Origin of the sequence: Paraburkholderia guartelaensis (genome assembly GCF_004353905.1) — a bacterium.
In the GTDB taxonomy this organism is placed as follows: domain Bacteria; phylum Pseudomonadota; class Gammaproteobacteria; order Burkholderiales; family Burkholderiaceae; genus Paraburkholderia; species Paraburkholderia guartelaensis.
Genome location: NZ_SMOD01000006.1, coordinates 57,672 through 114,182 on the forward strand (window position 1 = coordinate 57,672; position 56,511 = coordinate 114,182).

51 protein-coding genes (2 of these 51 running past the window's edge) are annotated in these 56,511 nt (G+C 65.6%); 37 read left to right on the plus strand and 14 right to left on the minus strand.

Annotated elements, in window-relative coordinates:
- The 4 genes from E1N52_RS09650 to E1N52_RS09665 form a co-directional block, all read left to right on the plus strand.
- Positions 1-1,677: the 3' end of an ATP-binding protein gene (locus E1N52_RS09650; RefSeq protein WP_165979354.1), read on the plus strand. It extends 2,919 nt beyond the left edge of the window; only the last 1,677 of its 4,596 coding nucleotides appear in the window; its start codon lies beyond the left edge, outside the window; its stop codon occupies positions 1,675-1,677.
- Positions 1,678-1,935: 258 nt separating this feature from the next.
- Complete coding sequence (locus tag E1N52_RS09655; protein WP_133182276.1) at positions 1,936-2,268, plus strand: hypothetical protein; 333 nt, start codon at positions 1,936-1,938, stop codon at positions 2,266-2,268.
- Complete coding sequence (locus tag E1N52_RS09660) at positions 2,265-2,699, plus strand: CHRD domain-containing protein (RefSeq protein WP_133182277.1); 435 nt, start codon at positions 2,265-2,267, stop codon at positions 2,697-2,699. The genes E1N52_RS09655 and E1N52_RS09660 overlap by 4 nt, the downstream gene beginning before the upstream one ends.
- A 141-nt stretch (positions 2,700-2,840) precedes the next feature.
- The gene (locus tag E1N52_RS09665; protein ID WP_133182279.1) at positions 2,841-3,809 is read left to right on the plus strand and encodes an alpha/beta hydrolase; all 969 of its coding nucleotides are present in this window, start codon (positions 2,841-2,843) and stop codon (positions 3,807-3,809) included.
- Here the strand turns inward: E1N52_RS09665 and E1N52_RS09670 are convergent.
- Positions 3,779-4,654, minus strand: a complete 876-nt coding sequence (locus E1N52_RS09670; protein ID WP_133182281.1) for an EcsC family protein — start codon at positions 4,652-4,654, stop codon at positions 3,779-3,781. The genes E1N52_RS09665 and E1N52_RS09670 overlap by 31 nt on opposite strands.
- 121 nt (positions 4,655-4,775) lie before the next feature.
- Between E1N52_RS09670 and E1N52_RS09675 the strand changes: the two genes are divergently transcribed.
- Together E1N52_RS09675 and E1N52_RS09680 are read left to right on the plus strand one after the other, a co-directional pair.
- Entirely contained in the window at positions 4,776-6,371 is a 1,596-nt protein-coding gene (locus E1N52_RS09675; RefSeq protein ID WP_133182283.1) for an MDR family MFS transporter, read from the plus strand.
- 75 nt (positions 6,372-6,446) lie between these two features.
- Positions 6,447-6,923 (plus strand): MarR family winged helix-turn-helix transcriptional regulator, encoded by a 477-nt coding sequence (locus E1N52_RS09680; RefSeq protein ID WP_133182285.1) that lies wholly within the window; start codon positions 6,447-6,449, stop codon positions 6,921-6,923.
- 23 nt (positions 6,924-6,946) lie between these two features.
- Here E1N52_RS09680 and E1N52_RS09685 read toward each other — a convergent pair whose 3' ends face one another.
- Positions 6,947-8,227: an amino acid deaminase gene (locus E1N52_RS09685; protein WP_133182287.1), complete on the minus strand. Its 1,281-nt coding sequence runs from the start codon at positions 8,225-8,227 to the stop codon at positions 6,947-6,949.
- A gap of 127 nt (positions 8,228-8,354) precedes the next feature.
- Between E1N52_RS09685 and E1N52_RS09690 the strand changes: the two genes are divergently transcribed.
- The 3 genes from E1N52_RS09690 to E1N52_RS09700 all read left to right on the plus strand — a co-directional run bounded on the left by E1N52_RS09690 (position 8,355) and on the right by E1N52_RS09700 (position 11,274).
- Positions 8,355-9,284, plus strand: coding sequence for a MurR/RpiR family transcriptional regulator (locus E1N52_RS09690; protein WP_133182289.1), 930 nt, complete (start codon positions 8,355-8,357; stop codon positions 9,282-9,284).
- Positions 9,285-9,318: 34 nt separating this feature from the next.
- On the plus strand, positions 9,319-10,800 hold the full coding sequence (locus E1N52_RS09695) for an N-acyl-D-amino-acid deacylase family protein (protein WP_133182290.1): 1,482 nt from the start codon (positions 9,319-9,321) through the stop codon (positions 10,798-10,800).
- 84 nt (positions 10,801-10,884) lie between these two features.
- Positions 10,885-11,274 (plus strand): RidA family protein, encoded by a 390-nt coding sequence (locus tag E1N52_RS09700; RefSeq protein ID WP_028201897.1) that lies wholly within the window; start codon positions 10,885-10,887, stop codon positions 11,272-11,274.
- A gap of 59 nt (positions 11,275-11,333) precedes the next feature.
- Here E1N52_RS09700 and E1N52_RS09705 read toward each other — a convergent pair whose 3' ends face one another.
- Complete coding sequence (locus E1N52_RS09705; protein ID WP_133182292.1) at positions 11,334-11,678, minus strand: helix-turn-helix domain-containing protein; 345 nt, start codon at positions 11,676-11,678, stop codon at positions 11,334-11,336.
- Positions 11,675-12,052, minus strand: a complete 378-nt coding sequence (locus E1N52_RS09710; RefSeq protein WP_205965598.1) for a type II toxin-antitoxin system RelE/ParE family toxin — start codon at positions 12,050-12,052, stop codon at positions 11,675-11,677. The genes E1N52_RS09705 and E1N52_RS09710 overlap by 4 nt, the downstream gene beginning before the upstream one ends.
- 467 nt (positions 12,053-12,519) lie before the next feature.
- Here E1N52_RS09710 and E1N52_RS09715 point away from each other — a divergent pair, with 467 nt between their 5' ends.
- The 11 genes from E1N52_RS09715 to pyrF all read left to right on the plus strand — a co-directional run bounded on the left by E1N52_RS09715 (position 12,520) and on the right by pyrF (position 24,050).
- Positions 12,520-13,467, plus strand: coding sequence for an IclR family transcriptional regulator (locus E1N52_RS09715; protein WP_133182294.1), 948 nt, complete (start codon positions 12,520-12,522; stop codon positions 13,465-13,467).
- Entirely contained in the window at positions 13,464-14,489 is a 1,026-nt protein-coding gene (locus tag E1N52_RS09720) for a 2-dehydro-3-deoxygalactonokinase (RefSeq protein WP_133182296.1), read from the plus strand. The genes E1N52_RS09715 and E1N52_RS09720 overlap by 4 nt, the downstream gene beginning before the upstream one ends.
- Before the next feature lie 85 nt (positions 14,490-14,574).
- Complete coding sequence (locus E1N52_RS09725; protein ID WP_133182298.1) at positions 14,575-15,252, plus strand: 2-dehydro-3-deoxy-6-phosphogalactonate aldolase; 678 nt, start codon at positions 14,575-14,577, stop codon at positions 15,250-15,252.
- Entirely contained in the window at positions 15,249-16,028 is a 780-nt protein-coding gene (locus E1N52_RS09730; protein WP_133182300.1) for an SDR family oxidoreductase, read from the plus strand. The genes E1N52_RS09725 and E1N52_RS09730 overlap by 4 nt, the downstream gene beginning before the upstream one ends.
- 152 nt (positions 16,029-16,180) lie before the next feature.
- Entirely contained in the window at positions 16,181-17,182 is a 1,002-nt protein-coding gene (locus tag E1N52_RS09735) for an arabinose ABC transporter substrate-binding protein (RefSeq protein WP_133182302.1), read from the plus strand.
- A 105-nt stretch (positions 17,183-17,287) separates the two neighbouring features.
- Entirely contained in the window at positions 17,288-18,799 is a 1,512-nt protein-coding gene (gene araG, locus E1N52_RS09740; RefSeq protein ID WP_133182304.1) for an L-arabinose ABC transporter ATP-binding protein AraG, read from the plus strand.
- A gap of 23 nt (positions 18,800-18,822) precedes the next feature.
- A complete protein-coding gene (gene araH, locus E1N52_RS09745) occupies positions 18,823-19,839 on the plus strand; it encodes an L-arabinose ABC transporter permease AraH (RefSeq protein WP_133182306.1) in 1,017 nt (338 codons plus the stop codon).
- A gap of 33 nt (positions 19,840-19,872) precedes the next feature.
- Positions 19,873-20,685: an SDR family NAD(P)-dependent oxidoreductase gene (locus tag E1N52_RS09750; RefSeq protein ID WP_133182308.1), complete on the plus strand. Its 813-nt coding sequence runs from the start codon at positions 19,873-19,875 to the stop codon at positions 20,683-20,685.
- Positions 20,682-21,602, plus strand: a complete 921-nt coding sequence (locus E1N52_RS09755; RefSeq protein WP_133182310.1) for an SMP-30/gluconolactonase/LRE family protein — start codon at positions 20,682-20,684, stop codon at positions 21,600-21,602. The genes E1N52_RS09750 and E1N52_RS09755 overlap by 4 nt, the downstream gene beginning before the upstream one ends.
- Before the next feature lie 291 nt (positions 21,603-21,893).
- The gene (locus E1N52_RS09760) at positions 21,894-23,108 is read left to right on the plus strand and encodes an aldose 1-epimerase (RefSeq protein WP_133182312.1); all 1,215 of its coding nucleotides are present in this window, start codon (positions 21,894-21,896) and stop codon (positions 23,106-23,108) included.
- A 126-nt stretch (positions 23,109-23,234) separates the two neighbouring features.
- Entirely contained in the window at positions 23,235-24,050 is an 816-nt protein-coding gene (gene pyrF, locus E1N52_RS09765; RefSeq protein WP_133182314.1) for an orotidine-5'-phosphate decarboxylase, read from the plus strand.
- Positions 24,051-24,138: 88 nt separating this feature from the next.
- On the opposite strand, the gene E1N52_RS09770 is transcribed toward pyrF, so the two are convergent.
- Positions 24,139-27,486, minus strand: coding sequence for an ATP-binding protein (locus E1N52_RS09770; RefSeq protein ID WP_165979355.1), 3,348 nt, complete (start codon positions 27,484-27,486; stop codon positions 24,139-24,141).
- A 700-nt stretch (positions 27,487-28,186) separates the two neighbouring features.
- Here E1N52_RS09770 and E1N52_RS09775 point away from each other — a divergent pair.
- Together E1N52_RS09775 and E1N52_RS09780 are read left to right on the plus strand one after the other, a co-directional pair.
- Positions 28,187-30,892, plus strand: coding sequence for an ESPR-type extended signal peptide-containing protein (locus tag E1N52_RS09775; protein ID WP_133182318.1), 2,706 nt, complete (start codon positions 28,187-28,189; stop codon positions 30,890-30,892).
- A 58-nt stretch (positions 30,893-30,950) separates the two neighbouring features.
- On the plus strand, positions 30,951-31,877 hold the full coding sequence (locus tag E1N52_RS09780; protein WP_133182319.1) for an OmpA family protein: 927 nt from the start codon (positions 30,951-30,953) through the stop codon (positions 31,875-31,877).
- A gap of 107 nt (positions 31,878-31,984) precedes the next feature.
- On the opposite strand, the gene E1N52_RS09785 is transcribed toward E1N52_RS09780, so the two are convergent.
- From E1N52_RS09785 to thiL, 4 genes are read right to left on the minus strand one after another with little or no spacing between them, the layout of a single operon-like run.
- On the minus strand, positions 31,985-32,533 hold the full coding sequence (locus E1N52_RS09785; protein WP_133182321.1) for a cupin domain-containing protein: 549 nt from the start codon (positions 32,531-32,533) through the stop codon (positions 31,985-31,987).
- A gap of 55 nt (positions 32,534-32,588) precedes the next feature.
- A complete protein-coding gene (locus E1N52_RS09790; protein WP_133182323.1) occupies positions 32,589-33,089 on the minus strand; it encodes a CinA family protein in 501 nt (166 codons plus the stop codon).
- A 34-nt stretch (positions 33,090-33,123) separates the two neighbouring features.
- Positions 33,124-33,702 (minus strand): phosphatidylglycerophosphatase A family protein, encoded by a 579-nt coding sequence (locus E1N52_RS09795; protein WP_133182325.1) that lies wholly within the window; start codon positions 33,700-33,702, stop codon positions 33,124-33,126.
- On the minus strand, positions 33,692-34,681 hold the full coding sequence (gene thiL, locus E1N52_RS09800) for a thiamine-phosphate kinase (protein ID WP_133182326.1): 990 nt from the start codon (positions 34,679-34,681) through the stop codon (positions 33,692-33,694). Before thiL ends, E1N52_RS09795 begins: the two co-directional genes overlap by 11 nt.
- 186 nt (positions 34,682-34,867) lie before the next feature.
- Between thiL and E1N52_RS09805 the strand changes: the two genes are divergently transcribed.
- The 3 genes from E1N52_RS09805 to E1N52_RS09815 all read left to right on the plus strand — a co-directional run bounded on the left by E1N52_RS09805 (position 34,868) and on the right by E1N52_RS09815 (position 38,432).
- Positions 34,868-37,162, plus strand: coding sequence for an NADP-dependent malic enzyme (locus E1N52_RS09805; protein ID WP_133182328.1), 2,295 nt, complete (start codon positions 34,868-34,870; stop codon positions 37,160-37,162).
- 273 nt (positions 37,163-37,435) lie between these two features.
- On the plus strand, positions 37,436-37,867 hold the full coding sequence (locus tag E1N52_RS09810) for a ribonuclease (protein WP_133182330.1): 432 nt from the start codon (positions 37,436-37,438) through the stop codon (positions 37,865-37,867).
- Positions 37,868-37,874: 7 nt separating this feature from the next.
- Complete coding sequence (locus E1N52_RS09815) at positions 37,875-38,432, plus strand: barstar family protein (RefSeq protein WP_133182332.1); 558 nt, start codon at positions 37,875-37,877, stop codon at positions 38,430-38,432.
- A gap of 86 nt (positions 38,433-38,518) precedes the next feature.
- Here E1N52_RS09815 and E1N52_RS09820 read toward each other — a convergent pair whose 3' ends face one another.
- From E1N52_RS09820 to speE, 3 genes are all read right to left on the minus strand, one after another.
- Positions 38,519-39,259, minus strand: a complete 741-nt coding sequence (locus E1N52_RS09820) for a 16S rRNA (uracil(1498)-N(3))-methyltransferase (protein ID WP_133182334.1) — start codon at positions 39,257-39,259, stop codon at positions 38,519-38,521.
- Between the two features lie 19 nt (positions 39,260-39,278).
- Positions 39,279-39,692, minus strand: a complete 414-nt coding sequence (locus tag E1N52_RS09825) for a VOC family protein (RefSeq protein WP_133182336.1) — start codon at positions 39,690-39,692, stop codon at positions 39,279-39,281.
- 105 nt (positions 39,693-39,797) lie between these two features.
- Positions 39,798-40,661, minus strand: coding sequence for a polyamine aminopropyltransferase (speE, locus tag E1N52_RS09830; RefSeq protein WP_133182338.1), 864 nt, complete (start codon positions 40,659-40,661; stop codon positions 39,798-39,800).
- Positions 40,662-41,015: 354 nt separating this feature from the next.
- Here speE and tkt point away from each other — a divergent pair, with 354 nt between their 5' ends.
- On the plus strand, positions 41,016-43,058 hold the full coding sequence (tkt, locus tag E1N52_RS09835; RefSeq protein WP_133182340.1) for a transketolase: 2,043 nt from the start codon (positions 41,016-41,018) through the stop codon (positions 43,056-43,058).
- Between the two features lie 137 nt (positions 43,059-43,195).
- Positions 43,196-44,206 carry a type I glyceraldehyde-3-phosphate dehydrogenase gene (gene gap / locus E1N52_RS09840; protein ID WP_133182342.1) on the plus strand — a complete coding sequence of 337 codons (1,011 nt, stop codon included), beginning with the start codon at positions 43,196-43,198 and terminating at the stop codon, positions 44,204-44,206.
- A gap of 54 nt (positions 44,207-44,260) precedes the next feature.
- On the opposite strand, the gene E1N52_RS09845 is transcribed toward gap, so the two are convergent.
- A complete protein-coding gene (locus E1N52_RS09845; RefSeq protein WP_133182344.1) occupies positions 44,261-44,986 on the minus strand; it encodes a FadR/GntR family transcriptional regulator in 726 nt (241 codons plus the stop codon).
- A gap of 307 nt (positions 44,987-45,293) precedes the next feature.
- Between E1N52_RS09845 and E1N52_RS09850 the strand changes: the two genes are divergently transcribed.
- The 3 genes from E1N52_RS09850 (at position 45,294) to E1N52_RS09860 (ending at position 48,249) form a co-directional block, all read left to right on the plus strand.
- Positions 45,294-46,637 (plus strand): C4-dicarboxylate transporter DctA, encoded by a 1,344-nt coding sequence (locus E1N52_RS09850; RefSeq protein WP_133182346.1) that lies wholly within the window; start codon positions 45,294-45,296, stop codon positions 46,635-46,637.
- A gap of 66 nt (positions 46,638-46,703) precedes the next feature.
- Entirely contained in the window at positions 46,704-47,723 is a 1,020-nt protein-coding gene (alc, locus tag E1N52_RS09855) for an allantoicase (RefSeq protein WP_133182348.1), read from the plus strand.
- A gap of 13 nt (positions 47,724-47,736) precedes the next feature.
- Complete coding sequence (locus E1N52_RS09860) at positions 47,737-48,249, plus strand: ureidoglycolate lyase (RefSeq protein WP_133182349.1); 513 nt, start codon at positions 47,737-47,739, stop codon at positions 48,247-48,249.
- Positions 48,250-48,349: 100 nt separating this feature from the next.
- Here the strand turns inward: E1N52_RS09860 and fur are convergent, their stop codons facing one another.
- Positions 48,350-48,778 carry a ferric iron uptake transcriptional regulator gene (gene fur / locus E1N52_RS09865; RefSeq protein WP_069268417.1) on the minus strand — a complete coding sequence of 143 codons (429 nt, stop codon included), beginning with the start codon at positions 48,776-48,778 and terminating at the stop codon, positions 48,350-48,352.
- A 136-nt stretch (positions 48,779-48,914) separates the two neighbouring features.
- On the opposite strand from fur, the gene E1N52_RS09870 reads away from it, so the two are divergent.
- The 7 genes from E1N52_RS09870 to holA all read left to right on the plus strand — a co-directional run.
- Positions 48,915-49,853, plus strand: a complete 939-nt coding sequence (locus E1N52_RS09870) for an outer membrane protein assembly factor BamE (protein WP_133182351.1) — start codon at positions 48,915-48,917, stop codon at positions 49,851-49,853.
- Between the two features lie 172 nt (positions 49,854-50,025).
- A complete protein-coding gene (dapB, locus tag E1N52_RS09875) occupies positions 50,026-50,823 on the plus strand; it encodes a 4-hydroxy-tetrahydrodipicolinate reductase (RefSeq protein ID WP_133182353.1) in 798 nt (265 codons plus the stop codon).
- Positions 50,824-50,876: 53 nt separating this feature from the next.
- Positions 50,877-51,605: a MotA/TolQ/ExbB proton channel family protein gene (locus tag E1N52_RS09880; protein ID WP_133182355.1), complete on the plus strand. Its 729-nt coding sequence runs from the start codon at positions 50,877-50,879 to the stop codon at positions 51,603-51,605.
- Between the two features lie 12 nt (positions 51,606-51,617).
- Entirely contained in the window at positions 51,618-52,049 is a 432-nt protein-coding gene (locus E1N52_RS09885) for an ExbD/TolR family protein (RefSeq protein ID WP_133182357.1), read from the plus strand.
- Between the two features lie 166 nt (positions 52,050-52,215).
- Positions 52,216-54,810, plus strand: coding sequence for a leucine--tRNA ligase (gene leuS / locus E1N52_RS09890; RefSeq protein WP_133182359.1), 2,595 nt, complete (start codon positions 52,216-52,218; stop codon positions 54,808-54,810).
- Between the two features lie 100 nt (positions 54,811-54,910).
- On the plus strand, positions 54,911-55,474 hold the full coding sequence (locus E1N52_RS09895) for an LPS-assembly lipoprotein LptE (RefSeq protein WP_133182361.1): 564 nt from the start codon (positions 54,911-54,913) through the stop codon (positions 55,472-55,474).
- Between the two features lie 43 nt (positions 55,475-55,517).
- Positions 55,518-56,511 carry the 5' portion of a DNA polymerase III subunit delta gene (holA, locus tag E1N52_RS09900; RefSeq protein WP_133182363.1) on the plus strand. The gene runs 221 nt beyond the window's last position, so the window shows 994 of its 1,215 coding nt (coding positions 1-994); the start codon lies at positions 55,518-55,520; its stop codon lies off the right edge, out of view.

Below are 56,511 nucleotides of genomic sequence, written 5' to 3' on the forward strand. Positions count from 1 at the left end.
TTCAATCTGCTCAGCAATGCAATCAAGTTCACGCCGGCGGGCGAAGTGAGCGTGCACGTTAGCGCACGCGATATCGGCGCGTGCGGCGGCGCGCCTGTCTGCCAGCGGCTTTCGATCTCGGTGGCCGACACGGGAATCGGTATCGCGTCCGAAGCGCAGGCGCAGCTCTTCGAGCCGTTCGTGCAGGCCGAGACCTCGACCACGCGACGCTTCGGCGGCACGGGGCTCGGCCTCACGATCTGCCGCAAGCTCGCGGCGCTGATGGGCGGCGCGCTCGAACTCGAGAGCGAAGTGGATCGCGGCACCAGCCTGACGCTGCATATCGAATTGCCCGTGGAGGTGCGTAGCGGCACGGCCGCCGGGCTGCGCGGCAAGCGCGCGCTCGTGGCATGCGAGGACGCGAGCGTTGCCGCCGCATTGATGCATTTTTGCGCGGCGCTCGGCATGCAAATGCGCCGCGTCGCGCCAGCGGACCTCGTCCGCGCCGCGAAGGCGGACAAGGCCGATCTGATATTCGTGGCGGAAGCGCTGGTCGGGCGCTTGGGCAAACTCGGCGCGCCTGTGCTTTGCCTGACGGAGAACCCGAAGCCGAGCGGCTATCGCGTCGCCGAGAGCGGAGTGCGCGTGAGCGTCAACCCGCTGTCCTGGCGTGGCTTGAGCGCCGTTTGTGCGCTGGCGCTGGCGGGGCTGCCGGTCAAGGTTGCCAGCCCGTCGCGTCCCGCCGCCGATGCGCAGACGACGCTCCCGGCGCCCGATCGCGAGCAGGAACGTGCAGCCGGCCGCCTCATCCTCGTGGCGGAGGACCATCCGGTGAATCAGGAGCTGATCCGTCATCAACTGGCGTTGATCGGGTTCGCGTGCGACGTCGTCGACGACGGCGCGAAGGCGCTCGAAGCGCTGGCCGAATGCGAATACGGCTGCCTGATAACCGACTGTCATATGCCGAACGTCTCGGGCTACGATCTCGCGCGGGGCATACGCCAAATGGAGCAGAAGGCGCGCGGCGTGCGGCGCTTGCCGATACTCGGCATCACGGCGAATACGGCGCCCGAGAACGTGAGTCAGTGCAGCGAAGCGGGCATGGACGATTGCCTCGTCAAGCCCACGCGCGTGGCCACGCTGCGCGAGCATCTCGCGCGCTGGTTCGGCGTGGAGGGCATGCAGCGCACCCTGCAGGACGAAGCGGCACGCGAGGCGGACGCGAACGGACAAGCGGAGTCACGGCCCTCAAGAGCGTCGAAGGTTTCGGGGTCGTCGGGGGCTTCGGAGTCGGCTCGCGCTGCGCGCGACGGTTGCGGCGGAAAGCTCGCGGAAAAGCCTGCAAACGCACGGACGTTCGAGCCGCTGGATCTAGCGCATATGATCCAGGTTTGGGGCGGCGAGGCGACCGTGAAGACGTTGCTCGGCTCGTTCGTTTCGGCGATGCGCGACGACCTGGACGCCTTGCCGCCGCTTCTCGAACAAGCCGACGTCGCGCGCTTACGCGAATGGCATCACCGGCTTGCCGGTGCGGTGGGCGTGCTGCAGTACCCAGCGCTGCTCGCCGAGCTCGAGACGTTTCGCGGTCATATGAACAGTCACACTGCCGAGCGACTGCGTGAAGAAGGCTATGCGCTCATCCGTACTTGCCAGGCGATGCTCGTCGGAATCGAGCAGCAAGCCGCGCTGCTCGCGTGAATGATGTACATCAGGAAATCGACGGGCGCGGGCAATAGAGGGCTAAAAACAGGCGAAAAAAAACGCGGCCGAAGCCGCGTTCAAGCTTGGAGACCCTTCGATGAAGAGTCACTTCTCGCACTTGATAGGTTAGTCGCCGTGCGACGAGAAATCGAGACAATTTCGATCAATTAACTATTACAGGAAGTGCAGGTAATCGCGCTTGCTGCAGCGGTGTCATGCCGGCAAATTATTCGACCGTGCAGTCGGCGAACGAGCGTGTTCTTGCTGGAACGTGCACGTTGGGCAAATGGTGGTTCGTCAAACAACGGCGCCAATAAACTTCGCTATGCCAATCAATTCGGTGTTGCGCCCACGCACCTCGAACGGCTCTTCGCCATCGCTTCCAGGAATTCGGTGGCAACACCCGATGGCAGGAAGGGAGTACCTGGGTTGCAAGGCGCCGCTTACTGCGCATTTTTTATTGCACGCAGCTTACGTTGGGCCGACATCGGCGCAGCGGACGCGCCCAACGGATTTGCTCTAGCATGTGAGAGCGCGGTTTTGCGCCTTCTGGTGCAGCGCGCCACAAAAACAGGAGAAATTCCATGAATTTGTTTCGTCCGCTGCAGCTCGCTCTCGCTCTGTGTGTCCTCGCCTCCAGCGCCGCGTATGCCGACACCGTCGCGCTGAAGGCCGATCTCGAACCGTCCAGCGAAGTCCCGCCGCGCGTGAGCCAGGGCCACGGCATGCTCAACGCCACCTTCGACACGTCCACGAAAACGCTGAACTGGACGATCACCTACGAAGGCCTCTCCGGCCCGGCGGCGGCCGCGCACTTCCACGGCCCCGCGCCAGTTGGACAGAATGCCGGCGTGCAGGTACCGATTCCGAAGGGCGAACTGGCGAGTCCGATCAAGGGTTCCGCCACGCTCAACGAGCAGCAGGTTACGCAGCTGATGGGCGGCCAGTGGTATTTCAACATTCATACGGCGCAGAACCCGTCAGGCGAGATTCGCGGCCAGGTGCTGCCCGCCAATTGACCGGCGCGCAATCGTTCGCCTCACTCGCCGTACTGTGCGCGCCGCGCGTTCCCGCAATCGAAGTCTGATTGCGGGACGATATCGATCGACCGCCGCCGAGTCTGGTTGAGCCTGGTTTGAGTGCTGCGGAGGGCTGAGCCGATGAGCTGGCAAAGCAGACTAATCTGCAGGTTTTTGCGCCGCACTTTTCTGCCGCAAACGCGCAAGTCGATCAACGTGGCGCGCGTGCGCATGCTGACGGCGAGGCGCATCTGGACGCCGGGCGTGCCGAGCGGCTGGCGCTTGCGCGAACAGTACGACGCTTCCGATGTCCCGATGCGCGGCGAGTGGCTCATCCGCGAGCGCTCGCCCGCGCAGCGCACGCTCCTTTATCTGCATGGCGGCGGATATTACTTCTGCTCGCCGCGCTCGCAGCGCGCGATTTCGTTTGGTCTGGGCAAGCGCGCCGGCGCCGACGTCTTCTCGCTCGACTATCGCCTCGCGCCCGAGCATCCGTTTCCCGCCGCGCTCGAAGACGCTTTGGCCGCGTATCGCCATTTGCTGGCAAAAGGAACGCGGCCCGGCTCGATCGTGATTGGCGGCGATTCGGCGGGCGGCGGCCTTGCGCTTGCGACGCTCGTCGCCTTGCGCGACGCAGGCGACGCGCTCCCCGCTGGCGCCGTGCTCTTTTCACCCTGGACCGATCTTGCGGCGACCGGCGCTTCGATACGCGAGAACGACGGGCGCGATCCCATGTTCAGCGGCGCGGTATTCGCGCGCATTGCGCCGTTCTACCTCGGCTCGGCCAGCGCGACCGATCCCTACGTGTCGCCGCTTTATGCCGACTTTCGCGGCTTGCCGCCGCTCAGCCTCTTCGTGGGCAGCTCCGAAACGCTGCTCGACGACACGCGCCGCGTCGCCGAGCGCGCGCGTGCCGACGGCGTGTCGGTGGAGTGCGAGATTGCCAGCGGCATGCCGCATATCTGGCCGATCTATGCGCCGTTCATGCCCGAAGCGCGCAGCACGCTCGACGTCGCCGCGCGCTTCGTGCGCCGCGTGACCCCCGCGCCGGCGCGCGGCGACGAGAACCCGCAGCCGCCTCAATCGAGCGAGACGTCGATCGCGTCATAGGCCGCGTGCACGGCGGCTTCGCCGTAGCGGCGCTCGAGCCTGCGTACGGTGAAGTGCCCATGCGCCACTTGCTGGAAATGGTCGATGAACACGGTATTGATCATGGCGCCGAGCACCGCGCCGATGGCCGGTATCGATTTCGCCGCGACCTGCTCGCTCACCTGCACGGAAAAGCGCGCGGCCACGGTCTGCATGAGCTTCAGGAGCGCGGTCGAGCCGTGCGCGGCGAAGCCCTTCGTCGCCATTTCCGACGATGCCGCCGATACCGCCTTCGCGAGCGCGCCGCGCGCGATGAAATAGCCGAAGTCGGCTTCGTCGTCGGCGGCCGAGCGGCCGCCCATGCCGAACACGGTCAGACATTGCAACTGCGTATCGGTGCTGGCCAGACTCTCGCCTTCGCTGCGCGCGATGTCGCAAATCGAGCGAAACATCAGCGTGGTCGTGACGGGCAGCTCGACCGGCAGCGCGAAAAGGCCGAACGCGCCGCCCGCCGCGCCCGTGGTCGCCACCGCGAACTTGTGCAGCAGGTTGCTCGGCTTTTTGCTCGTGCGCGGTTCGGCGGTGGAGAGGGCGCCTTGCTTGCCGAGCGTTTTCAGCGCGAGCTGCAGACACTTGCGCAGCGCGATTTGCGTCGCCTCGGTCACCTTGTCGTTCGCGACGCCAGGCAGCCGCGCGATCAGCTTTTCCACCGGCGCCCCCACTATCGCTGCGAGCTTCATGCCGAGCGGCGGCGTTTCGAGCTGATGCTTGGCGTGCCGCAGCGCGTCGAGATCGGCCTCGGTGAGGGCCGCGGCGGCGCCTGTGCGGGCCGGATCTGCGGCTGTGGGTTCGGTTGTGGGTTCCATTGCGCTCCCGGATTTTCAGCTACGACGGCGGGCATTGCCGCCGCTCGACGTCCCAGTGTAGTGGATCGGACCGTGATATGATGATCAATCTTTGACGCGTCAACCGTTGCTGGATCAAAAAATGGCCGTTCATACCGCCGCCCACCATTCGAGCGGGCAGGTTCTGCCGTTCCGGGAGTCGCTGCTAGCGATGCTCGGCGTCTCGTTCGTGACGATGCTCGTTGCGCTCGACCAGACCGTCGTGGGCACCGCGCTCCCGACCATCGTCGCCGAACTGCGCGGCTTCGAGCTTTACGCGTGGGTCGCCACGTCCTATCTGCTCACTTCGGTTATCACCGTCCCCATTTTCGGGCGGCTCGGCGACTATTACGGGCGCAAGCCGTTCGTGATCGCCTCGATCGTCGTTTTCACCGCCGCTTCGGTGCTGTGCGGCGCGGCCAACAGCATGCTGTTCCTCGTGATCGCGCGCGGGCTGCAGGGCATCGGCGGCGGCATGCTGGTCGGCACGGCGTTCGCCTGCATTCCCGATCTCTTCCCCGATTCCGTCGTGCGCCTGCGCTGGCAGGTGCTCATGAGTTCCGCTTTCGGTATCGCCAATGCAGTCGGGCCGTCGCTCGGCGGCTTTCTCACGCAGTATTGCGGCTGGCGTTCCGTGTTTTACGTGAATCTGCCCGTTGGCCTGCTCTCGCTGTTTTTCGTCTGGAAGTATCTGCCGCATCTGCGCCACGTCGCGCACAAGGAGCGCATGCGGCTCGACTGGCCAGGCGCGCTCCTCATCGCGGTCGCGCTCGGCAGCCTGCAGCTTTTCGTGGAACGCCTGCCGGGACGCGGTCTCACCGCTTCGGCCATCGGCCTGCTCGCCCTTGCGCTGGCGGCCGGCTGGGCGCTCTGGCAATGGGAGCGGCGCTGTCCGCAGGCCATCCTGCCTGTCGACATGTTCCGCAACGCGAGCCTGAATGCGCTTTTCACGCTCGCCGTGCTGGGCGGCTTCACGATGTTTTCGTTGCTGTTCTACGCGCCGCTGCTGTTCCAGGGCGGCTTCGGCATGACGCCGAAGGAAGCGGGCGTCGTCATCACGCCGCTCGTGGTGTTCATCACGATCGGCAGTATCGCGAACGGGCGCATCGTCTCGCGTATCCGCAATCCGAACCTGATGCTCTACATCGGCTTTGCGATGATCGCCGTGGCCTGCTTCGCCGTCGCGCTCGCCACGCGCAGCACGCCGCGCGGCCTGCTCATGACGCTCATGATCGTGGCTGGCATCGGCTTGGGCTTCGTCATGCCGAATCTCACGGTGTTCGCGCAGCAGACCGCGGGGCGCGAGCATCTGGGCATCGCCACCGCGCTGCTGCAGTCGCTGCGGATGATCGGCGGCATGATCGGCACGGCGCTCACCGGCACGATGGTCACGCAGCTCTATTCGAGCGGCGTGCAACGCGCGCTGGACGCCGATCACGCTACGCACTGGCTGCCGCAACTCTCCGACCCGCAGATCCTCATCAACCGCGACGCGCAGGCTTCGCTGATCGCCGATCTCGCCCACGCCGGGCATAATGGCGCGCCGCTGCTCGAAGCCGCGCGCGAGGCGCTGGTGGGCGCGATTCACCTGGGCATTGCTGTGGCGGCGGCGATCGCGGTGGTGTCGATCTGGCAAACCCGGCGCGTGCCGCCGGTCAAGCTGCAGCGCAAGGTGGAGCCCGTGATTCACGCGGATTGAGACCCTCCGCCTCTAGCGGATACCGGCACTGAAGCACGCAAACGCGCGGCAACGAAGCCGGCAGGAAAACAAAGCATGGAAATTCAGGATCGCATCGCCATCGTGCAGCAGTTTGGACGGACCTATCGGGCGTTCATGTCGGCGTTCGAGGCGCAGGTCGGGCAGCCGCTGCCGCGCTGGCGCATTCTGCTCGCGCTTTACGAGCAGGACGGCGAGTCGTCGCAAAAGCGGCTCGTCGAGCGGCTGCGCGTGGACCCGGGCGCGCTCACGCGGCAATTGAAGGCGCTGGAGGCGCTCGGCTGGATCGCGCGGCGCGCCGACGAGCGCGACAACCGCATCACCAACGTGACGCTGACCGACGCCGGCCGCGCCGTCACCGAAGAGGGCCTGCCGCGCCGCAACGCGTTCCTGAACGTGACGATGTCGCTGCCCGACGACGCGCTCTCGGCGCTGTCGGGCGCGTTGGGGATGATGGAGGCGCGCATCGGCGAGGCCGCGATGGCGGCGGCCGCGCTCGCGCAGGCTCAGGAGGCCGAGCCCGAAGCGGGCTAAGCCTGCACCGATACGCGCCGCGCTTAGAAGAACGTCTCGATCACTTCCGTCACGCGATACTTCGCATCGACCATCAGCACCTGACGCCACTTGTCGAACGTGAGGCAGGGGTGCGAGATGTCGAACGCGACCATGTCGCCGACCTTGAGGTCCGCGCCCGCCGGAATCTTCAGGTAGGCGTGCTGATCCATCATCTGGAACACTTCCCAGCCTTCGCTTGCCGCCACCTCGCGCGGCGTGCCGCCGTTCGCGGGGCGATAGTGGCGCGACGGCTCAGGAAAGCCCGCGTCGAATGCCGCGTCGCGCTTGCCGAAACCGATGATGGCGCGGCCAGGCTCAGGAATCGACTGCACGTAGGCCCAGAGCTGCAACGCGGGCAGCAGCGCCACGCCCATCTCGCGGGCCACAGGGTTGCGCGTGAGGATCTGCGACTGCGCCTGCTTGTAGACGCCCACATCGTGCGTCACGTAGCAGCCGGGGCGAAGCACCACGTCGATCGCGCCCGCCTGCGTGGCCGGCGCGAACTCTTCCGCGACGATGTCGTACCACGCAGAGCCGGCGCCCGAAAGCAGCGCGGGCGTGCGTGCGAAGCGGCCCGCTGAGGCCAGTTCCTGGGTGACGTTCAGCGCGTCGCGCAGGAAGGTGCGCACTTCGCTTTCTTCCTTGAGGATGCCCTCGTAGATTTCCACGCCCGCTAGCTTCAGCGAGTCGGGATAGCGCGCGATGGCCGCGAGCACGGCATTGCGCGTGTCGGCGTCGCGCACGCCCGTGCGGCCGCGCGGTACGCCCAGTTCGAGCAGCACCTGCAGCGTGCGGCCCGACGCGCGGAAGAACTCGCCCAGGTGCTCCACGCCTTCCACCGAATCGACGAGGCAGAAGAACTCGAAGCTCGCGTCGCTGAGCAGCTCGGCGATGATCGCCATGTTGCGGCGGCCCACGAGCTGGTTTGCCATCAGCACGCGCGAGATGCCGCCGCGGTAGGCGGCGCGCGTCTGGTGCGCCGTGGCGAGCGTGATGCCCCACGCGCCCGTTTCGATCTGGCGGCGAAAGAGCTGCGGCGCCATCGTCGTCTTGCCGTGCGGCGCGAGCTTCACTCCATAGCGCGTGACGAAGTCCTGCATCCATTTGAGGTTGTGCTCGACGCGGTCGGCATACAGCACCGCAGCAGGCAGGCTCACGTCCTCTTCGAGTAAATTCCATTCGAGGCGCCCTGCGTCCCCGAGCGGCACGCTTGCGCCCGGTACGTTGCCGAGGCCCTTGCTGTTCGGGTCGATCGTTGCACTCTGATAGTTTGTAACTTTCATTTCCCTTCGCTCCATATGCTTCATGCGACTCCGCTACACCGGCATCTTCAGGATCGCCGTTGACTCGGAGATAGTACACAAAGTAACATCGCTTCGTGAATTGTTATTTATTAACAGACTCCCTGCAATGAACACCGCCGCCGATCCGGCCCGCTTCGACATCGTCGCGCGTATTGCGCAATGCGTGCCCGAACTGCGTCCGGCCGAACGCGACGTCGCTGCGCTCATTCTCGACGATCTTGCCAGCGCCGCGCGCGCGAGCATCGGCGAGCTGGCGCAGCGCGCGGGCGTGAGCGTCGCCTCCGTCACGCGCTTCGCGAAGGCGGTGGGCTGCCACGACGTGCGCGAACTCAAGCTGCGGCTCGCGCAGGCGGCCGCCGTGGGCGACCGCTTCCTGCGCGGCGGCGCCGGCGTGTCCGAAGGCGGCGGCAAACTGCGTGCCGCGGACGCCAATGGCGAAGCCGAGCCGCTCGCCACGCGCGTCTACGACGAAATTCACACGGCGCTCGCGCGTAACCACGAACTGCTTTGCCAGGCGCCGCTCGCACAGGCTGCCGCGGCGCTGGCGCAGGCTCGCATGATCTACGTGTTCGGCATGGGCGGCGGCTCGAGTGCGCTCGCCGATGAAATGCGCTTTCGCCTCGTGCGCCTGGGCCGTCCGGTGGCTTCGTACCAGGACAGCTTGCTGCAGCGCATGGTGGCGAGCACGCTTTCGCCCGAAGACGTGGTCGTCGCGCTTTCCGTAACAGGACGCGTGCCCGAACTCGTCGACGCATGCCGCATCGCGCACGACTACGGCGCAAAGCTCGTCGCGCTCACCGCGCCGGCTTCGCCGCTCGCCGCGCTCGCCGATTGGCTCGTGCCGATCGTCGCGAGCGAGACCGATTTCATCTACAAGCCGTCGTCGTCACGTTACGCGATGATGATGGCACTCGACGTACTCGTGACCGAACTGGCGCTCGCGCAACCCGAAGAAAGCCGCGAGTTGCTGCGCCGCATGAAGCACACGCTGGACGCGCATCGCGGCGGCGGCGAACGCCAGCCGCTCGGTGACTGAGCGACCAACCACGAGCCATCCTGAGGAGACGCGTATGCATTCGCACCCCGAAGCCGCCGACACGCTGATCGTCGGCGCCATGCTTTACGACGGCACCGGCGCGCCGCCCATCGAGCGCGACGTGGCGCTGCGCGACGGGCGCATCGTCGCGATCGGCAACCTGTCGAACTGGCTCGCGGAAGAGGTGATCGAGGCCAATGGGCGCGCGCTCGCGCCGGGCTTCATCGACGTCCATACGCACGACGACACGCACGTGATCCGCGCGCCGCAAATGCTGCCCAAGATCAGCCAGGGTGTGACGACGGTGGTGGTCGGCAACTGCGGGATCAGCGCGTCGCCGGTGACGCTCAAGGGCGATCCGCCGGACCCGATGAACCTGCTCGGCGAGCGCGATGCGTTCAGCTATCCGACTTTCTCCGCGTATATCGACGCGGTGAACGCGGCTCGGCCCGCCGTGAACGTGGGCGCGTTGATCGGCCATACGGCGCTGCGCAACAATCACATGAACGACCTGAAGCGCGCCGCCACCGGTGACGAGATCGCGGCCATGCGCGCGCAACTCGAAGACGCGCTCGCACACGGCGCGCTCGGCCTTTCCACGGGCCTCGCGTACGGGTCGGCGTTCGAGGCCTCGACCGAAGAGGTCGCTTCGCTTGCCCAGCCGCTCGCCGCCGCCGGCGCGCTGTACACGACGCACATGCGCACGGAGTTCGACGCGATTCTCGAAGCGATGAACGAGGCGTACCACATCGGCCAGCATGCGCGCGTGCCGGTGGTGATCTCGCATCTGAAGTGCGCGGGCCCGTCCAACTGGGGGCGCAGCACGGAGGTGCTCGCGTCGCTCGAAAGCGCGCGCAAGTATCAGCCGGTGGGCTGCGACTGCTATCCGTATAGCCGCAGCTCTTCGACGCTGGATCTCAAGCAGGTGACGGGCGACATCGACATCACGATCACGTGGTCCACGCCGCACCCGGAGCAGGCGGGCAAGCTCATCAAGGACATCGCGGCCGAGTGGGGCGTGTCGCAGCAGGAAGCGGGCAAGCGCCTGCAGCCGGCGGGCGCGGTGTACCACAACATGTCCGAAGACGACGTGCGCCGCATTCTTTCGCATCCGGCCACCATGGTCGGCTCGGATGGACTGCCCAACGATCCGCTGCCGCATCCCCGCCTGTGGGGCGCATTTCCGCGCGTGCTCGGCCACTACGCGCGCGACGCGGCCTTGCTGCCGCTCGAGGAAGCGGTGCGCAAGATGACGGGCCTTTCGGCACGGCGCTTCGGCCTCTCGCAGCGCGGCGAGGTGCATGTGGGCTGGCACGCCGACCTCGTGTTGTTCGACCCCGCCCGCGTGCGCGACGCGGCGACCTTCGAGAAGCCGCAACAGGTGGCCGAAGGCATCGACGCGGTGTGGGTGAACGGTGTGCTCTCGTATCGCGACGGCCAACCCACGGGCGAGCGCGCGGGCCACTTCGTCGCGCGCGGCACACGCGAGCCGCAGACCGAGGCGAATGCCTTTTAAGCAGACTTTATCTATCGAATTTCGACCCCCGGCGCACGCGGCCCAAAACGCTGCGCGCGCCGCACGATCTCAAAGGAGCAAACGATGAAACGAATTGGAGCGGAAGGCGGCAAGGGCCAGGGCGGACAGCATCTGCCGTTCGCGCGTGCTGTGGAAGCCGACGGCTGGCTGTACGTCTCGGGCCAAACGCCGATGGAAGGCGGCGAGGTCATTAACGGCGGTATCGTCGAGCAGTCGCACAAGGCCATCCAGAATCTTTTCGCGATCCTGAAGGAAGCGGGCTATGGCGCGGAACACGTGGTGCGCTGCGGCGTGTGGCTCGACGACGCGCGTGATTTCACCTCGTTCAACAAGGTGTTCCGCGAGTACTTCGGCGAGCATCCGCCGGCACGCGCTTGCGTGCAATCGAGCATGGTGGTGGACTGCAAGGTCGAAGTCGACTGCGTGGCTTACAAGGCGCCGGCCGGGAAGTAAGGGCGCGGCTCGAAGCTGCACGAAGTGGTTATGAAGCGGTCATGAAGCGGCTGCCGGAGTCATCTGGCAGCCGTTTCTTCTTGCGTGCCGCCATCGCGCGGCGAGGCGGCGGTAATGCGCAGCTCGATTTTCATACCGGCCGCGACGGCCATGTTGATGAGCGAATCGAGCGAGAACAGATCGATCTTGCCGCGCATGAGGTCGGACACGCGCGGCTGCGTGACGCCGAAGAGCGCGGCGGCCTGCGTCTGGCTCATCTTGTTGCGCTTGATATGCTCTTCGAGCGCGATCATGAGGTCGCTGCGCAAGGTCATGTTCTGGGCCGCTTCGGGCGTGCTCTCGAGTGCGTCCCACACGCTGTCGAAGCGCTGGTGTGCGTGGTTGCGATTTTTTTCGTGATTCATGGTTTGGACTCCTTGTTGTTCAGCGCCTCGCGATAGCGGCGCGCGGCAAGCGAAAGGTCGACGAAGGCCGTTTTCTCGGACTTCTTCTGGAAGCAATGCAGCACGTAGATGGCATCGCGAATATTCGCCACATAAATCACGCGAAACGCTCCATTTGCGTCGCGAATGCGGATTTCGCGCGCGCCGCGCCCAACCGGATTCACCGGCTTCCAGTCGTGCGGGTCGAGGCCGCGTTGAACGCGCCGCAATTGCCGCCCGGCTTCCTGCCGCATGAGCGGCGGGAACTCGCACAGGTTTGCCAGCGCGCTGCCGCAAAATTCCACCGGCTTGGATCGGTTCAGATTATACAAAATTTTATATGGCCTCCAGAGCATTGAGCGGCCCGGTTCGCGCCGGGAATGATGTGGCTCAAGTTTCTGCAGCAGCGGGTGGCCGCGCCCCCGCTTGCATCAAGCGCGGTGCGGTTTCTGTCCCCCGTTGGCCGTTCGGCAGAGGGGCGTGTTTTTGCCGATTTTCCCAATATATGAGCGACCCAATCACATATTGGAGAACTCGAAAAAACCTGCCTACAATCCAGTCCATCCGATAAGCCGCGACTGTCACTGCGCGGCAAACACTCTCGGCAGACCCAGATAAATCCGGCGCACGCGCAAGACGCGGAGCGAACCGGACAGCAAAGGAGACGTTCGCCATGCTTCAGCCAGCGCTTTGCGCGGCCACGCGCCGCCCGCCGCTACCTGTCCGAGCCCCGGCCGCCCGCGCACCGGGCCGTCTCCCGAAGCACGGTTCGCGCGCCGCCTGACGGCACGCGCCTTTCGATCGTCTCTTCATCGCCCTCGCCATGAACAAAGCGATGTCTTCCACACTCGCCGCGAACCTCCCCGACGAGGCCGCGCCCGTGCAAAACGCCTCGGCAACCGCCGTGCAAGCGCAACCGAAAGCCCGGGCCGCAGCCGATGAAATCGGCGTCGCGAGCACGTTGCTCGACGGCTCGATGCAGCAAGCCGGCACCCAGACGCTCCTGCGCGGCCTCGCGATCCTCGAAGCGGCCGCCGCCGGCGTGCGCGACCTGCGCTCGTTCGGCGCGGTGCTCGGCACGACGCGCAGCACCACGCACCGCCTCGTTTCGAGCCTCGTGCAGGCGCGCTACCTGCGCCAGGTGCAGGGCGGCTACCTGCTCGGGCCGAAGCTCATCGAACTCGGCACCATCGCGCTCGAGCAGATGCCGCTCACGGCCGTAGCCCGCCCGCATCTGCAGGCGCTCGCCGACGAAACGCTCGACACGATCCACCTCGGCGTGCGCGACGGCGACGACGTGCTGTACATCGACAAGATTCCCGGTCAGCGGGGCCTCGAAATGCGCTCGCGCGTGGGGCACCGCATGCCGCTCGCGTCCACCGGCATCGGCAAGGCGATGATGCTCGACCTCGCGCCGCAATCGTGGCGTGACCTGTTCGACGCGTCGCGCCGCACGCTCGCGGGCGTGAGCTTCCGTCCCGATCACAGCCTCGAACCCGATACCTTCCTGAAGCGCATGGCGACTTACTCGGCGGGCGGGTACACCTTCGATCTGGAGGAGAACGAAATTTCGATCCGTTGCGTGGCGGCGCCTGTGCGCGACGCTTCTGGCGCGATCGTGGCGGCGCTTTCGGTGGCGAGCACGATTCCCTACATGCCGCTCGAGCGCATGGACGAACTGATTCCAGTGGTGCAGCGCGAGGCGCGTGCGATTTCGCAGGAACTGGGCTGGCGCGCGCCGCAGCCCACCACGCGCAGGATTCGTCGATGAAAGCACGCGAGAAGTCTGTAAGCGGCGCGGCCACCGACGCCGGCAAAGCCGCGACCGCTCGCGAAGCCGCGCTGATCGCGCTCGACTGGGGCACGACCTCGCTGCGCGCGTATCTATTCGATGCGGCGGGCGAGGTGATCGCCACGCGCGTTTCGACGGCGGGGATCATGAACCTGCCCGTGCCCGCCGAAGAAGGCGGCTTCGACGCCGCGTTCGACGAAGCGTGCGGCGTGTGGCTTGCGCAAGCGCCCTCGCTGCCGGTGCTGGCCGCAGGCATGGTCGGTAGCGCGCAGGGCTGGGTGCAGGCGCCTTATGTCGAAACGCCCGCGAGCGCCCAGGCGCTGGTGGCCGGCATCGTGCGCGTGCGCGCCGCGTGCGGCGCCGAAGTTGCCGTGGTGCCGGGCGTGCTGGAGCCGGGTGCGCTGCCCAACGTGATGCGCGGCGAGGAAACGCAAATTTTTGGCGCGCTCGGGGCATTGGGCGATGAGGCCGAGCCCCAAACGGCGCTCGTCGGACTGCCCGGCACGCACGCGAAATGGGTGGTGGTCGAGGGCGATCGCATCGCGCGCTTCTATACCTTCATGACGGGTGAGGTCTACGCGGCGCTGTGCGCGCATACGATCCTCGGCCGCACGATGAAGCATCCCGTCGAGCCCGACACCGCTGCGTTCATGCGCGGCGTAGGCGTGGCGCGCGAGCAGGGCTGCGTCGGCCTGTTGGCCACCGCGTTCAGCACGCGCACGCTCGGCCTTACGGCCCAGCTTGCTGCCGACGAGCAGCCCGACTATCTCTCGGGCCTCGTGATCGGTCACGAACTGGCGGGCCTCGAAGCGGCGCTGGCGCGGCGCGACGTGGCGCTCGCGGGCTGCGCGCCGCAGCTGATCGGCGCCGAGGCGCTGTGCGAGCGTTACCGCATGGCGCTTGCCGCATTCGGATGCAGCGGCGCGCATCTCGTGCGTCAGGCGACCGAACACGGGCTTTGGCGCATCGCCGTGCAGGCCGGGCTCGTCACGCCGCGCTAAACGCGCGCCGATGGGCCGATGAATCGAACCCGCTGCGAATCCGCTGAACCGAACCAGACACGAAGCCTAGCAACAGGAAGCCGACATGGAACCCGAACTGAACCTGCCCGCCCCATACACGCCGCACGCCGGCTTCGTCGCCGCGTTCGGCGCCTGCGGCATGGTCGCGATTGTGCGCGGCATCAAGCCCGCCGAGGCCGCCGAGCATGGCCGCGCGCTCTACGACGCGGGCTTCCGGTTGATCGAGGTGCCGCTCAATTCGCCGCAGCCGCTAGACAGCATCGCGGCATTGCGCGAGGCGCTGCCCGACGACGCGATGATTGGCGCGGGCACCGTACTCACCACTGAACGCGTGCGCGACGTGCGGGAAGCGGGCGGCGAACTGATCGTGATGCCGCACGCCGACACCGACGTGATCCTCGCCGCCAAGCTCCAGGGCCTCGCCTGCGTGCCCGGCGTCGCCACGCCGACCGAAGCGTTCGCGGCGCTCAAGCACGGCGCCGACGCGCTCAAGATGTTCCCCGCCGAACAGCTCGGCCCGGCCGTGACGAAGGCATGGCGCGCCGTGATTCCGCCGATCGTGCCCCTGCTGCCCGTCGGCGGCGTGAAGCCGGACAACATGGGCCCGCAACTGGCTGCGGGCGCGAGCGGCTTCGGCCTCGGCTCCGCGCTCTACAAGCCGGGCCAGGACGCGGCGGCCACGCGCGCGAACGCGCTGGCCTTCATCGAAGGCTGGAAAGCTGTGCACGGAGCGCAAAAGTGAATCGCCTCGCGGGCAAGGTCGCGCTCATAACCGGCGCTGGACGCGGCATCGGCGCGGCGATCGCGCGCGCGTTCGCGGCCGAGGGCGCAGCCGTCGTGCTCGCGGAGCTGGATGACGCGACGGCCGTTGCGACGGCGCGCGAGATTGCGAACACCTGCGAAGGCGCGCGAACGCTTGCCGTGCAAACCGACGTGACGCAGCCCGCCTCGGTGCGCGCCGCCGTGGAAGAGGCGCAACGCGCGTTCGGCCCGGTCGACGTGCTCGTGAACAACGCTGGCATCAACGTGTTCGCCGACCCGCTCACGATGACCGACGACGACTGGCGCCGCTGCTTCGCCGTCGATCTGGACGGTGTGTGGAACGGCTGCCGCGCGGTGCTGCCGGGCATGGTCGAGCGGTGCGCGGGCAGCATCATCAACATCGCCTCGACGCACGCGTTCCAGATCATTCCGGGCTGCTTCCCGTACCCGGTGGCCAAGCACGGCGTGATCGGGCTCACGCGTGCGCTCGGCATCGAGTACGCGCCGAAGAACGTGCGCGTGAATGCGATCGCGCCGGGTTACATCGAAACGCAGCTCACGCACGACTGGTGGAACGCGCAGCCCGACCCGGAAGCGGCGCGCAAGGCCACGCTCGAGTTACCGCCGATGAAACGCATTGGCCGCCCGGAGGAAGTCGCGATGACGGCGGTGTTCCTCGCCTCGGACGAGGCGCCGTTCATCAACGCGAGCTGTATCACGATCGATGGCGGCCGCACGGCGCTCCATCACGAATGAGCGCATTGAAAAAGTAATTCGCAGCACGAAGGAAAACGAGGTTAGAACGAATACGCAGGAATCCGCCGAAGCGCTGGCCGCGCGCATCGACGGGTAAAAGAAGAGGCGGCCGATACCCTTCCCGTGACTGAAGAAGACAGGAGACTGACAAAATGCAACGACGCATCTTTCTGACGCTGGTGGCCGCCGCAGCGACTGCCGTGTTCGCGCAGGCGCCCGTCGCGCAGGCCGCCGACCAGGTGAAGATCGGCTTTCTCGTGAAGCAGCCCGAAGAGCCGTGGTTCCAGGACGAATGGAAGTTCGCGGAAATGGCAGCGAAGGAAAAGGGCTTCACGCTGGTGAAGATCGGCGCGCCCTCGGGTGAGAAGGTGATGAGCGCGATCGACAACCTGGCCGCACAAAAGGCGCAGGGCTTCATCATCTGCACGCCTGACGTGAAGCTCGGACCGGGCATCGTCGCCAAGGCCAAGGCCGACAATCTCAAGATGATGACGGTGGACGACCGTCTCGTCGACGGCGCGGGCAAGCCGATCGAGTCGGTGCCGCACATGGGCATCTCGGCGTACAACATCGGCAAGCAGGTGGGTGACGGCATCGCCGCCGAAATCAAGAAGCGCGGCTGGGACATGAAGGACGTCGGCGCGATCGACGTGACCTACGAGCAGCTGCCGACGGCGCATGACCGCACGTCGGGCGCGACCGACGCGCTCGTGGCCGCGGGCTTCCCGAAGGCGAACATCGTTGCCGCGCCGCAGGCCAAGACCGACACGGAAAACGCCTTCAACGCCGCCAACATCGCGCTCACGAAGAACCCGCAGTACAAGCACTGGGTGGCATACGGCCTGAACGACGAAGCCGTGCTCGGCGCCGTGCGCGCAGCGGAAGGCCGCGGCTTCAAGGCCGACAACATGATCGGCATCGGCATCGGCGGTTCGGACTCGGCGCTCAACGAGTTCAAGAAGCCGCAGCCGACGGGCTTCTATGGCACCGTCATCATCAGCCCGAAGCGCCACGGCGAGGAAACCTCGGACCTGATGTACTCGTGGATCACGCAAGGCAAGGAACCGCCGCTGCTCACGCTGACGACCGGCATGCTGGCCACGCGCGACAACGTGGAGAGCGTGCGTCAGCAGATGGGTCTCGCGTCGAAGTAAGCGCTGGATAGTAGTGGTTTAGGGTGTTTCCCGCTGCGGGGCGGCCAGCAAGCCCGAAGGGCATGAAGGCCGCGCCCGCAGCGTATCGAATGAGAGGAAACCGAAGTGTCAGCGACACTGCGTTTTGACAATATCGGCAAGGTGTTCCCAGGCGTGCGCGCGCTCGACGGCGTGTCGTTCGAGGTGAACGCAGGCGAAGTCCATGGCCTCATGGGCGAGAACGGGGCGGGCAAGTCCACGCTCCTCAAGATTCTCGGCGGCGAATATCAGCCCGATTCCGGCCGCATCCTGGTGGACGGCAACGAGGTGCACTTCGCCGATGCGGCGGCCTCGATTGGCGCGGGCATCGCGGTGATTCACCAGGAATTGCAGTACGTGCCCGACTTGACCGTCGCGGAAAACCTGCTGCTCGGCGCGTTGCCCAATGCGCTCGGCTGGGTGAAGCGCGGCGAGGCGCGCAAGTTCGTGCGCGAGCGTCTTGCCGCGATGGGCGTGGATCTCGATCCCGCCGCGAAACTGCGCAAGCTTTCCATCGCGCAGCGCCAGATGGTGGAAATCTGCAAGGCGCTGCTGCGCAATGCGCGCGTGATCGCGCTCGACGAGCCGACCAGCTCGCTCTCGCATCGCGAGACCGAGGTGCTGTTCAAGCTCGTGCGCGAGCTGCGCGCCGACAATCGCGCGCTCATCTACATCTCGCACCGCATGGACGAGATCTACGAGCTGTGCAATGCCTGCACGATCTTCCGTGACGGCCGCAAGGTCGCCTCGCACGAGAAGCTCGAAGAGGTGAAGCGCGAAACACTCGTGGCCGAAATGGTGGGCCGCGAGATCAGCGACATCTACAACTATTCGCCGCGCGAGCATGGCAACGTGCGCTTCGCCGTGCGCGGCGTGGAAGGGTATCCGCTCAACGAAGCGGCGAGCTTCGAGGTGAAGTCGGGCGAGATCGTCGGCTTCTTCGGGCTCGTGGGCGCGGGGCGCAGCGAGCTGATGCAGCTCATCTACGGCACGCACAAGCGGCGCGCGGGCGAGATCGAGCTGGACGGGAAGACCATTCGCGTGAAAAGCGCGAGCGACGCGATTCGCCACGGCATCGTGCTGTGCCCGGAAGACCGCAAGGAGCAGGGCATCGTTGCGATGGCGACGGTGTCGGAGAACATCAACATCAGTTGCCGTCGCCACTTTCTGCGCGCGGGGATGTTCCTCGACCGCAAGAAGGAAGCCGAAACGGCGGACCGATTCATCAAGCTGCTGAAGATCAAGACGCCGAGCCGCCGCCAGAAAATCCGCTTTCTCTCGGGCGGCAACCAGCAAAAAGCGATTCTTTCGCGCTGGCTTGCCGAACCGGACCTGAAGGTCGTGATTCTCGACGAACCGACACGCGGGATCGACGTCGGTGCGAAGCATGAAATCTACAACGTGATCTACCAGCTCGCCGCGCGCGGCTGCGCGATCGTCATGGTGTCGTCGGAGTTGCCGGAAGTGCTCGGCGTGTCGGATCGCATCGTGGTGATGCGCGAAGGCCGTATATCGGGCGAGTTGCCGCGCAGCGCGGCGAGCGAACACGCGGTGCTTGACCTCGCGCTGCCCAAGCGCGCGCAGGCCAGGGCTGCATGAGTGGACGGGGAGGAGTGACTGAAATGCAAGCAAGAGAAAACCTGGCGGCCGAAACCGCCAAGAGCGTCGCCGACGCGCTGATTCCGAGTCCCACCGACAAGCAGAAGTGGTGGCAGCAGATCACCGAGTACAGCCTGATCGTGATCTTCGCGGTCATGTTCATCGTGATGTCGCTGACCGTCGATCACTTCTTCTCGATCGAGAACATGCTCGGCCTCGCACTGTCGGTCTCGCAGATCGGCATGGTGGCCTGCACGATGATGTTCTGTCTCGCCTCGCGCGATTTCGACCTTTCCGTGGGCTCGATTGTCGCGTTCGCGGGCGTGCTCTGTGCGATGGTGCTCAACGCGACGAACAACACGTTCATCGCCATCGTCGCGGCCGTTGCGGCGGGCGCCGCGATCGGCTTCGTGAATGGCGCGGTGATCGCGTATCTGCGCATCAACGCGCTGATCACCACCCTCGCCACGATGGAAATCGTGCGCGGCCTCGGCTTCATCGCCTCGCACGGCCAGGCCGTGGGCGTGTCGTCGGACACGTTCATCGCCATGGGCACGGCTTCGCTCTTCGGCGTGCAACTGCCGATCTGGGTCACGCTCGTCTGCTTCATCGTGTTCGGCGTGATGCTCAATCAGACGGTGTACGGGCGCAATACGCTCGCCATCGGCGGCAATCCGGAAGCGTCGCGTCTGGCCGGTATCAAGGTCGAGCGCACGCGTGTGTGGATCTTCCTGATCCAGGGCGCGGTCACGGCGCTCGCGGGCGTGATTCTCGCCTCGCGTATCACCTCGGGGCAGCCGAATGCCGCGGAAGGCTTCGAGCTGAACGTGATCTCGGCGTGCGTGCTGGGCGGCGTCTCGCTGCTGGGCGGCCGCGCGACGATCTCGGGCGTGGTGATCGGCGTGCTGATCATGGGTACGGTCGAGAACGTCATGAACCTGCTCAACATCGACGCGTTCTACCAGTACCTCGTGCGCGGCGCGATCCTGCTCGCGGCGGTGCTGCTCGACCAGCTCAAGAACCGCGGCGCACGCGATTGAGTTCGCTGACAGTTTCATAAGGAAGCCAAAACGATGTCGCTCAACGCAAATTCGCCCGCTAACGCGCTCACGCGTCACGCGCACGAAAACTATGCGCGCTATCCGAGCCTGGCCGACCGAGTGGTGCTGATCACGGGCGGCGCGACCGGCATCGGCGCGTCGTTCGTCGAGCATTTCGCCGCGCAGGGCGCGCGCGTGGCGTTCTTCGACATCGACGCGAGCGCAGGCCAGGCGCTCGCCGACGAACTCGGCGATTCGCGCCACAAGCCGCTTTTCGCCGATGTCGATCTCACCGATATCTCCGCGCTGCGCGCCGCCATCGCCGATGTGAAGGCGGCGCTCGGGCCGATCCAGGTGCTCGTGAACAACGCGGCCAACGACAAACGCCACACGCTGGCTGAGGTCACGCCCGAGTCGTTCGACGCTGGCGTTGCCGTGAACCTGCGGCATCAACTCTTCGCGGCGCAGGCCGTAGCGGAAGACATGAAGGCCGCACGCGCGGGTTCGATCATCAACCTCGGATCGATCAGCTGGATGCTCAAGCAGTCGGAAATGCCGGTCTACACGATGAGCAAGTCGGCGGTGCAGGGCCTCACGCGCGGTCTCGCGAGAGACCTTGGCCCGTACGGCATCCGCGTGAATTCGCTCGTGCCGGGTTGGGTGATGACCGAGAAGCAACGGCGCCTGTGGCTCACCGACGAAGGCCGCGAGAGCATCAAGCGCGGCCAGTGCATCGACGCGGAGCTGCTGCCCGAAGACCTTGCGCGCATGGCGCTCTTTCTCGCCGCCGACGACAGCCGCATGATCACGTCGCAGGATATCGTCGTTGACGGAGGCTGGGCATGAGCGCAAATGAAGGCGCTTCGAACGAAGCGGTCGCCGAGCTGCTCGTCCACTCGAAATGCGAGCTGGGCGAAGGCGCGACGTGGTGCGCGCGCAGCGGCCGGCTCTATTGGGTCGATATCACGGGCAAGCGCTTGCAACGCTACGACGCCAATGCGTCAGGCGCGAAGCACGTCACGTGGGAGATGCCCGAGCGCCTCGCATGCTTCGCGCTGTGCGAAGACGAGCGCACGCTGCTGCTCGGCCTCGCCTCGCAACTGGCTTTCTTCGACCTGGAAACCGGCGCGATCGATACCATCGTCGAAGTCGAACCCGGCGTGCCGACGCGCCTGAACGACGGACGCTGCGACCGTCAGGGCCGCTTCGTATTCGGCACGAAGTACGAGGGAACGCCGCGGCAGGCCATCGGCGGCTTCTATCGCCTGAACCACGATCTCACGCTCGAACGTCTGCCGCTGCCCGCGCCCGCGATCTCGAACAGCATCGCGTTCAGCCCGGACGGTTCGACCATGTATTACACCGACACGCTCACGCGCGAGATTCGCGCGTGCGACTACGGCGCAGACGGGACGATTGCAAACGAACGCACATTCGTGACGCTCACCGACGACACCGGCGTGCCGGATGGTTCGACGGTCGACGCAGAGGGTGGCCTCTGGAACGCGCAGTGGGGCGGCGAGCGCGTGGTGCGTTATGGCGCCGATGGCGTCGAAACCGAGCGCGTAAAGATTCCCACAGCGCAGCCAAGCTGCGTTACGCTCGGCGGTGCGCTTCTGGACACGCTGTATGTCACGAGCGCGCGCGAGGAAATGGAGGAGGAGGCCCTTGCGCGCGAGCCGCATGCGGGCGGCGTGTTTTCGGTTCGAATTGGCCGCCAGGGCCTTGAAGAGCCGCGGTTTCAGGGGCGCAGGCGCGCTTGAGTCCGGTGTATGAGGCGCTTTCGCAAAGGCGCGCGTGCATTTTCGTCAGACGATACGCGCGCGAGAATAACGCAAGGCGCCGCTGGCGGCAGGCGGCATGAAGAGACGGACAGTCGTTGCAGTTCGGCAACAGATGCAGTCGATCGATAGTGTGCAGTTGGCTTTGCCAGTACCACTAGAAGGGCGAACACAAGAAGCGGCCAAAGGCCCGTGCATACGCACGGCGTCGGCAGGCCACCGGTGAGCCGCCTTTTGCGGCGGCAATCAAACATGCCTCTCGAGGAGCATCTTATGAGTGTCGCGAATTCCGCTGTGCGTCGACCAACCCGTTCCAACGTTACCGCAGGCGCCGCCGCTGCAAGCGTGCCGCCTTCCGCTTCAGCCGCTCCCTCTGTCGCACCGGTTGTGTCACCGGTTGTCTCGCCGGTGGTGTCACCAGCCGCCGCCGCGCGCCGCGCGCGGCTCGAAGCCGCCACGCATCCGGTTTTGCCGGGGCCGAGCACCTCGGCCGTTGCGATCGGCGCGGCCGGCACGAGCGACGTAGCCTGCGTGACGCTCGCGAACGCGTATTTGCGGCTCGACGTCGCGCCCCAGCTGGGCGGCGGAATCACGCGTTTCGACTGGCGCAGCGAAGGCGCGTTCGAGCCCGTGTTTCGCCGTTGCGAGCGCGTGAGCGCGCGCATGGATCCGAACGAACTCGCGTGCTACCCGCTGCTGCCGTACTCGAACCGCATCGGCGCAGGACGTTTTCACTTTGGCGGCCGCGATATCGAAGTGCCGCGCAATCGCGCAAGCGAACCGCTGCCGATCCATGGCGACGGCTGGCTCGCGCCCTGGAGCATCGAAAGCGCCGATCGCGAGAATGTGCGTCTCGTGCTCGACCGCAGCGACGGCGAACCGTATTCGTACCGCGCGGCGCTCACCTATGCGCTCGACGGCGCGACGCTCGCGATGACGCTGGAGGTGGAGAACACGGGCCGCGAGGCGCTGCCGTTCGGCCTTGGCGTGCATCCGTTTCTCGCGCGCGACACGAGCACCGAGCTTTCGGCGCCCGCGAGCGGCCTGTGGCTCTCGGGCCAGGACTGGCTGCCGGTGCGCCACGTGCCCGCGCCGCCCGCCTGGCAGTTCGGCGTGGCGTATCCGCTGCCTGCGCAGCTCGTCAATCATGCATTCAGCGGCTGGAGTGGGCGCGCCGCCGTGGTGTGGGAGCGCCGCAGGCTCTCGCTCTCGATTTGCGCGAACACCGACTACTACGTGCTCTACACGCCTCCTGGCGCTGACTTCTTCTGCTTCGAGCCCGTCGATCATCCGATCAACGCGGTGAACCTGCACGGCGGCGGCGATGCGAACGGCATGACCGTGCTCGCGCACGGCGAGCGGCTCGTGCGGCGCTTTTCCTTTACCGTGGAGCGCATGGACATGCGCGCGTCGGCCAGCCCGCACCGCGTCGGCGCGCGCGGCCGCACGGGCGCGAGAGCTGGCAAGGGCGCGCGCGTACGGACCTGAGGTGGTCGTGAGCTGGGCGTAGCGCGCGTCGATCGCGCGCGCTGCGCGCTTGCGGCGCAGCCTCATCTTCCGGGGCGGGTAAAATACGCGCCGTTTTCCCTTATTGGCTCGCCGCGAGCAACCACCATGACTTCCTTCATCCAGACCCTCGGCGCCGCCTGGCAGCGCACCGGCTCGCTGTTGTGCGTGGGCCTCGACCCTGAGCCCACCAGGTTTCCCGCCGCACTGGCCGGCCGCAGCGACGCGATCTTCGAATTTTGCCGCGAGATCGTCGACGCCACCGCGGCGTACGCGTGCTCGTTCAAGCCGCAGATCGCCTACTTCGCCGCGCACCGCGCCGAAGACCAGCTCGAAGCGCTGATCGCGCACATCCACGAGAAGCACCCGGGCCTGCCCGTGATCCTCGACGCCAAGCGCGGCGACATCGGCAGCACCGCCGAGCAGTACGCGCGCGAAGCCTTCGAGCGCTTCAAGGCCGACGCGGTGACGGTCAATCCGTATATGGGCTTCGATTCGATCGAGCCGTGGCTCGCGCACAAGGGCAAGGGCGTGATCGTGCTGTGCCGTACGTCGAACCCCGGCGGCTCGGACCTGCAGTTCCTCGAAACCGGCGGCAGGCCGCTGTATCAGGTGGTGGCGGACCTTGCCGCGAACAAATGGAACGCAAGCGGCGAACTCGGCCTCGTGGTGGGCGCGACGTTCCCGAAGGAAATCGAAACCGTGCGCGGCATCGTGGGCGACATGCCGCTGCTGATTCCCGGCATCGGCGCGCAGGGCGGCGACGTCGAGGCCACCGTGAAGGCGGGCCGCACGGCGAACGGCACGGGCATGCTCATCAACTCGTCGCGCGCGATCATCTACGCGAGCAAGGGCGAGGACTACGCGCAGGCGGCTGCCACCGCCGCCAAAGAAACGCGCGACCGGATCAACGCCTATCGTTGAGACGGATCTTCGCGAAGGCAGGTCGACGGTCGCGCACTGACCGTCACTGCCTTTGCCTGCGGGCGTCATGTTGACGACGCCCGCGCGGCTAACCCGATTTCGAGCGTCGCGCGAGCGCGCGTAGTGCTTCGAGTTCCGCCGCCACGGCGGCCGCCAGATCGCCGACTTCGTCAGTCCACTCGCCCGTTTCGCGCATCGTCGCGCGCAGCTCAAGGCAGGCTTCATTGATCATCGAAGGGCCCAGCACCGCCAGTCCGCCGGACACGCGGTGCGCCCAGTCGCTCATCCGTGCGAAGTCGTGCTGTGAGGCGATCTGCGTGTAATCGGCGATATCGCGTTCTGCCTGCGCGATGACAATATCGGCGAGTGCGGCCGGCAGTGGCGGGAAGCGGGGCAGCCCGGTTTGTGAATCTCCTTCGGAGTCCTCTGCGAGCGTTGCGTTTGACGTGGCTGACACAATTGCGCGTTCGCTCGGCGCGGCGCTGATCTGCGCCGACACTGCGGCCAGCACCCGGGCGAGTTCCGCGAGCGGGACCGGTTTGGTGAGATAGTCGGCAAAGCCGAACGCGCGCCCTTGCGCGATCTGCTCGGGCAGCGCGTCCGAACTCACCGCGTAAATCGGCAAATGTGGGTGCCTTGCGCGCGCGGCGTCCAGCAACGCATAGCCGTTCATGCCTGGCATGTTCAGATCCGTGAGAATGAGGTCCGCCGGCTGCTCATTGAGTCGCGCTAGCGCCTCCTCGCCGTCCTTCGCCTCGATGACGGTTGCGCCGAGTATGCGCAACTGGTCACGCAGCAGTGCGCGATTGAGCCGGTTGTCCTCGGCGATCAGCACAGTGAGTGCTGCGAAATTCTCGTCTGTCGTGGGCTGGTCTGCAGCGGGTTGCCGCGCATGCTCCGCCGTCACTGCTGGGCTGCGAACCCGCTTCTGCGTCGCCGCGCGAATGCCGGCGAGGCTGTACAGGCTCACCTCGACTGCGCCGCCGACGAGTTCGAGCGGCACGAGCGGCCCGTCCTGGCGCAGCCACACGATTCTCGCGTTGTCGGGCCAGAGCGAAGCGACGTCGTCGCCGGCGAACTCGTCAGTCACGAGCAGGTAGTCGAATGTGCCGTCACGCTGCGGTTCGTCGAGGCTCAGGAAAGTCGGCGTGCTGCTGCGGGTGTCGAACAGGTTCGCCAGCCACTCGCGGTTCTCCGGCGCGCGGCACAGGATGGCGGGATGTGCATCGGGCAGCGTCCATTCATCTCCGGCCGTGGCCTCGCCTTCGCGGCGCAGCGGCAGCGTGACGGCCACGCGAGTTCCCACGCCGAGTGCGCTTTCGAGTTCGACGCTGCCGTGCATCAACTGGGCGAGCCGGGCGCAGATCGAAAGCCCGAGGCCGGTGCCGCGCGCTTGCGTGAGACGATGGGCATCGCCTTGCGCGAAGGGCTGGAACAGGTGTGGCTTGAGGTCTTCGGGAATGCCGTCGCCGGAGTCGCTCACGCTGATCTCCAGCGCACCTTCGCTCCAGCGTGCGCGCAGGACGATCTTCCCGGAGCGGGTGAACTTGAAGGCGTTGCTGAGCAGGTTGTTGGCGATCTGCGCGACGCGCACGGCGTCGAAGTGAACCTGCGCCGGAATGGCGCGATCCATCACGAGATAGAACCGCAGGCGCTGGCGCACGGCGAGCGGCGCATGGGCGAGTGCGATGCGAACAACGAGCGTCGCAATCGAGCGAGGTTCTTCGACCAGCTTCATCTGACCCACGTCGATCTTCGAAAAATCGAGCACATCGCTCACGATCTGCAGCAGTTCGGCCGAGGAGTTCTGCATGGCCTGCACGCGCGCGCCTTGTTCCGGCGCGAGCGGCCCGCGCGCGACGAGTTCGATATTGCCGACGAGCGAAGCGAGCGGCGTGCGGATCTCGTGGCTCATCGCGGCGAAGAAGCTCACCTTGGCGCGCGCGGCTTCGTCGCTCAGGCGCTTGGCTTCACGCAGCAGACGCTCCACTTCGTAGCGCTCCGACATGTCGGCTATCGCGCAAAACAGGACATCTTCGCGATTCATCGTGGCCGGCGCATAGGTGATGGCGAGATGCAGACCTGCTTCGCCGGGCCGCTCCAGCGAATAGCGCAACTCATGCACCGTCGTCTCGTCCTCGTGTTTCGCGGGCGCGGGCCACGGCCGGTGCTTCTCGAACTCAGTGCACAGCGCATTCGGCAAACGCGTGGCGTGCTCGTCGATCCCGAGAACGTTGCGCACGATCTGATTCGCCACGACGATCTCGAAATTGCTGCGCCTGACGATGCACAGGCCCACCGGCGTGGCGTGCACGAGCAGATGATTGAGCAACTCGCCTTCGAGCGCGCGCGTGGCTTCGTCGTAAGTACGCGACAGCACCTGGCGATTCCAGTAGCGCGACAGCATGGAGAGCATGGCGATGAGGGCCGCCGTCAGGATCAGGACGATGATGACTGGCGTGCGCGTGATCGCGAAGAGATCGCCCCACGACAGCGCGACCATGTAGTGCCCAAAGCCATGCACGAGCGGCGCTTCGCGCAGTGCGAAGCCGAAGCGGGGGAGTATGTGGAAGTTGCCGGGGGCGAGGTTCGCAAGGAGCCGGTCGATATATTGCGCGTCAGCAGGGGGCAGCGGGCCGGCAAGCATGGTGCCGTCGGCGCCGAACAGCGTAGGGGTGGTCGACGGTACGCTGGCGCTGGGGGCGAGGAAGAGCGAATCGAGATCGACGCTCGTGATCGTGAACGCGTAGAGCGTACCGTTCCTGAGCACAGGCAGCGCGCCGAGTACCAGATCGGGCGGGAAGCCCAGCGCTTCGGGCGGGCGGAACCAGGCGACCTTGATACCTTTGGCTGCCGCGACCGGATCCAGGCCGCTGGCTGTGATGTGCACGAGCGCCGCATCGACCAGCGTGCGCGCAGCTGCGGCCGGCTGCAAGTGCGACGCCTTGGGGGCGATGCCGCGGCTATAGGCTGCGCTGCCGTCGGCGCGCAGGAACATGATGGGAACATCGGACGAGACGATGTCGAGCACCCCCACGATGTGCTCGCACACCCCCCTCAGATCTGGTGATCCGTCCATGCCTTCGAAGGTCGTCGCGCAGCGTGATGTTGGCTCGGCGTTCAACTGTACCGTGGGTGTCGATGTGGTTTCGAGCACGAGGACAACGCCCGCACTGCCGAGCAGGGTGTACAGCCGGTCGAGCCGGGCGTTTGCCTTGGCATTGAGCGCGTTTGCCTCCAGCGCCTGCGCGCGAAGCGCGCTGAATCCGATACCGCCGAGCGCGGCGACGGCCATGCACAGCGCAGCAAAGATCAGCAGGCCAGTGAGCATTGCGAAGACATGCCGCTCACGCGTGAGGTTGCGCTGGAGCGTCTCGAGCGCGGCGAACGGCGAAACTGAAGGCGCGGAGTCGCGGCGGCCGAAGCGGGGCATCATGCGAATCGACGTTCCTGGGCGAAGCATACCCAATCGCCACGTAAATCGGAGCATGGCCTGCCCATTGCCGCCTGGTCTTGCGCCGGTCTGGCTGGGGCTTCGCTGGCCACGCTGATCCGCACGTCTCTCGTCTTATCCGTCATGGGCGCAATCGAGGTGCCAGAAGTTAGGAATCTTAAGAGGATGCCCGAAAGATGCAACATAAGCCCATGCTTCGCAGCGAAGCGTGCCAGTTCATTATAAGTCAATGCCTGACAGCTCCTGTCTGACCTGGATTGCGCTCCGGCGCGGGCGAAACGAGCACTTCTCGTCAGTTCGCTATTTGCAAGTGTCTGAACGATTTATGCCTGTTGGCTAACAATAGGAGTTGTCCGATACTTTCCGCTCCCCGCCTTCCTTAGTATCGAGGTCATGATGCTGAGGCGGCACTTCGTCTTTCACCTCGCGCGCCATGCGTGCGAGCGTCTCGAATCACTCCTCTGCCGGCTTCGTGTCGAGCGTGCCGAATTCGGACCGCTACCGCTTCTTTATTGCGGCTCAACGGCGTGGTCGCTCACAGAACGAGATTTCCTGTGCCAAGCAGGCATGAACGAAAACCAGACTTGAAGCCAGGCGAATAGATCCAGTTCGGCGCAATTCCAGGCGATTTGCAAACTCTGCAAAACCAGTTTTAGTTTATAAATATAGTTAAGGAATACTAATGAATAAGACGCATCGCTCTATATGGAATGAAGCGACGGGGACATGGGTTGCGGCTTCGGAACTTGCTAAAGGCAAGAAGAAGGCAAGCGCGGCGAAGGCGATCGTGATTGCAGCAGCGGCGCTAAGCGTAGTGAGCCAGGCACACGCATATAGCGCTGGCGGGACTGGCAGCACCGCTTCGAATGACAGTGGCATTGACTCAAACATTGCGATTGGTTCGAACGCATATGCGGCTGATACTTCACTTAATTATTTGCTTGTGAACGATGGTCGCTATCTCCAGCAGTTCAACCTTGCGATCGGCGCCAGTGCTAGTGCGACGGGAATCGGGTCAATGGCAATCGGCCAGTACACGCTTGCCAGTGGTCAGAATGCGGGCGTGGTCGGCTTCGGTGCCACCGCTACGGGCGCATTTGGAACCGTGGTGGGTTCGCTCGGAACGGCAGCCGGCGCTGCCAGCAGCGCTCTGGGTTACAGGTCAGCAGCAAGTGGCGATTTCGCTACCTCAATGGGCAGTTACAACAACGCGTCAGGCTATGCGTCGGTGGCGATGGGCATGTACGCGAATTCGACCGGCGACAGTTCGGTTGCCATCGGTGGCTACTCGAAGTCGGTGGGTGGCGGCTCGGTGGCGATAGGCACGAGTGCCGTCGCGACCAATGCAAACGACGTCGCGCTAGGCACCGATACGACCACAGCGGTAGCGGTCAACACGCCGGGCGCGACGATCGGCGGCAATAGCTACACCTTCGCAGGCACGAACGCGAAGAGCACGGTATCGGTGGGTTCGGCACGCAATGAGCGCACGATCACCAACGTTGCGGCAGGCCAACTGACGGCTTCGTCGACCGATGCGGTGAATGGCTCGGAACTGTTCGCGACTAACCAGCAGGTTACGCAGAACGCAACCGACATTAGCAACCTGCAGGGCAACGTTACGACCATCAACGGCCAGCTCGCCGATGCGGTGATGTATGACTCTTCCGCGCATGACTCGGTGACGCTGGGCGGAGTGGATGCGACCACGCCGGTGGCGCTGCACAACGTAGCGGCGGGTGAAGTCTCGGCTACGAGCTTCGACGCGGTGAACGGTTCGCAGCTGTACAACCTGGCCAGCTCGACGGCAAATTCGTTCGGCGGCGGTTCGACTGTGAACAGCGACGGCTCGATCTCGAACCCGACCTATATCGTGGGTGGCGACACCTACAACAACGTCGGTGGCGCCATCACGAATCTCGATGGCCGCGTGACGCAGAACACCACCGACATCACGAACCTGCAAGGCGACATCACGAACATCAATGGCAAGCTCGCCGATGCCGTGCTGTACGACTCGTCGGCGCATGACTCCGTGACGCTGGGCGGAGTGGATGCGACCACGCCGGTAGCGCTGCATAACGTAGCAGCGGGTGAAGTCTCGGCTACGAGCTTCGACGCGGTGAACGGTTCCCAGCTGTACAACCTGGCCAGCTCGACGGCAGACTCGTTCGGCGGTGGCTCAACGGTGAACAGCGACGGCTCGATCTCGGCGCCGACGTACCTGATCGGTGGCGATACGTTCAACAACGTGGGCGGCGCACTGACGAACCTCGACGGCCGCGTGACGCAAAACACCACCGACATCACGAACCTGACGAACAACATCAACAACGGCACGATCGGTCTGGTGCGGCAAGCCACGCCGACGAGCACCGTGACGGTGGCGAAGGACACGGGCGGCACGACCGTCGATTTCACGGGCACGGCAGGCACGCGTGTCTTGACGGGCGTGTCAAACGGCGCGGTGAACGAATCGAGCGTGGATGCGGTCAACGGCTCGCAGCTCTACGCAGTGAGCCAGAGCATCACGAACATCAGCAGCCAGCTCGCCGATGCCGTGATGTACGACTCGTCGGCGCACGACGCGATCACGCTGGGCGGCTCGGGTTCGACCACGCCAGTCTCGATCCACAACCTGGCTGACGGCGTGGCGGATTCCGACGCGGTGAACGTTGGCCAGATGAACGCCGCGCTCGCGAGCGTCACCAATATCGCCGAAAACTCGACCGATCCGATGTTCTCGGCTCAAGGCGATCGCAACTCGGAAGCGGCCACCGCAAGTGGCACCCATGCCACTGCAGGCGGCGCGAATTCGGTGGCAAGCGGTGCGACATCGTCGGCATATGGCGCGGGCTCGCAAGCCACCGCAAAGAATTCGACGGCGCTCGGCGCGGGCGCTACGGCAACCGCGGAGAACTCGGTCGCGCTGGGTGCAGGTTCGGTGGCCGATCGTGCAAACACGGTGTCGGTGGGATCGGCGGGCAGCGAACGCCAGATCACCAACGTCGCGGCGGGCACGGCGGGCACGGACGCGGTCAACGTCGACCAGTTAAACGACGCGGTCAGCAATGCGACGGGCAGCGCCGTCCAGCAGGCCACGCAGCAGTCCAACGCGTACACGAACCAGCAGATCGGCATCGTTCGCAAGCAGATGAACGCACTGGGCGCAACGGCGATGGCGGCTTCGTCGCTCATCCCGAACGCACGGGCGGAAGGCAACTTCCAGGTGGCCGTTGCGGCCGGTACCTACGGCGGCGAAAGCGCCCTGGCACTCGGCGCGAACTGGTATGTGGGCGACCGCCTGCTGTTGAACGCGCACGTTGCTCGCTCGACTGGAAGTGGCGGCAGCACCGGCGCTTCGGTTGGCGCGACATTCGGGTTCTGATCGCTCAGGCGCAACGCGTGGCCCGCCAGGGGAAATCGTGGCGGGCACGGAGAAACTCATGAACAAAACCTTGATATGCGCGGCGCTGCTCGCGGCGCTGGCGAGTACCCAGGCATTCGCCGGCGTCGGCAGCGACGCCGAGGCGCTGATGCCTGCCGCACAACGGATCGCCGATCCGTATCAGCGTGGCCTCGCCGAAGGCTGGCTCGAGATCGCGGCGCGGCAGGATAGCCACGTCCTCGTATCGAACGTTTATAACGACGCGGCGGCGCGTGCGCTGAACAACGGCCGTCACTTCATCGATGGCAGCGTGCCGTTTCAGCCGATCTACGGCGAGAAGAACTGGCCGCCAGTCGAAACGCGCGAAAAGTGGGTGAATGCGCTGCAGGAAATCGAGCGCGTGAACCAGCGGGCTTCGGAGTCGCCGTGCCGCGGCGAAGACGCGGGGCGCCTCTCGGCGCTAAGCGACGAAGCGTGGAAAGAGCAGGACGAAACGCACGGCACGCGCTGGGTGCATGGTTGGGATGCGATCGAGCGCGCGCACAAGCTCGCGCAGCAGGTGAACAGCGAACTCGACAAGTGCGTGCCGCCGACGGCGAAGCCACTGCCTCAGCCCGAGACGCCGATGTCGCTCTCGGCCGACGCGCTGTTCGACTTCGACAGCGCTGTGCTGCAGCCGGAAGGTCAGCGCCAGGTGCAATTGCTGGCGAAGCAATGGCTTGAATCTGGCGCGAAGGGCCGCACGCTCGGCATCACGGGCTACACCGACCGCTTCGGATCGGCCGCGCACAACCAGCGGCTTTCGCAGCAGCGCGCGCGGGCCGTCGCGGATGAGTTCGAGGCCCATGGCGTGCATGCCGGACAAGTCGAGGTCAAAGGCAGCGGCGCCACGAAGCCGCTGCGCGTGTGTCCGGGCAAAACGGCGACCGCCTCTGTGGTCGCCTGTCTCGCGCCCAACCGGCGCGTAGAGATCGTCGAGAAATAAGCGGCGGTGCAACAAAGCACGCTAGTGGCAGGCGTGGCGTGGCGCGGACGGCTCGCGAAAGGCCGTCCGTTTTGTATTGTGCGAAATTCGACGCTGCCGCCGCGCGCCTAATCTTTCTTCGCGGCAGCAGCCGCAACGGAAGCCGGCTTGCCGAACAACTCGATGATCGATCGATGCAGCGGATATTTTTCGGCGAGCGCGCTCGCATCGGCGATCTCGAATTCGCTGAACTCGAACCCCGGCGCGACTGTGCAGCCCACGAGCGCATAGGTCGAAGGATCGCAGCAGCGCGCCGCGAACCAGTGTCCGGCCGGCACCACCGCCTGGAACACGGTGCCCGGATGGTCGAGCGCGTGGCCCAGCTTGCGCGTGGAGAGCACGCCACGTTCGTCGATCGAATGAATCTCGATGGGCGAGCCCGCGTAGAAGTGCCAGAGCTCGTCGGAGCGGATGCGGTGCCATGCCGAATAGGCGCCTTCCGCGAGCAGGAAGTAGATGGCCGTCGAGGCCGCGCGCGTGCCCTCTGCCGCGGCTGCGCCGTCGCGGCGCACGAACTTGTCGGCCCGATAGGTTTCGCTGTAGTAGCCGCCTTCGGGGTGCGGTTCAAGCCCGAAGCGGCGGATCAATTCTTCGACTGCGGTATTCGCGGCTGCCATGGCATGGGCCTCCTTGGTGGGCCCGGCCGGCGCTCCAGCGAGGCGCGGGCCGGTTTTAGCGTTCCTGTTCGTCGATGAACGCGAGCAGCCCGCGCAACGCGTGCGCGGCGGCCTGCACGCGAATCTGTTCGCGGTCGCCCTTGAAGACCAGCGTCTCGACGCTCGTATGCAACCGGTTGCTCCAGCCGAACGACACCATGCCAACCGGCTTTTCCGGTGTGCCGCCGCCCGGTCCAGCGACGCCGGTGATCGAGAGCGAAACTTGTGCCCGGCTGTTGCTGAGCGCGCCTTCGGCCATCGCGCGCGCGACCGGCTCGCTCACCGCGCCGTGCTTTTCGATGAGTTCGGGCGGCACGCCGATCATCTCGGTCTTCGCCTGGTTCGAATAAGTGACGAAACCGCGTTCGAACCAGACGCTGCTGCCGGAAATGTCGGTGACGGCGGTGGCGACCATGCCGCCCGTGCAGGATTCGGCGGTCGCGAGCATGAGCCGCCCGTCGCGCAGCTTGTTGCCGACGCGGATGGCGAGTTGGTGGACGACGGAATCGGTAGCCATTGCAGCAATCCGTTGGGTTGGCGGCGAGGTGGCGCTAGACCGACATGCGCCAGAGCGCAATGACGAGCAGCGTAAAGAATGCGGCGACGATGTCGTCGAGCATGATGCCGAGGCCGCCCTTGAAGCGCCGGTCGAAATAGCGAATGGGCGGCGGCTTCACCATGTCGAAAAAACGGAAGACGACGAAGGCCCAGAGCCGCCCCTCGAAATCGACGGGCGTGATCATGAGCAGCACGAGCCAGAACGCAACGATCTCGTCCCAAACGATGGCCGACGGATCATCCGTGCGCAGCTTCTTCGCCGTGAACCCCGTGATCCAGATGCCCGCAAAGAAGCCAAAGAAGATCAGCAGTCCCCACTCGGTCACCGTGAGATAGCGGTTGAGCACCTCGAAGGATGCCCAAGCGAACAGCGTGCCGGCCGTTCCGGGCGCGAGGCGCGAGAGCCCCGAGCCGAATCCGAGCGAAATGATGTGCAGCGGATGGGTGAGCATGAACGGCGCGTCGGCGCGGCGCGGTCCGCCGGCCTGACCGCCCGTGCCGGGTGCGGCGGCGTTGCGTGCCGAGCCTGACGGAGGTGCCGGCTGCCCGGCGGGCGTGGGGTCAGTCTGCATGGAAGTGATCGAAACCTTGCAACGTCAGATTGAGCGGCGTGCCACCACCGTCGCGCCAGGCGATCTCGGGGGCTGCGTGCGGCGAAGTGCGGGAAGTCATTGTACCGATGCGCGTGACACGCACACCGGCCTGTTGCGCCGCCGCCGCGACCGCGTCACGCTGCGCGGGAGCCGCCGTGAAACACAGTTCGTAATCGTCGCCCCCCGCGAGCGCGCATTGCAACTGCACGTCGCGCGGCAGGCGCGCAAGCGCGAGCGAGAGCGGCAGGGCGTCGACGTCGATCGTCGCGCCGAGGTTAGAGCGTTCCAGAATGTGGCGCAGATCGCCGGCGAGGCCGTCCGAAACGTCGAGCGCCGCGCGCGCCACGCCGCGCAGCGCGAGGCCCAGCGCCACGCGCGGTTCGGGGTATTCGAGCGCCCGGCGCAAAGTCCCGGCGTCCTGCTCGCTCACCTGCCATTCGCCGCGCATCATGCCGAGACCCGCGCGCGCGTCGCCGGGCGTGCCGGAAACCCAGATGTCGTCGCCCGCGTGGGCGGCGTCGCGCCTAAGTGCGGCATCCTGACGCACCGAGCCGAACACCGTCAGGCACAGGTTCAGCGGCCCCGCCGTGGTATCGCCGCCGATCAATTCGCAGTCGAAGCGCTCGGCCAACTCGAAGAGGCCCGCGCTGAACGCGGCTAGCCAGTCCTCGTCCGCCTTGGGGAGCGCGAACGCCAGCGTGAAGCCGAGCGGCTTCGCACCCATCGCGGCGAGGTCGGAGAGATTCACGGCGAGCGCCTTGTGGCCGAGCGCGTGCGCATCGATGTCGGGGAAAAAGTGGCGGCCCTCCACGAGCATGTCGGTCGAGACCGCCAGCATTTCTCCGGCGGCGGGCGCGATGAGCGCGCAGTCGTCGCCGATGCCCAGCGCGGCGCGTTGCGTCTTCGTGCGCGCTCGCCGCGCAAAATATCGGTCGATCAGGGAGAACTCGGAAAGCATGACGAAAGGATTATGACGGTTGGGAAATGGCCGTCGCCGCAAAGGGCGCCCTGGCATGACTTTCCCTCTATCGCGGTCGCGGCACTTGCGCCCGAACTGAAAGGAATGCTGCCGGGGATTGGCGCTACAATCGGTCCACTTAGCGTTCGAGTTGTCATTCTAATCCGCACTAACGTCCTGCCTCCCATGTCGAATCCTGCTACGAACAAGCTTCGCGAAGCCGCCCTCGATTATCACGAGTTCCCCACGCCCGGGAAGATCGCGATCGCGCCGACCAAGCAGATGATCAATCAGCGTGATCTCTCGCTCGCGTACTCGCCGGGCGTCGCGTTCGCGTGCGAGGCGATTGTCGAGAATCCGCTCAACGCCGCACGCTTCACGGCGCGCAGCAACCTCGTGGGCGTCGTGTCGAACGGCACGGCCGTGCTCGGCCTCGGCAACATCGGGCCGCTCGCCTCGAAGCCGGTAATGGAAGGCAAGGCGGTGCTCTTCAAGAAGTTCGCGGGCATCGACGTGTTCGACATCGAACTCAACGAGACGGACCCGCTCAAGCTCGTCGACGTGATCGCCGCGCTCGAACCCACGTTCGGCGGCATCAATCTCGAAGACATCAAGGCGCCCGAGTGCTTCATCGTCGAACGCGAAGCGCGCAAGCGTATGAAGATTCCGGTCTTCCACGATGACCAGCACGGCACGGCCATCGTGGTGGCGGCTGCCTTCACGAACGGCCTGAAGGTCGTGGGCAAGGACATCAAGGACGTGAAGCTCGTCGCCTCGGGCGCGGGCGCCGCCGCGCTGGCCTGTCTGGACCTGCTCGTCGACCTGGGCCTGCCGCTCGAAAACATCGTCGTGACCGACCTGGCGGGTGTGGTCTACAAGGGCCGCACCGAGCTGATGGACCCGGACAAGGAGCGATTCGCGCGTGAAACCCACGCGCGCACGCTTGCCGAAGTGATCGAAGGCGCCGATATTTTCCTCGGCCTCTCCGCGGGCGGCGTGCTCAAGCAGGACATGGTCAAGCAGATGGCGGCCAAGCCGCTCATTCTCGCGCTCGCCAACCCGACGCCGGAAATCCTGCCGGAACTGGCGCTCGAAGTGCGTCCGGACGCCGTGCTCGCCACGGGCCGCACGGATTACCCGAACCAGGTGAACAACGTCCTGTGCTTCCCGTTCATCTTCCGCGGCGCGCTCGACGCGGGCGCGACCACGATCACGCGCGAAATGGAAATCGCCGCGGTGAACGCGATTGCGGAACTGGCGCGCCAGGAGCAAAGCGATGTCGTGGCCACGGCTTACGGCATCCAGGATCTGCAGTTCGGGCCTGAGTATCTGATTCCGAAGCCCTTCGACCCGCGGCTGATCGTCAAGATCGCGCCGGCTGTGGCCAGGGCGGCGATGGACTCGGGCGTCGCGACCCGTCCGATCGAGGACATGGACGCCTACGAACAGCACCTCCAGCAGTTCGTCTACCACAGCGGCACGACCATGAAGCCGATCTTCCAGCTCGCGCGCGCCGTGGAGCCGGAGAAGAAGCGCATCGTGTTCGCCGAGGGCGAAGAGGAGCGCATCCTGCGCGCGGTGCAGATCGTGGTCGACGAAAAGCTCGCCAGGCCTATCCTGATCGGTCGCCCCTCGGTGATCGAGCAGCGCATTGCGCGCTACGGCCTGCGCCTGCACGCCGGCCAGGACTACACGGTCGTGAACACCGACCATGACGAGCGCTACCGCGAGTTCTGGCAGACCTATGCGAAGCTCATGGCGCGCAAGGGCATCACGCAGCAAATGGCGAAGCTCGAAATGCGCCGCCGCACCACGCTGATCGGCTCGATGCTCGTGGAAAAGGGCGAGGCCGACGGCATGATCTGCGGCACGGTCAGCACGACGCACCGCCACCTGCACTTCATCGACCAGGTGATCGGCAAGAAGGCGGGCTGCAACGTCTACGCGGCGATGAACGCGCTCGTGCTGCCGAACCGGCAGATTTTCATCGTCGACACGCACGTCAACGTCGACCCGACGCCGGAGCAGCTCGCGGAAATCACCATCATGGCGGCCGAGGAAGTGCGCCGCTTCGGCATCGAGCCGAAGATCGCGCTGTGCTCGCACTCGAACTTCGGTTCGAGCAACGCGCCGAGCGCCCAGAAGATGCGCGACCTGCTCGAGATCCTCCAGGAGCGCGCGCCGGACCTGCACGTGGACGGCGAAATGCACGGCGACGTGGCAATCGACGCGAACCTGCGCAAGGAGATCCTGCCCGAGTCGACGCTCGAAGGCGAAGCGAATCTGCTGATCATGCCGAATATCGACGCGGCGAATATTTCCTACAACCTGCTCAAGACGGCGGCCGGCAACAACATCGCCATCGGGCCGATCCTGCTGGGCGCGGCCAAGCCGGTGCACGTGCTGACGGCTTCCGCCACGGTGCGCCGCATCGTCAACATGACGGCGCTGCTCGTCGCGGACGTGAACGCGGCACGTTAAGCTCAGTCGTGCGGGGCGCCGGCGGCGCCCGATGACGCGATCCTAAAAATCGGTGTGCTCCTCTGAGCACGCCGATTTTTTTTGAGCGCGAGACCCGGTTCGAGCGAGCAAAATTGCCCGAAATGGGATTGTAAAATTTACCGGTTTGGCCCTTGTGCGGGGTCAAGCCCTGGTCGTCCTCGCCTGACTAACGTTGCTTCCAGGCATCATTAGCGATACCCTTACACCTTTCATGGTCGTCGAACGCGTAACCAGGGAAGCGGGAACCAGGGGATGGCGCCTCGTCTAACTCATTGTTTCGGCGGCAGTTTGTCTGGCTTGCGGCGCGCTGCAGCGGTGGCGCTGGTCGCAACCGCAGCGTTCGCGGCAGGTGGCGCTCAGGCGCGCACGAGTCAGCCGGAAGATGCGGGTAATTCGGTCGGCAGCATTTCGGTCAACGAACTTCCGCGTGAGGCGGTGGGCACGTTGAGCCTGATTGCGGCGGGCGGCCCGTTCCCTTTCGAGAAAGACGGCGTTGTATTCGGGAATTTTGAGCGGATATTGCCACCGCAGCGGCGGGGCTACTATCACGAGTACACGGTCCCGACGCCGGGGGCGCACAACCGCGGTGCCAAGCGCATCGTTTGCGGCGGCCCACGCAAGCGGACCGACAACTGTTACTACTCCGACGACCACTACGCCAGTTTCAGGCGAATTATTGATTGACACCGGGATGAGCGGCATGAGCGATAACGTTTACGCGCACGACCCTCGGGTCGCGAGCGATCTGTTCGCGTCCGGGGAGGGCAACCTGTTCCAGCGCGTCATGCAGTTGAAGCACGACAGCGAGGCGCGCCAGGATGAGGCGGGGCTTTCATCGAACGAGGGGGCCATGAGCCTGTTTTCGACCGTGCAGCCGAATATTGTCCAGTCGATCCGGGCGTTTCGCATTCAGGATCTCTCGGACGAAGCCCAACGGCTGCAGGAGCATTTCCTCTATGCGTTCTGCGCGAATGCGCAAACCAAGCAGGAAGTGCTCGAGACCATTGCCACGTCGTTTCTGTTTCCGAAGCATTTCGGCAAGAACTACGACGGCTTGTACGACTGCCTGACCGATCTGGTACAGAAGGCCGGCGAGCAGCCGGGTTTCGTGATCGTGCTGGAAGGGCTGCCGATTGCCCAGAAGTTCGACAAGGACGGGCGGGAGACGCTGCTCGACGTATTTCGCGAGGCTTCGGAATACTGGGCCGAGCGCAAGGTGCCGTTCCGCGTTTTTTATTCGTTCGCCTGACCTTCGGCTCACGTTCCGTCGCGCGCATGCGACAGTAAACCGCAAGCCCGCCTTCCGGCGGGCTTTGTCATTTTTACCCGCTGCGCTTACCAGCCACCCCAGCGCGCGGCGAGCGCCGCGAGCACGGCGATGCCCGCCGTTTCGGTGCGCAGCACGCGCGGCCCGAGTCCCATGGCGATGAAGCCCTGGTCGAGCGCCGCCGCTTCTTCCTGCGACGAGAATCCTCCCTCAGGCCCGATCAGCACCGTCACTTCGCCCGAAGGCGGCTCGACGGGCAAGGTCGAGAATGCGACGTTGGCGCGCGGCGAGAGCAGCAAACGCAGTTCGCCTTCGCCGGGGCGCTTGGGCAGGGAGTCGAGCCATGCGGCGATGTCACGCGCGGGCGCGACGTCGGGCAGGCGGTTGCGTCCGCATTGTTCGCACGAGGCCTGCACGATGCGCTGCCAGTGCACCTGGCGGCGCACGGCGCGCTCGCCCGAAAGCCGCACGACGCTGCGCGAGGCGGTGAGCGGAACGAAATGCGTCGCGCCCAGTTCGACGGCCTTTTCGATCAGCCAGTCCATTTTGTCGTTGCCGGCAACGCCCTGAGCGAGCGTGACCCGATAAGGCGGCTCGGCTTCGACGTCGCGGTGAGGGCCAATGCGCACCTGCGTGTCGCGGCGCTCCATGCCGACAATCTCGGCGTTGTACTCGCCGCCAAGACCGTTGAACAGCACGATGGTGTCGCCGGGCTGCAGGCGCAGCACCTGGACGTGGCGCGTGACTTCGTCGGGAAGGGTGACAACGTCGTCGGATTGCAGGGCGTTGCCGACGAAAAAGCGGGGCATAGAACTATTTCTCATTCAATCAGGACAAGTGGCGAGCAAGCGCCCAGCGGTAGCCGTCGAGGTCTTCGATCTGCGCGAAACGGTCCCCCCAGAATTGGTCCTGTGGCTCGCTCAGCGATTTCGCGCCGGCTTCGAGCGCCCGCGCATAAACCGCGTCGACATCGTCGACATACAGATAAAAAGATTGCGGCGCGACGGCTTCTGCGCTTTTGGGCGTGCGCGCCGTCGAACCGAATGCGCCCTCCGGCGCAAACATGACGATCAGCTGATCGTGGTAAGTCATTTCGACGTGCATGATCGCGCCGTCGTCCTCCACGCTGTCGCGTACCGCAAAACCGAGTGCTGCCCTATAAAAATCCATCGACGCGCGCGCGTCGCGCACTGTTAGATACGGTGTCAGCCACGGCACGCCGGCGGGGCGGGGTGCGGTCATCGAGTCTCTCCAGATTCGCGGTTCGGATGAAGCGCCGTGCCGCTCCGGGCGAGGGCGCGCAGGATAAAAGCGCTTGGGGCCAGCCATTCTCCACGGACAGGACCACTAAAGCCGTAGGATTTCGCCTAGTTTATCGCGGGCTGTGCATGGACTTTTTAAGAGCGCCGCGTGCAGTCGCGGGTCGTAGTAGCGCAAGCCTTCGAGCTGCCGCTCGGCTGCGCGCGCCTGCAGCGCGGTCTCGTCGATGCCGGCCGGATCGAGCGTGTCGCTCGCGATCGCCATGAGCCAAAGCGAGCCGTAGAGCGGCACGTAGGCGGCAAGCGGCCGTACGACGGCGAAGGCCTCGCGCAGTCCGCCGAGCAGCGCGCCCACGCGCTGCGCATGATGGAACGGCGAGCCCAGATGGAGCGAGACGAGCGCGTCGGCGCTCATCACGCGCTTGAGCGCGGCGTAGAACGCTGGCGTGTAGAGTCCGGCAGCGGGCGAATCCGGTGGAGTCAGATCGAATACGACGAGGTCGAAGCGTTCCTGCGTCGAGGCGACAAAAGCCGCCGCGTCGCCGATCACGAGTTCCACGCGTGGATCCTCGAAGGCGTTGCCGCGCACCTCGGGCAGATAGTCGCCCGTCAGGCGCACGACGTCCGGGTCCAGTTCGGCCACGACGATGCGCTCGACGCCCGGGTGGCGCAACAACTGACGCGCCGCGCCGCCGTCGCCGCCGCCCAGCACGAGCGCCGCGTGCGGCGCGGGATGCGTGAGCGCGGCCGGGTGCGTCATGCACTCGTGATAGATGAATTCGTCGCCGGCGGAGGTCATCGGGCGGCCATCCAGCGTGAAGAGGCAGCCAAGCTGCTGCGTGTCCCAGACCTCGATGCGCTGCCACGGCGTATCGGCCGCGGCGAGGCGGCGCGCGCCAGGAAAACCGTAGAGCGCATCTGCCGCAGGATGGAAGAGGAGGGTGTCGGTCACGGAGGTCGAGAAGCGCTGGCGGTACGCCCGAGCGCGCGAAAATCGCGCAGAAAATAGGGCCAACAGAGACATTATAGGGGGTGTGAACCGGACCCCGCCCGCGGCGGGGATGATGGCGCGCACGGCACATACCCCGCGCCCTGCGGCCAGGGATAATCCCCACGATCTGCTAGAATATTCCGCTTTGCAGCCCTATCCGTTTGCTCCGGCCGTTTCGCGTCTCCTGGCGCCGCATGTGCGCCTGAGCGGGCGATTTGCCGAGCTTCCGGACCCCCGCGCTGCTGTGTGCGCCCGCTATGCGCTATCCGCGACCTGCGCCGCCCACGCCGCTTTTTGCACACTTCCGGACTCGACATGACGACCTCGTCCTCCGCCTCCCCCGCTACCACCCAGTTGATGGCCAACGCCATTCGTGCGCTGTCCATGGACGCCGTTCAGCAAGCGAACTCCGGTCACCCCGGCATGCCCATGGGCATGGCCGAGATCGCCGTTGCGCTGTGGTCGCGCCATCTGCGCCATAACCCGACGAACCCGCTCTGGAGCGACCGCGATCGCTTCGTGCTGTCGAACGGCCACGGCTCGATGCTGCTGTACTCGCTGCTGCACCTGACGGGCTACGACCTGCCGATGGCGGAACTGAAGAACTTCCGTCAACTGCACTCGAAGACGCCGGGCCACCCCGAGTTCGGCATCACGCCGGGTGTCGAGACGACCACGGGCCCGCTCGGCCAGGGTCTGGCGAACGCGGTCGGCATGGCGCTGGCCGAAGCGCTGCTCGCAGCAGAGTTCAACAAGGCCGACGCGAAGATCGTCGATCACCACACGTATGTGTTCCTCGGCGACGGCTGCCTGATGGAAGGCATCTCGCACGAAGCTTGCTCGCTCGCCGGCACGCTCAAGCTGAACAAGCTGATCGCGCTGTACGACGACAACGGTATCTCGATCGACGGCGACGTGGTCAACTGGTTCCACGACAACACGCCGGAACGCTTCGAAGCCTACGGCTGGAACGTGATCCCTCACGTCGACGGCCATGACGTGAACGCCGTCGACGCGGCCATCCAGAAGGCCAAGGCCTCGGACAAGCCCACGCTGATCTGCTGCAAGACCATCATCGGCAAGGGCGCGCCCACCAAGCAAGGCGGCCACGATGTGCACGGCGCGGCACTCGGCGCCGAGGAAATCGCCAAGTGGCGCGAAGCCGCGGGCTGGAAGTGGGAGCCGTTCACGCTGCCGCAAGAAGTCTACGCAGACTGGGACGCGAAGGACGCCGGTGCGAAGTTCGAAGCTGCATGGAACGAACAGTTCGCCGCGTACAAGTCGAAGTACCCGACCGAAGCCGCCGAGTTCGAGCGCCGCATGGCGCACAAGCTGCCCGCCGACTGGGCGCAGAAGGCCGCGGCAATCGTCGCTGGCGCGGATTCGCGCAAGGAAACGGTCGCCACGCGCAAGGCTTCGCAGCAGGCCATCGAAGGCCTCGCCGCGGCACTGCCCGAACTGCTGGGCGGCTCGGCCGACCTGACCGGCTCGAACCTCACGAACTGGAAGGCTTCGAAGCCGGTGCGCGCCGCGAAGGCCGGCGAAACCGGCATCCAGTGGGGCAACCACATCAACTACGGCGTGCGCGAGTTCGGCATGAGCGCGGCGCTCAACGGCCTTAACCTGCACGGCGGCTACAAGGCGTTCGGCGGCACGTTCCTCACGTTCTCGGACTACAGCCGCAACGCGCTGCGCGTGGCCGCGCTGATGAAGTGCCCGTCGATCTTCGTGTTCACGCACGACTCGATCGGTCTCGGCGAAGACGGCCCGACGCACCAGTCGATCGAACAGGTCGCAAGCCTGCGCCTGATCCCGAACATGACGCTCTGGCGTCCGGCTGACACCGTGGAAACCGCGGTGGCCTGGACCGAGTCGATCTCGCATCACGGTCCTTCGTCGCTGATCTTCAGCCGCCAGAACCTGCAGTTCAACGAGCGCACGGACGCGCAGATCGCGAACATCGCCAAGGGCGGTTACGTCCTCAAGGACTGGAACGACGACATCCCGAGCCGCAAGATCATCCTGATCGCCACGGGCTCTGAAGTCGAACTGGCGATGAAGGCCGTCGAAGCGCTGCAACGCGAAGGCATCGGCGCCCGTGTGGTGTCCATGCCGTCGACCAACGTGTTCGACAAGCAGGACGCCGAATACCGCGAGCGCGTGCTGCCCAAGGGCGTGCGCCGCGTCGCGATCGAAGCCGGTGTGACCGACTTCTGGCGCAAGTACGTGGGCCTCGAAGGCGGCGTGGTCGGCATCGACACGTTCGGCGAATCGGCCCCGGCTGGCGTGCTGTTCAAGCACTTCGGCTTCACGGTCGATCATGTCGTCGCGACGGCCAAGGCCGCGCTCGACAACTAAGCATGCGTAACGGGCCCGCCTGATCGGCAAGATCTGGCGGGCCCGCTGCCTTGAGCGCCCCGCCGGGCCGCCCCAGCCAGGCGTCGACGCCAGCGCAGCACTGGTTTCAGAATTTTTCAGCCCTTAGGAGATAAACCATGACCATTCGCGTCGCTATCAATGGCTACGGCCGCATCGGCCGTAACACGCTTCGCGCGTTCTACGAGAACGGCAAGAAGCACGACATCCAGATCGTTGCGATCAACGACCTGGGTGACGCGAAGACGAACGCGCATCTGACGCAATACGACACGGCACACGGCAAGTTCCCCGGTGAAGTGACGGTCGACGGCGACTACCTCGTCGTGAACGGCGACAAGATCCGCGTGCTGGCCAACCGCAACCCGGCCGAACTGCCGTGGGGCGAGCTGGGCGTCGACGTCGTGATGGAGTGCACGGGTTTCTTCACGACCAAGGAAAAGGCAAGCGCGCACATCAAGGGTGGCGCGAAGAAGGTCATCATCTCGGCGCCGGGCGGTAAGGACGTCGACGCGACCATCGTCTACGGCGTGAACCACAACGTGCTGAAGGCCGAACACACGGTCATCTCGAACGCATCGTGCACGACGAACTGCCTGGCACCGCTCGTCAAGCCGCTGAACGACAAGATCGGCCTCGAAACCGGCCTGATGACGACGATTCACGCGTACACGAACGACCAGGTCCTGACCGACGTGTACCACGAAGACCTGCGCCGCGCGCGCTCGGCCACGCACAGCCAGATCCCGACGAAGACGGGCGCGGCTTCGGCTGTCGGCCTCGTGCTGCCGGAACTGAACGGCAAGCTGGACGGCTACGCTATCCGCGTCCCGACCATCAACGTGTCGATCGTCGACCTGTCGTTCATCGCCAAGCGCGACACGACGGTTGAAGAAGTCAACGCCATCATGAAGGAAGCTTCGGAAGGCGCGCTCAAGGGCATCCTGGGCTACAACGACGCACCGCTGGTGTCGATCGACTTCAACCACAACCCGGCATCGTCGACGTTCGACGCCACGCTCACGAAGGTCTCGGGCCGTCTCGTGAAGGTGTCGAGCTGGTACGACAACGAGTGGGGCTTCTCGAACCGCATGCTGGACACGGCTGTGGCTCTCGCGAACGCGAAGTAAGCACGCTCTGCGCTGCATGAAAAAACCGCCCTTCGGGGCGGTTTTTTTTCGTCCTTACTTTTCGATGGCGCTCTGGGAGGCGCCTGCGAACGCGGGCGGAGTGGGGAAGTACACGCCCGCGCGCTGTGCAGCATTGGCGATGTGAGCCTCGATCGCCTCGCCGGCCGCCGCCGAGTCGCGCGCCTTCAGCGCCACCACGATCAGGCCGTGCTCGCGATGCGTGGAGAGCACGCGCTCGCGCCGGTAGAACGGCATGCGCTGGCTCTCTTTCATGATGTCGGCGCTGCTGCGCAGGATCGATTCGATCGCCGCATTGCCCGCGAGATTCACGATACGCATGTGGAATTCGAAGTCGAGCTGAGCGGCTTCGTCGAGTTCTTCGCAGGCGAGGGCGCTGTGCAGGGCCTCGGTGTTCGCTTCGAGCCACGCCACGTCGGCGTCGCCGATGGCGAGCGCCGCCATGCGCGCGGCGAAGCCTTCGAGCGCGTAGCGCATCTGGTAGGTGTCGGGCAGCGACGACTGATCGGCGAAACGCCACGGATGAGCGTTGGTGGCCTGCGCGCTCGTCACGTACACACCCTTGCCGGCGCGGATCGACAGCATGCCGAGCGCTTCGAGCGTCGAGAGCGCTTCGCGCAGCGACGCGCGGCTGATCGCCAGTTCCTCGGAAAGCTGCCGCTGCGCGGGCAGCAGGCTGCCGACCGGATACAGACCGCCCTCGATCCGTTCGCGGATCGTGGCGATGGCGGCGTCGGTGACGGTGTGCGGAACGTTCTTCATCGGATGGCGCGTGCAGCTTTCGCGTGGTCTGACCGGTATTGTAGTCCCGTCCGGCGCACCCGCATGGTGCGTCGCGTCAACGCCCGCGTGCCGCGGGATAAGGCGTGGCGCTCTGGCCCGCAAACTGGTCAGACCGCGCAAGGGTAAACACCGCGCTTCCCAACCTTGACTCCGGTATATCGGCTTCCTACTATCCGCCATAACAGTGCTGGTCAGACCAGTCAGAACAGTTGCTTCCCCTTCATGGTTTTGCATGGGATGGGACCAGGCCCTGAAGCGCCGGGTCCTATCGATCAAGGAGACAGTCGTGACGAAGTTCTTCAATTCGCTGTTTGGCCGCGTAGTGATCGCCCTCGTACTGGGCATCGTGGTAGGTGCGGTGTTTCCCCATTTCGCCCAGTCGCTGCGTCCGCTCGGCGACGGCTTTCTCAAGCTCATCAAGATGGTGATCGGGCCTATCGTGTTCTGCGTGGTCGTGAGCGGCATGGCGCACGCGGGCGACCTGAAGAAGGTGGGCCGCGTCGGCCTGAAATCGGTGGTGTACTTCGAGGCGATGACGACCATCGCGCTCGTGATCGGCGCCGTGCTCGCGTATGTCACGCGTCCGGGCGCGGGCATGAACGTGGATCTGCACTCGCTCGATGCCGCGTCGCTCGCGACCTACACCGAGCACGCCAAGAGCCTGAAGGACACCGCCGCCTTCCTGCTGAAGATCATCCCCGACACCGCCTTCGACGCCTTCGCGAAGGGCGATATCCTGCAGATCCTCGTGTTCTCGGTGCTGTTCGGCAGCGCACTCTCGCTGCTCGGCCCGAAGGCGCAGCGCGTGAACAGCCTGATCGACGAACTCTCGCAGGTGTTCTTCCGCGTGATGGGCTTCATCATCAAGCTCGCGCCGCTCGGCGTGCTCGGCGCGATCGCGTTCACGACCGGTACGTACGGCGTCGCTTCGCTCAAGCAACTCGGGCTGCTCGTGATCGTGTTCTACGCCAGCTGCATCGTGTTCGTTGCGGTCGTGCTCGGCATCGTCATGCGTCTCGCGGGCTTCAACGTGTTCAAGCTGATCCGCTACCTGCGCGAAGAACTCTCGATCGTGCTCGGCACCGCTTCTTCCGACGCCGTGCTGCCGCAGATCATGCGCAAGCTCGAATGGATGGGCGTGAAGGATTCCACAGTGGGACTCGTGATCCCGACGGGCTACTCGTTCAATCTCGACGGCTTTTCGATCTACCTCACGCTCGCCGTGATCTTCATCGCGCAGGCGACCAACACTCCGCTGTCGATGCACGACCTCATCGTGGTCGTGCTGGTTTCGCTCATCACGTCGAAAGGCGCGCACGGCATTCCCGGCTCGGCGATCGTGATTCTCGCCGCCACGCTCTCCGCCATTCCCGCGATTCCCGTGCTCGGCCTCGTGCTGATCCTGCCGGTGGACTGGTTCGTCGGCATCGCCCGCGCGCTCACCAACCTGATCGGCAACTGCGTCGCGACGGTGGTGGTCGCGGTGTGGGAGCACGACATCGACAAGGCGCGCGCCACGCGCGTGCTGAACCTCGACGAAGGCTTTCTCTACGTGCCGGCCGGCGACAGCGATGCCGACACGGCGCATGGCGAAGACGGCGCACTCGGCGGCAAGCACGCGCACGCCTGAACTTTCACACCGCATCTGCAGACATTTTCCTTCGATCAACTGAAAACCTAAGCGTTCGACACCATCATGGCCATTCCGACTCTCGACCCCAACGCCCCCGCCTTCACGCGCCGCTACATGAACCTCGCCGATCCGCGTCTGGGCGCCCGTGCGCTCCACGCGAGCGACGAGTTCTTCGCGCCGAAGGAGCGCATGCTCGATCCGCAGCCCGCGGTCTTCATCCCCGGCAAGTACGACGACCACGGCAAGTGGATGGACGGCTGGGAAACGCGCCGCAAGCGCACGACCGGCCACGACTTCTGCATCGTGCGTCTCGCGCGACCGGGCGTGATTTACGGCCTGGATCTCGATACGAGCCATTTCACGGGCAACTTTCCGCCGGCCGCTTCGATCGAGGCGTGCTACGCGCAGTTGGGCGACGACGAAACGCCCGGTGACAACGCCGACTGGCAGACCATCGTCCCGGCGACGACCTTGCAGGGCAACCAGCACCACTACGTCGAAGTGAGCGATACGCGCGCGTTCACGCATTTGCGCGTGAATCTCTATCCCGACGGCGGCCTCGCGCGTCTGCGCGTGTACGGTCAGCCCCGGCGCGACTGGAGCACGCTGGAGCGCGGCAGCCTCGTCGATCTCGCGGCGATCGAAAACGGCGCTTATCTGGTCGCGGCCAACAATCAGCACTTCGGGCTCGCTTCCACGATCCTGATGCCCGGCCGCGGCGTGAACATGGGCGACGGCTGGGAAACGCGCCGCCGCCGCGAACCCGGCAACGACTGGGCGATCGTGGCGCTCGCGCGGCCCGGCATCATCCGCAAGATCGAAGTCGACACGGCGCACTTCAAGGGCAATTACCCGGACCGCTGTTCCCTGCAAGCGGCGAGCGTGACGGGCGGCACCGACGATTCGCTCGTTACCCAGGCGATGTTCTGGCCGGCACTGCTCGGCAAGCAGAAGCTCGAAATGGACAAGCAGCACGTGTTCGAGAGCGGGATCGCGGCGCTCGGCCCGGTCACGCACGTGCGTTTCAACATCTTCCCGGACGGCGGCGTCTCGCGCCTGCGCCTGTGGGGCGAACTGGCTTAAGCGAGGAGCCGCGATGCAGATCCTGCACATGGAACCCTTGACGCGCGAGGCGTTCGCGCCGTTCGGCGACGTCATCGAACTCGACGGCGCGCGCCATTTTCCGATCAACGGCGGCACGACCGAGCGCTTTCACGATCTCGCCGCCATCGACGTGAACGAGGCGGGCGGCCGGCCCATCGTCAGCGTGTTTCGCGCCCAGCCGCGTACGTGGCCTGTCGAGATCGCGATGATGGAGCGGCATCCGCTAGGCAGCCAGGCGTTCGTGCCGCTTGGCGACGTGAGCTATGCGGTGGTGGTCGCGCCCGCGGGCGAGTTCGATCCGGCCGGGCTGCGGGCGTTCTGGGCCGGGCGCGGGCAGGGCGTCAACTACGCCAAAGGCGTGTGGCATCACCCGTTGCTCGCGTTCGGGCGCGTGAGCGACTTCGTGGTGATCGACCGCGGCGGTACGCAGCCGAACTGCGACGAGATCGCGCTCGCACGGCCCTGGCGGCTCGCGCAAGCCGACACGTCGCTCGTGCCCGCCTGAGGTCCGGATCGGTTTTCCCCGAAGACCGGCGCCCAAGCGAAAACGCCACGGCAGATCTGCCGTGGCGTTTCCTTTTCTGCAGCCTGCAAGCCGCAAGCGGTCAGTGCTTGCGGTGCGGGCAATTTTCCTTCGTGCAGGCGCCGTACAGGGCGAGTGCATGCTCCTGGAGCTTAAAGCCGCGCTCCGTGGCGATCATCTGCTGGCGTTTTTCGATTTCGGGGTCGAAGAATTCTTCGACGATGCCGCAGTCGAGGCACACGAGGTGGTCGTGGTGACTACCCTCGTTCAGCTCGAACACCGCCTTGCCCGATTCGAAGTTGCTGCGCGTGAGCAACCCGGCCTGCTCGAACTGCGTGAGGACCCGGTAGACCGTGGCGAGGCCGATGTCGAGCTCCTCGTTCAGCAGGTTCCGGTAGACGTCTTCGGCGGTCAGATGGCGCACAGGGCTGTGCTGAAAAATCTCCAGGATCTTGAGGCGAGGCAGCGTCGCCTTGAGGCCGATGTTCTTGAGATCGGTTGGATTGGTCATGACGATAAGTCCCTGGAGTACAATGCTAGGTTGTTATGTTAATGCGTTTTTGCCGTTCCGGGCATTTTCGCCAGAACTTCGAACGATCTTCTACAGAATACGCGCGGCTTCGCGAAAAGCCCGCACGGTGAGGGAAATGATTCCAGAATTCACAACGATCGGCCGGCGCATGCACGGCGGCCGCCTGGCGTGCACCCTGCTGGCTGCGGCCGCGTTCGCGGCGCTCGCCGGCTGTTCCACCTACAACAGCGTGACGCAGAGTGTTGCCCAGAGCATCACGCCTTACCGCATTACCATTGTGCAAGGCAACTTCGTCTCGGCGGAAGCCGCGGCGCAGATGAAGGTGGGCATGTCGCGCGCCGAAGTCAAGCAGCTGCTCGGTACGCCGCTCCTTACCGACATGTTCCATGCGAACCGCTGGGACTACATCTTCTACTTCAAGCGCGGCTCGACGGCCGTGGTCCAGCAGCGTGACTTCGTCGTGCTGTTCGAAGGCGACCGCGTAGCGAGTTGGTCGGGCGGTGAAGACCTGCCCTCGAACCTCGAACTGCTCGCAGAAATCGACGGTGACCGCAGCGGCAAGAAAAAGGCCGTCGCAGCTGCACCGGCGTCGGGCGCTTCGGCGCCGGTGGCGGCTGCAGCGAGCGCGCCTGACCAGGCTTCGAGCGCGACCGGCCCGACTGTTGGCGACACGGCGCGCACGCCGTCGTCCGAAGTCGGCACCGCCACCAACGCGCTGCCGCAGGACGCCAACGCGCAGGCGGCCGCCGCCGCGAACCGCGCCACGGAAGCCGTGCAAACGCCGACGGGCCTCACGCCGTCGGTGCGCGCGGGTAATCCGCAGTCGTCGGCGCTGCCGCAGAACGTCGGCACGATGCCCTCGCAGGTTCAGCTGCATCGTCAGCCGCAGCCGCAAATCCAGGGCGTGCCGCCGAGCAACCCGGTCGGGCCGACCGCCGGCGCGCAAGGTACCGGCGACACCAATGCGGCGCCTTCGGGCCCCGCACGGGATTCGTCGCTCGCCGCGCCGCCCACGGTGCCGGCCTCGGGGGCTGCTGCGGCTCCGAGCAACTGATCGGCTAACCCAGCCGGTAACACAAGCAGGGCGTGGTGCGCGAGGCGCGCCACGCTTCGATTCGGCGGCCGGGGTGTCACTACCACCGGCCGCCGCGTTTTTTGGCGGCGGCGCTGCGTGGCGCCTGGTGGCACCCGGCACCGCGGCCAGCGACACATTGCCAGGAAGACTCATGAAAATCGCAATCGCCGGGGCATCGGGCCGCATGGGCCGCATGCTCATCGAAACCGTCCTGAATTCGCCCGACGTCACGCTTTCGGGCGCGCTCGTGCGCAAGGGCTCGGCCGCCATCGGACAGGACGCCGGCGCGTTCCTCGGCAAGGACACTGGCGTGCGCATCACCGACGACATTGAGCAGGTTTTCGCGCAAAGCGACTGCCTGATCGATTTCACGCGCCCCGAAGGCACGCTCGTGCACCTCGAGGCCGCGCAGCGCCACGGCGTGAAGATGGTGATCGGCACGACCGGCTTCGACGCCCAGCAAAAGGCGCAGCTCGGCGCGGCCGCGCAGAAGGTCGGCGTCGTGTTCGCGGCCAACATGAGCGTGGGCGTGAACGTCACGCTGAAGCTGCTCGAATATGCGGCGCGCTTTTTCGAAACCGGCTATGACATCGAGATCATCGAGGCGCACCATCGCCACAAGGTGGACGCACCTTCGGGCACCGCGCTTGCGATGGGCGAGGCCGTGGCGCACGCACTCGGCCGTAATCTCGACGAATGCGCCGTGTATGGCCGCGAAGGCGTGACGGGCGAGCGCGACCCGTCGACGATCGGGTTTTCGGCGATTCGCGGCGGCGATATCGTCGGCGATCATACGGTGCTGTTCGCGGGCATCGGCGAGCGCATCGAGATCACGCACAAGTCCTCGAGCCGCCTTTCCTACGCGCAAGGCAGCGTGCGCGCCGCGCGCTTTCTGCAGGACAAGGCCCATGGCCTGTACGATATGCAGGACGTGCTCGGCCTGCGCTGAGCGTTCCCCCTACGGTCCGGCGCCTGCGCCGGACGGACAGTGAGCGAGGTCCGATGGCAGCGAGTTCCGGAGTCATTCACTATCTGCAGACGGGCGACGCGGTCACCCACGCGGTTGCGTGGGTATTGCTCGCCATGTCGGTCGCGAGCTGGTGTTTCCTCATCATCAAGAGCTGGATCCTCTTGCGCGCGAAGCGCCAGGGGCCGCGCGCCATTGCGCGCTTCTGGCAGGCGCGCACGCTCGCCGACGGCGTTGCCGCCATGCGTCCGGTCGACCGCGAGCGCGTGTTCCTGCCGTTGGCTCAGGCGGCGCTCGCCGCAGAGGAAGCCGACACGCCCGGCATGATGCTCGCACGCGTGGACCGCGGCGAGCGCGTGCTGCGCGCGCTGCGCGGCGCGCTGCAGGCGTCGCAGCGCCGCCTCGAATTCGGGCAGGTCCTGCTCGCCTCGGTGGGCAGCACGGCGCCGTTCGTCGGCCTGCTCGGCACCGTCTGGGGCATCTACCACGCGCTCGGCAGCATCGCCGCAAGCGGCCAGGCGATGATCGAGAATGTGGCCGGCCCGGTGGGCGAGGCGCTCATCATGACGGCCTTCGGTCTCGTCGTCGCGATTCCGGCGGTGCTCGCCTACAACGTGCTGGGTCGTCTCGTGCGCCAGCTTTGCGACGATCTCGACGGCTTCGCCCACGATCTGCACGCCTATGCCTGCGCGCCGGAAGGCGCGCCGCTGCGCCGCGAAGGTGCGCAGGGTGCGCTGCGCGAAGGCGCGCGCGCCGAGTCGTAGGAGGCAACGCGTATGGCATTCGGCGGACTCGAAAAGAAGCGCGATACGGCACCGATGTCGGAGATCAACATGACGCCGCTCATCGACGTCATGCTCGTGCTGCTCGTCATTTTCATCATTACCGCGCCGCTCTTCACGCACGCGATCCGGCTCGATTTGCCGAAAGTCGCCGCCGAACCCGCGCAGCAAACGGCGCAAACCGTCACGCTCTCCATCGACGCCGCCGGCAAGCTCTACTGGAACGCCCAGCCCATCACGCTCGACGAACTGCGCGCGCGCTTCACGGCAGCGGGCAAACAGCCCGAGTCGCAGCAGCCCGAGCTGCAACTGCGCGCCGCGCGCGAGACGCGCTACGACGTGATCGCCCAGGTGATGGGCGCCGCGCAGCAGGCCGGTCTCACGCGCCTCGGCTTCGTGACCGAGCCGCCCGCCGGCGCTCATTGAAGACGCCACTGCGCACGCCGCTGAGCGCGCGCCAGTCAACGGTATAATCAACGTTTCCTTTAAAAACGGGCCCAGCGAAACCGCCGCAATCTGCCGGTATCGTGAACGGCCGGCCCGGTGCATCCGGCACCGAAACGGCCCGTTTCCAGCGTTCACCATCCACACCATGCTCGAAAAATACGTTCCCTCCGACGTCGAATCCGCCGCGCAAGGCGAATGGCGCGCCACCGACGCTTACCGGACGGCCGAGAAGGCCGACAAGCCCAAGTTCTACTGCGTCTCGATGCTGCCGTATCCGTCGGGCAAGCTGCACATGGGTCACGTGCGGAACTACACGATCAACGACGTGATGTACCGTTACCTGCGCATGAACGGCTACAACACGTTGATGCCGATGGGCTGGGACGCGTTCGGCATGCCCGCCGAAAACGCCGCGATGGCCAATAACGTGCCGCCGGCCAAGTGGACGTACGACAATATCGAGTACATGAAGGGCCAGATGCAGTCGATGGGTCTCGCCATCGACTGGTCGCGTGAAATCGCCACCTGCAAGCCCGACTACTACAAGTGGAACCAGTGGTTCTTCCTGAAGATGCTCGAGAAGGGCATCGCCTACAAGAAGACCGGCACGGTGAACTGGGACCCGGTCGATCAGACCGTGCTCGCCAACGAGCAGGTGATCGACGGGCGCGGCTGGCGCTCGGGCGCGCTCGTGGAAAAGCGCGAAATCCCGATGTACTACCTGCGCATCACGCAGTACGCCGATGAACTGCTGAACGACCTCGACGGCCTCGGCTGGCCCGAGCGCGTGAAGATCATGCAGCAGAACTGGATCGGCAAGAGCTTCGGCGTGAACTTCGGCTTCCCGTACGAACTGGACGGCGAGAAGAAGCTGCTGCGCGTTTTCACCACGCGCGCCGACACGATCATGGGCGTGACTTTCTGCGCGATTGCCGCCGAGCATCCGCTCGCCACGCGTCTTGCGCAGGAAAAGCCGGAGCTGCTGCCGTTCATCGACGAATGCAAGCGCGGCGGCGTGGCCGAAGCCGACATGGCCACGATGGAAAAGAAGGGCATGGCTACGGGCTTCTTCGTCACGCATCCGCTGACGCAAGAGAAGGTCGAGGTGTGGATCGGCAACTACGTGCTGATGAGCTATGGCGAAGGCGCCGTGATGGGCGTGCCGGGCCACGACGAGCGCGATTTCGCGTTCGCGCAGAAGTACAACCTGCCGATCAAGCAGGTCATCGCAGCAGAAGGCGAGACGTACTCGCTCGACGGCTGGCAGGAATGGTACGGCGACAAGGAGCGCGCCGTCTGCGTGAACAGCGGCAAGTACGACGGCCTCGCCTACACGGCGGCGGTAGATGCCGTCGCTGCCGACCTCAAGGCGCTCGACCTCGGCGACAAGCAGGTCACGTGGCGCCTGCGCGACTGGGGCATTTCGCGCCAGCGCTATTGGGGCACGCCGATTCCGATCATCCACTGCCCGAGTTGCGGCGACGTGCCGGTGCCCGAAAAGGATCTGCCGGTCGTGCTGCCGGAAGACCTCGTGCCGGACGGCACGGGCAACCCGCTCGCGAAGTCGGAAGCCTTCCTGAACTGCAAGTGCCCGACGTGCGGCGCTGACGCGAAGCGCGAAACCGACACGATGGACACCTTCGTCGACTCGTCGTGGTACTTCTATCGCTACGCCGCGCCGGATGCCGTGAACATGGTCGACGAGCGCACCGATTACTGGATGCCGATGGACCAGTACATCGGCGGTATCGAGCACGCCATTCTTCACCTCTTGTACTCGCGCTTCTGGGCGAAGGTTTCGCGCGACCTCGGCCTCGTGAAGTTCGGCGAGCCGGCCAAGAACCTGCTCACGCAGGGCATGGTGCTCAACGAAACCTTCTACCGCGAAGACGCTGCGGGCAAGAAGACCTGGTACAACCCGGCCGACGTGACCGTCACGCACGACGACAAGGGCCGCCCGATCGGCGCGACGCTCAACAGCGACGGCCAGTCCGTGGTGCTGGGCGGCGTGGAGAAGATGTCGAAGTCGAAGAACAACGGCGTCGACCCGCAGGTGCTGATCGACCAGTACGGCGCAGACACGGCGCGTCTGTTCACGATGTTTGCGGCGCCTCCCGAGCAGCAGCTCGAATGGTCGGGCGCCGGTGTGGAAGGCGCGAGCCGATTCCTGCGCCGTGTGTGGGCCTTCGGCCATGCGAACGCCGAAGCGATCAAGTCGCGCGCCGCGTTCGACGCGGCCGCGCTCACGGACGTCGAAAAGACGCTGCGCCGCGAAGTCTATAGCGTGCTCAAGCAGGCCGACTTCGACTACCAGCGCCTGCAGTACAACACCGTGGTTTCGGCGGCGATGAAGATGCTCAACGCCATCGACGGCGCCAAGGGTGCCGGTGCGGGCGTGCAGCGCGAAACGTTCGGCGTGCTGCTGCGCGTGCTGTACCCGGTCGTGCCGCACATCGCGTTCGAACTCTGGAAGGCGCTCGGTTACGGCGACGAATACGGCACGCTGCTCGACGCACCGTGGCCGAAGGTCGACGAAAAGGCGCTGGAGCAGGCCGAGATCGAACTCGTGCTGCAGGTGAACGGCAAGGTGCGCGGCGCCGTGACGGTGGCCAAGGACGCACCGAAGGACGCGATCGAAGCGGCCGCCCTCGCGCACGAGATGTTCGTCAAGTTCGCGGAAGGCCGCGCACCGAAGAAGATCATCGTCGTGCCGGGACGCCTCGTGAACGTCGTGGTCTAACGAGGCAAACCAAGGCCATGTCGAGCGGCGTAGCGCGCGAAGCACGTGCGGCGCCGCTCAGCCGACACCGGCGACTCTGTCGCGAACCCAGGGAGTCCATGTGATTCGCAGATCGTTTCTCAGGTTGTTCCCGCTCGTCGCGGGCAGCGCGCTGGCCCTCTCGGCGTGCGGCTTCCAGCTGCGCGGCGAGGAGAACTTCGCCTTCAAGCGCCTCGCCGTGGTCGGCGCGCCGCCGCCGCTCGCCGGGCGCCTCTCGCGTATGGTCGAAGGCGGCAGCGATTCGGTGGTGGTCGACTCGGTGGCCAATGCCGACGCCGTGCTGCACTTGTCCGAAGGGCGCAGTTTCAGCACACTCACGCTCAATTCGCTCGGCGCGGTCGTGGAATATCAGGTCAACTATTCGCTGAGCTATACGTTGACGAGACCGGACGGAACCGTGCTGATCCAGCCGAGCGCGATTTCGCTGAACCGAGCGATGACTTATAGCGATCAGTACTCGACCGCCAAGTCGCAGGAAGCCGAACTGCTGTTCACCGACATGCAGAACGACGCCGTCGACCAGCTCATGCGGCGCCTTGCCGTGCTGAAATCGATCAACCCGACGCCCGATCAGGTCGTGCCGGGTGTCGCCCCGCGCGCACCGCTGCCGCCGCCGCCGCTGTAATGCGCACTGTTTCCATCTTCTGAGCGACCTTCGACCGAGCGACATGCAACTGCGACCCGACGCACTCGAACCGCACCTCGCGAGAGGGCTGGCCGGCCTGTACGTCGTCTATGGCGACGAACACCTGCTCGCCCAGGAGGCGTGCGACCGCATCCGCGCGGCTGCGCGCGCGGCGGGCTTTACCGACCGCTCGGTGTTCACCGTCGAGCGCGGCTTCGACTGGAGTTCGCTGCTCGGCGCGAGCCAGTCGATGTCGCTGTTCGGCGATCGCCAACTGGTGGAGTTGCGCATTCCGTCGGGCAAGCCCGGCAAGGAAGGCGCGGACGCGCTCAAGACGCTCGCCGCCGCCTCGAATCCCGATGTGCTGATGCTCGTCACGCTGCCGCGCCTCGACGCTGCCACGCAGAAGTCTGCGTGGTTCACGGCGCTGGCCGAGAGCGGTGTCGCGCTGAAGATCGATCCCGTCGAGCGCGCGGCGCTGCCGAACTGGATCGGCCAGCGTCTGGCGCTGCAAGGCCAGCGCGTGGCGCCCGGCGAGGACGGCCGGCGCGCGCTGCAATTCGTGGCGGAGCGGGTGGAAGGCAACCTGCTGGCGGCGCATCAGGAAATCCAGAAGCTTGGGCTGCTGTATCCGCAAGGTGTGCTGAGCTTCGAGCAGATTCACGACGCCGTGCTCAACGTCGCGCGCTACGACGTATTCAAGCTCAACGAAGCGATGCTTACAGGTGACGTTGGCCGTCTCGCGCGCATGCTCGACGGGCTGCAGGGCGAAGGCGAGGCTTCGGTGCTGGTGCTGTGGGCCGTGGTCGAGGAAATCCGCACGCTGTTGCGCATCAAGCGCGGCGTGGCGGCGGGCAAGCCGCTCGCCATGCTGCTGCGCGAGAACCGCGTGTGGGGGCCGCGCGAGCGGCTCATCGGGCCGGCGCTGTCGCGCCTGAGTGAAGCGACGCTGGAGCGCGGTCTCGCGCTCGCGGCGCGCCTCGACCGCCAGGTCAAGGGGCTGTCGGGTCAATCGCGCGCCGACTGGCGTAATGCGC

Bases quoted from the DNA above. Each gene is read 5' to 3' on its own strand.
- E1N52_RS09660 (WP_133182277.1), top strand. From the start codon at position 2,265: ATGAATTTGTTTCGTCCGCTGCAGCTCGCTCTCGCTCTGTGTGTCCTC.
- alc (WP_133182348.1), top strand. From the start codon at position 46,704: ATGGCCATTCCGACTCTCGACCCCAACGCCCCCGCCTTCACGCGCCGC.
- E1N52_RS09665 (WP_133182279.1), top strand. From the start codon at position 2,841: ATGAGCTGGCAAAGCAGACTAATCTGCAGGTTTTTGCGCCGCACTTTT.
- E1N52_RS09880 (WP_133182355.1), top strand. From the start codon at position 50,877: ATGGCAGCGAGTTCCGGAGTCATTCACTATCTGCAGACGGGCGACGCG.
- E1N52_RS09700 (WP_028201897.1), top strand. From the start codon at position 10,885: ATGAAACGAATTGGAGCGGAAGGCGGCAAGGGCCAGGGCGGACAGCAT.
- E1N52_RS09750 (WP_133182308.1), top strand. From the start codon at position 19,873: ATGTCGCTCAACGCAAATTCGCCCGCTAACGCGCTCACGCGTCACGCG.
- E1N52_RS09680 (WP_133182285.1), top strand. From the start codon at position 6,447: ATGGAAATTCAGGATCGCATCGCCATCGTGCAGCAGTTTGGACGGACC.
- araH (WP_133182306.1), top strand. From the start codon at position 18,823: ATGCAAGCAAGAGAAAACCTGGCGGCCGAAACCGCCAAGAGCGTCGCC.
- E1N52_RS09820 (WP_133182334.1), bottom strand. From the start codon at position 39,259: ATGCCCCGCTTTTTCGTCGGCAACGCCCTGCAATCCGACGACGTTGTC.
- E1N52_RS09810 (WP_133182330.1), top strand. From the start codon at position 37,436: ATGGCGCCTCGTCTAACTCATTGTTTCGGCGGCAGTTTGTCTGGCTTG.
- thiL (WP_133182326.1), bottom strand. From the start codon at position 34,681: ATGCTTTCCGAGTTCTCCCTGATCGACCGATATTTTGCGCGGCGAGCG.
- E1N52_RS09725 (WP_133182298.1), top strand. From the start codon at position 14,575: ATGGAACCCGAACTGAACCTGCCCGCCCCATACACGCCGCACGCCGGC.
- E1N52_RS09885 (WP_133182357.1), top strand. From the start codon at position 51,618: ATGGCATTCGGCGGACTCGAAAAGAAGCGCGATACGGCACCGATGTCG.
- E1N52_RS09720 (WP_133182296.1), top strand. From the start codon at position 13,464: ATGAAAGCACGCGAGAAGTCTGTAAGCGGCGCGGCCACCGACGCCGGC.
- E1N52_RS09710 (WP_205965598.1), bottom strand. From the start codon at position 12,052: ATGCTCTGGAGGCCATATAAAATTTTGTATAATCTGAACCGATCCAAG.
- E1N52_RS09690 (WP_133182289.1), top strand. From the start codon at position 8,355: ATGAACACCGCCGCCGATCCGGCCCGCTTCGACATCGTCGCGCGTATT.
- tkt (WP_133182340.1), top strand. From the start codon at position 41,016: ATGACGACCTCGTCCTCCGCCTCCCCCGCTACCACCCAGTTGATGGCC.
- E1N52_RS09670 (WP_133182281.1), bottom strand. From the start codon at position 4,654: ATGGAACCCACAACCGAACCCACAGCCGCAGATCCGGCCCGCACAGGC.
- E1N52_RS09715 (WP_133182294.1), top strand. From the start codon at position 12,520: ATGAACAAAGCGATGTCTTCCACACTCGCCGCGAACCTCCCCGACGAG.
- E1N52_RS09760 (WP_133182312.1), top strand. From the start codon at position 21,894: ATGAGTGTCGCGAATTCCGCTGTGCGTCGACCAACCCGTTCCAACGTT.
- E1N52_RS09685 (WP_133182287.1), bottom strand. From the start codon at position 8,227: ATGAAAGTTACAAACTATCAGAGTGCAACGATCGACCCGAACAGCAAG.
- E1N52_RS09860 (WP_133182349.1), top strand. From the start codon at position 47,737: ATGCAGATCCTGCACATGGAACCCTTGACGCGCGAGGCGTTCGCGCCG.
- E1N52_RS09780 (WP_133182319.1), top strand. From the start codon at position 30,951: ATGAACAAAACCTTGATATGCGCGGCGCTGCTCGCGGCGCTGGCGAGT.
- pyrF (WP_133182314.1), top strand. From the start codon at position 23,235: ATGACTTCCTTCATCCAGACCCTCGGCGCCGCCTGGCAGCGCACCGGC.
- E1N52_RS09805 (WP_133182328.1), top strand. From the start codon at position 34,868: ATGTCGAATCCTGCTACGAACAAGCTTCGCGAAGCCGCCCTCGATTAT.
- E1N52_RS09705 (WP_133182292.1), bottom strand. From the start codon at position 11,678: ATGAATCACGAAAAAAATCGCAACCACGCACACCAGCGCTTCGACAGC.
- E1N52_RS09845 (WP_133182344.1), bottom strand. From the start codon at position 44,986: ATGAAGAACGTTCCGCACACCGTCACCGACGCCGCCATCGCCACGATC.
- E1N52_RS09825 (WP_133182336.1), bottom strand. From the start codon at position 39,692: ATGACCGCACCCCGCCCCGCCGGCGTGCCGTGGCTGACACCGTATCTA.
- E1N52_RS09735 (WP_133182302.1), top strand. From the start codon at position 16,181: ATGCAACGACGCATCTTTCTGACGCTGGTGGCCGCCGCAGCGACTGCC.
- E1N52_RS09755 (WP_133182310.1), top strand. From the start codon at position 20,682: ATGAGCGCAAATGAAGGCGCTTCGAACGAAGCGGTCGCCGAGCTGCTC.
- E1N52_RS09770 (WP_165979355.1), bottom strand. From the start codon at position 27,486: ATGATGCCCCGCTTCGGCCGCCGCGACTCCGCGCCTTCAGTTTCGCCG.
- dapB (WP_133182353.1), top strand. From the start codon at position 50,026: ATGAAAATCGCAATCGCCGGGGCATCGGGCCGCATGGGCCGCATGCTC.
- E1N52_RS09795 (WP_133182325.1), bottom strand. From the start codon at position 33,702: ATGCAGACTGACCCCACGCCCGCCGGGCAGCCGGCACCTCCGTCAGGC.
- E1N52_RS09695 (WP_133182290.1), top strand. From the start codon at position 9,319: ATGCATTCGCACCCCGAAGCCGCCGACACGCTGATCGTCGGCGCCATG.
- E1N52_RS09790 (WP_133182323.1), bottom strand. From the start codon at position 33,089: ATGGCTACCGATTCCGTCGTCCACCAACTCGCCATCCGCGTCGGCAAC.
- E1N52_RS09675 (WP_133182283.1), top strand. From the start codon at position 4,776: ATGGCCGTTCATACCGCCGCCCACCATTCGAGCGGGCAGGTTCTGCCG.
- E1N52_RS09870 (WP_133182351.1), top strand. From the start codon at position 48,915: ATGATTCCAGAATTCACAACGATCGGCCGGCGCATGCACGGCGGCCGC.
- E1N52_RS09815 (WP_133182332.1), top strand. From the start codon at position 37,875: ATGAGCGGCATGAGCGATAACGTTTACGCGCACGACCCTCGGGTCGCG.
- E1N52_RS09775 (WP_133182318.1), top strand. From the start codon at position 28,187: ATGAATAAGACGCATCGCTCTATATGGAATGAAGCGACGGGGACATGG.
- gap (WP_133182342.1), top strand. From the start codon at position 43,196: ATGACCATTCGCGTCGCTATCAATGGCTACGGCCGCATCGGCCGTAAC.
- leuS (WP_133182359.1), top strand. From the start codon at position 52,216: ATGCTCGAAAAATACGTTCCCTCCGACGTCGAATCCGCCGCGCAAGGC.
- fur (WP_069268417.1), bottom strand. From the start codon at position 48,778: ATGACCAATCCAACCGATCTCAAGAACATCGGCCTCAAGGCGACGCTG.
- E1N52_RS09785 (WP_133182321.1), bottom strand. From the start codon at position 32,533: ATGGCAGCCGCGAATACCGCAGTCGAAGAATTGATCCGCCGCTTCGGG.